The sequence below is a fragment of the Xanthomonas dyei genome (assembly GCF_002939865.1).
Lineage (GTDB): Bacteria > Pseudomonadota > Gammaproteobacteria > Xanthomonadales > Xanthomonadaceae > Xanthomonas > Xanthomonas dyei.
Window position 1 is genome coordinate 1 of the sequence record NZ_MDEE01000028.1, and the last position, 57258, is coordinate 57258.

49 protein-coding genes, 3 other RNA genes and 1 pseudogene (1 of these 53 only partly in view) are annotated in these 57258 nt (G+C 65.3%); 31 read left to right on the forward strand and 22 right to left on the reverse strand.

The genetic code is table 11. The features are described from left to right. Positions 1–86: 86 nt before the first annotated feature. Positions 87–163, reverse strand: a non-coding RNA gene (locus XdyCFBP7245_RS16440) — sX9 sRNA. A 61-nt stretch (positions 164–224) separates the two neighbouring features. Further along, on the reverse strand, positions 225–2396 hold the full coding sequence (locus tag XdyCFBP7245_RS16445) for a RelA/SpoT family protein (protein ID WP_104616618.1): 2172 nt from the start codon (positions 2394–2396) through the stop codon (positions 225–227). Between the two features lie 199 nt (positions 2397–2595). Here XdyCFBP7245_RS16445 and XdyCFBP7245_RS16450 point away from each other — a divergent pair, with 199 nt between their 5' ends. The 9 genes from XdyCFBP7245_RS16450 to XdyCFBP7245_RS16490 all read left to right on the forward strand — a co-directional run bounded on the left by XdyCFBP7245_RS16450 (position 2596) and on the right by XdyCFBP7245_RS16490 (position 12604). Continuing rightward, the gene (locus tag XdyCFBP7245_RS16450) at positions 2596–3294 is read left to right on the forward strand and encodes an HAD family hydrolase (protein WP_104616619.1); all 699 of its coding nucleotides are present in this window, start codon (positions 2596–2598) and stop codon (positions 3292–3294) included. 25 nt (positions 3295–3319) lie between these two features. Further along, positions 3320–4273: a sugar-binding transcriptional regulator gene (locus XdyCFBP7245_RS16455; RefSeq protein WP_104616620.1), complete on the forward strand. Its 954-nt coding sequence runs from the start codon at positions 3320–3322 to the stop codon at positions 4271–4273. A gap of 184 nt (positions 4274–4457) precedes the next feature. Continuing rightward, positions 4458–5801 (forward strand): ABC transporter substrate-binding protein, encoded by a 1344-nt coding sequence (locus XdyCFBP7245_RS16460; protein ID WP_104616621.1) that lies wholly within the window; start codon positions 4458–4460, stop codon positions 5799–5801. Between the two features lie 128 nt (positions 5802–5929). Continuing rightward, positions 5930–7225 (forward strand): carbohydrate porin, encoded by a 1296-nt coding sequence (locus XdyCFBP7245_RS16465; protein ID WP_104616622.1) that lies wholly within the window; start codon positions 5930–5932, stop codon positions 7223–7225. A gap of 103 nt (positions 7226–7328) precedes the next feature. Continuing rightward, complete coding sequence (locus tag XdyCFBP7245_RS16470) at positions 7329–8198, forward strand: carbohydrate ABC transporter permease (RefSeq protein WP_104616667.1); 870 nt, start codon at positions 7329–7331, stop codon at positions 8196–8198. Position 8199: 1 nt separating this feature from the next. Continuing rightward, positions 8200–9030, forward strand: a complete 831-nt coding sequence (locus XdyCFBP7245_RS16475; RefSeq protein WP_104616623.1) for a carbohydrate ABC transporter permease — start codon at positions 8200–8202, stop codon at positions 9028–9030. Positions 9031–9055: 25 nt separating this feature from the next. After that, positions 9056–10075, forward strand: a complete 1020-nt coding sequence (locus tag XdyCFBP7245_RS16480) for an ABC transporter ATP-binding protein (protein ID WP_104616624.1) — start codon at positions 9056–9058, stop codon at positions 10073–10075. Between the two features lie 81 nt (positions 10076–10156). Further along, a complete protein-coding gene (locus XdyCFBP7245_RS16485) occupies positions 10157–10936 on the forward strand; it encodes an SDR family NAD(P)-dependent oxidoreductase (protein WP_211287720.1) in 780 nt (259 codons plus the stop codon). A gap of 3 nt (positions 10937–10939) precedes the next feature. Continuing rightward, entirely contained in the window at positions 10940–12604 is a 1665-nt protein-coding gene (locus tag XdyCFBP7245_RS16490) for an FGGY-family carbohydrate kinase (protein ID WP_104616626.1), read from the forward strand. A 230-nt stretch (positions 12605–12834) separates the two neighbouring features. On the opposite strand, the gene rpoZ is transcribed toward XdyCFBP7245_RS16490, so the two are convergent. From rpoZ to XdyCFBP7245_RS16505, 3 genes are all read right to left on the reverse strand, one after another. Beyond that, the gene (gene rpoZ / locus XdyCFBP7245_RS16495) at positions 12835–13134 is read right to left on the reverse strand and encodes a DNA-directed RNA polymerase subunit omega (RefSeq protein ID WP_002812428.1); all 300 of its coding nucleotides are present in this window, start codon (positions 13132–13134) and stop codon (positions 12835–12837) included. Positions 13135–13442: 308 nt separating this feature from the next. Next, on the reverse strand, positions 13443–14054 hold the full coding sequence (gmk, locus tag XdyCFBP7245_RS16500) for a guanylate kinase (RefSeq protein WP_104616627.1): 612 nt from the start codon (positions 14052–14054) through the stop codon (positions 13443–13445). Between the two features lie 111 nt (positions 14055–14165). Next, positions 14166–15026 carry a YicC/YloC family endoribonuclease gene (locus XdyCFBP7245_RS16505; RefSeq protein WP_055848598.1) on the reverse strand — a complete coding sequence of 287 codons (861 nt, stop codon included), beginning with the start codon at positions 15024–15026 and terminating at the stop codon, positions 14166–14168. A gap of 113 nt (positions 15027–15139) precedes the next feature. Between XdyCFBP7245_RS16505 and rph the strand changes: the two genes are divergently transcribed. The 8 genes from rph (at position 15140) to XdyCFBP7245_RS16545 (ending at position 22798) form a co-directional block, all read left to right on the forward strand. Next, positions 15140–15865, forward strand: coding sequence for a ribonuclease PH (gene rph, locus XdyCFBP7245_RS16510; protein WP_104616628.1), 726 nt, complete (start codon positions 15140–15142; stop codon positions 15863–15865). Next, complete coding sequence (locus XdyCFBP7245_RS16515; RefSeq protein WP_104616629.1) at positions 15862–16254, forward strand: VOC family protein; 393 nt, start codon at positions 15862–15864, stop codon at positions 16252–16254. The genes rph and XdyCFBP7245_RS16515 overlap by 4 nt, the downstream gene beginning before the upstream one ends. Beyond that, a complete protein-coding gene (gene rdgB, locus XdyCFBP7245_RS16520; protein WP_170068684.1) occupies positions 16251–16850 on the forward strand; it encodes an RdgB/HAM1 family non-canonical purine NTP pyrophosphatase in 600 nt (199 codons plus the stop codon). The genes XdyCFBP7245_RS16515 and rdgB overlap by 4 nt, the downstream gene beginning before the upstream one ends. 16 nt (positions 16851–16866) lie before the next feature. After that, a complete protein-coding gene (gene hemW, locus XdyCFBP7245_RS16525) occupies positions 16867–18024 on the forward strand; it encodes a radical SAM family heme chaperone HemW (protein ID WP_104616631.1) in 1158 nt (385 codons plus the stop codon). Between the two features lie 198 nt (positions 18025–18222). Next, positions 18223–20649, forward strand: coding sequence for a DUF1631 domain-containing protein (locus tag XdyCFBP7245_RS16530; RefSeq protein ID WP_104616632.1), 2427 nt, complete (start codon positions 18223–18225; stop codon positions 20647–20649). Beyond that, complete coding sequence (locus tag XdyCFBP7245_RS16535) at positions 20646–20993, forward strand: PilZ domain-containing protein (RefSeq protein WP_104616633.1); 348 nt, start codon at positions 20646–20648, stop codon at positions 20991–20993. Before XdyCFBP7245_RS16530 ends, XdyCFBP7245_RS16535 begins: the two co-directional genes overlap by 4 nt. A gap of 60 nt (positions 20994–21053) precedes the next feature. After that, positions 21054–22379: a Xaa-Pro dipeptidase gene (gene pepQ, locus XdyCFBP7245_RS16540; protein WP_104616634.1), complete on the forward strand. Its 1326-nt coding sequence runs from the start codon at positions 21054–21056 to the stop codon at positions 22377–22379. 23 nt (positions 22380–22402) lie between these two features. Continuing rightward, entirely contained in the window at positions 22403–22798 is a 396-nt protein-coding gene (locus XdyCFBP7245_RS16545; RefSeq protein WP_104616635.1) for an XVIPCD domain-containing protein, read from the forward strand. 99 nt (positions 22799–22897) lie between these two features. On the opposite strand, the gene XdyCFBP7245_RS16550 is transcribed toward XdyCFBP7245_RS16545, so the two are convergent. The 3 genes from XdyCFBP7245_RS16550 to XdyCFBP7245_RS16560 form a co-directional block, all read right to left on the reverse strand. Next, positions 22898–22974: non-coding RNA, sX9 sRNA (locus XdyCFBP7245_RS16550), on the reverse strand. Positions 22975–23184: 210 nt separating this feature from the next. Next, complete coding sequence (locus tag XdyCFBP7245_RS16555; RefSeq protein WP_104616636.1) at positions 23185–24516, reverse strand: aminopeptidase P N-terminal domain-containing protein; 1332 nt, start codon at positions 24514–24516, stop codon at positions 23185–23187. 13 nt (positions 24517–24529) lie between these two features. Further along, entirely contained in the window at positions 24530–25072 is a 543-nt protein-coding gene (locus XdyCFBP7245_RS16560) for a YecA/YgfB family protein (RefSeq protein ID WP_046962847.1), read from the reverse strand. Positions 25073–25307: 235 nt separating this feature from the next. Here XdyCFBP7245_RS16560 and XdyCFBP7245_RS16565 point away from each other — a divergent pair, with 235 nt between their 5' ends. The 8 genes from XdyCFBP7245_RS16565 (at position 25308) to XdyCFBP7245_RS16605 (ending at position 30236) form a co-directional block, all read left to right on the forward strand. Beyond that, positions 25308–25529, forward strand: a complete 222-nt coding sequence (locus XdyCFBP7245_RS16565; RefSeq protein WP_055850286.1) for a TIGR02449 family protein — start codon at positions 25308–25310, stop codon at positions 25527–25529. After that, on the forward strand, positions 25526–25825 hold the full coding sequence (locus tag XdyCFBP7245_RS16570) for a cell division protein ZapA (protein ID WP_104616637.1): 300 nt from the start codon (positions 25526–25528) through the stop codon (positions 25823–25825). Before XdyCFBP7245_RS16565 ends, XdyCFBP7245_RS16570 begins: the two co-directional genes overlap by 4 nt. 96 nt (positions 25826–25921) lie before the next feature. Continuing rightward, a non-coding RNA gene (ssrS, locus tag XdyCFBP7245_RS16575) (6S RNA) lies at positions 25922–26105 on the forward strand. A 705-nt stretch (positions 26106–26810) separates the two neighbouring features. Next, complete coding sequence (locus tag XdyCFBP7245_RS16585; protein WP_211287721.1) at positions 26811–27401, forward strand: 5-formyltetrahydrofolate cyclo-ligase; 591 nt, start codon at positions 26811–26813, stop codon at positions 27399–27401. Further along, positions 27398–27868, forward strand: a complete 471-nt coding sequence (locus tag XdyCFBP7245_RS16590; RefSeq protein ID WP_170068685.1) for an EVE domain-containing protein — start codon at positions 27398–27400, stop codon at positions 27866–27868. Before XdyCFBP7245_RS16585 ends, XdyCFBP7245_RS16590 begins: the two co-directional genes overlap by 4 nt. Before the next feature lie 99 nt (positions 27869–27967). Then, positions 27968–28615 carry a ribose-5-phosphate isomerase RpiA gene (gene rpiA / locus XdyCFBP7245_RS16595; RefSeq protein WP_104616640.1) on the forward strand — a complete coding sequence of 216 codons (648 nt, stop codon included), beginning with the start codon at positions 27968–27970 and terminating at the stop codon, positions 28613–28615. A 252-nt stretch (positions 28616–28867) separates the two neighbouring features. Beyond that, on the forward strand, positions 28868–29314 hold the full coding sequence (locus tag XdyCFBP7245_RS16600) for a DUF192 domain-containing protein (protein WP_104616641.1): 447 nt from the start codon (positions 28868–28870) through the stop codon (positions 29312–29314). Positions 29315–29354: 40 nt separating this feature from the next. Beyond that, a complete protein-coding gene (locus XdyCFBP7245_RS16605; protein ID WP_104616642.1) occupies positions 29355–30236 on the forward strand; it encodes a SirB1 family protein in 882 nt (293 codons plus the stop codon). Positions 30237–30265: 29 nt separating this feature from the next. On the opposite strand, the gene XdyCFBP7245_RS16610 is transcribed toward XdyCFBP7245_RS16605, so the two are convergent. Together XdyCFBP7245_RS16610 and XdyCFBP7245_RS16615 are read right to left on the reverse strand one after the other, a co-directional pair. Beyond that, complete coding sequence (locus XdyCFBP7245_RS16610; protein WP_104616643.1) at positions 30266–30721, reverse strand: hypothetical protein; 456 nt, start codon at positions 30719–30721, stop codon at positions 30266–30268. A gap of 213 nt (positions 30722–30934) precedes the next feature. Next, positions 30935–31147, reverse strand: coding sequence for a rubredoxin (locus XdyCFBP7245_RS16615; protein ID WP_372365861.1), 213 nt, complete (start codon positions 31145–31147; stop codon positions 30935–30937). Positions 31148–31198: 51 nt separating this feature from the next. Here XdyCFBP7245_RS16615 and thiE point away from each other — a divergent pair, with 51 nt between their 5' ends. Further along, positions 31199–31822, forward strand: a complete 624-nt coding sequence (gene thiE, locus XdyCFBP7245_RS16620; RefSeq protein WP_104616645.1) for a thiamine phosphate synthase — start codon at positions 31199–31201, stop codon at positions 31820–31822. 736 nt (positions 31823–32558) lie between these two features. Here the strand turns inward: thiE and XdyCFBP7245_RS24195 are convergent. Further along, complete coding sequence (locus tag XdyCFBP7245_RS24195; protein ID WP_170068686.1) at positions 32559–35741, reverse strand: outer membrane beta-barrel protein; 3183 nt, start codon at positions 35739–35741, stop codon at positions 32559–32561. A gap of 305 nt (positions 35742–36046) precedes the next feature. Between XdyCFBP7245_RS24195 and hemL the strand changes: the two genes are divergently transcribed. Together hemL and XdyCFBP7245_RS16640 are read left to right on the forward strand one after the other, a co-directional pair. Continuing rightward, a complete protein-coding gene (gene hemL, locus XdyCFBP7245_RS16635) occupies positions 36047–37336 on the forward strand; it encodes a glutamate-1-semialdehyde 2,1-aminomutase (RefSeq protein ID WP_104616647.1) in 1290 nt (429 codons plus the stop codon). A gap of 655 nt (positions 37337–37991) precedes the next feature. Continuing rightward, positions 37992–40760: a winged helix-turn-helix domain-containing protein gene (locus XdyCFBP7245_RS16640; RefSeq protein ID WP_104616648.1), complete on the forward strand. Its 2769-nt coding sequence runs from the start codon at positions 37992–37994 to the stop codon at positions 40758–40760. A 154-nt stretch (positions 40761–40914) separates the two neighbouring features. On the opposite strand, the gene azu is transcribed toward XdyCFBP7245_RS16640, so the two are convergent. The 6 genes from azu to XdyCFBP7245_RS16670 form a co-directional block, all read right to left on the reverse strand. Further along, on the reverse strand, positions 40915–41364 hold the full coding sequence (gene azu / locus XdyCFBP7245_RS16645) for an azurin (protein ID WP_104616649.1): 450 nt from the start codon (positions 41362–41364) through the stop codon (positions 40915–40917). A gap of 220 nt (positions 41365–41584) precedes the next feature. Beyond that, on the reverse strand, positions 41585–42787 hold the full coding sequence (locus XdyCFBP7245_RS16650; RefSeq protein ID WP_104616650.1) for a pyridoxal phosphate-dependent aminotransferase: 1203 nt from the start codon (positions 42785–42787) through the stop codon (positions 41585–41587). A 30-nt stretch (positions 42788–42817) separates the two neighbouring features. Then, entirely contained in the window at positions 42818–43321 is a 504-nt protein-coding gene (locus XdyCFBP7245_RS16655) for a RidA family protein (RefSeq protein ID WP_104616651.1), read from the reverse strand. A gap of 22 nt (positions 43322–43343) precedes the next feature. Beyond that, the gene (locus XdyCFBP7245_RS16660; RefSeq protein WP_104616652.1) at positions 43344–43769 is read right to left on the reverse strand and encodes a c-type cytochrome; all 426 of its coding nucleotides are present in this window, start codon (positions 43767–43769) and stop codon (positions 43344–43346) included. Beyond that, positions 43766–45373 (reverse strand): flavin monoamine oxidase family protein, encoded by a 1608-nt coding sequence (locus XdyCFBP7245_RS16665; protein ID WP_170068687.1) that lies wholly within the window; start codon positions 45371–45373, stop codon positions 43766–43768. The genes XdyCFBP7245_RS16660 and XdyCFBP7245_RS16665 overlap by 4 nt, the downstream gene beginning before the upstream one ends. A gap of 67 nt (positions 45374–45440) precedes the next feature. Further along, a complete protein-coding gene (locus tag XdyCFBP7245_RS16670) occupies positions 45441–47723 on the reverse strand; it encodes a TonB-dependent receptor (RefSeq protein ID WP_211287725.1) in 2283 nt (760 codons plus the stop codon). A gap of 394 nt (positions 47724–48117) precedes the next feature. Between XdyCFBP7245_RS16670 and XdyCFBP7245_RS16675 the strand changes: the two genes are divergently transcribed. Further along, a complete protein-coding gene (locus XdyCFBP7245_RS16675; RefSeq protein WP_104616655.1) occupies positions 48118–48735 on the forward strand; it encodes an HAD-IA family hydrolase in 618 nt (205 codons plus the stop codon). A gap of 519 nt (positions 48736–49254) precedes the next feature. On the opposite strand, the gene XdyCFBP7245_RS16685 is transcribed toward XdyCFBP7245_RS16675, so the two are convergent. Beyond that, positions 49255–50481: an acetylornithine transaminase gene (locus XdyCFBP7245_RS16685; RefSeq protein ID WP_104616657.1), complete on the reverse strand. Its 1227-nt coding sequence runs from the start codon at positions 50479–50481 to the stop codon at positions 49255–49257. A gap of 72 nt (positions 50482–50553) precedes the next feature. Between XdyCFBP7245_RS16685 and XdyCFBP7245_RS16690 the strand changes: the two genes are divergently transcribed. Further along, the gene (locus tag XdyCFBP7245_RS16690; protein ID WP_104616658.1) at positions 50554–51426 is read left to right on the forward strand and encodes an ion transporter; all 873 of its coding nucleotides are present in this window, start codon (positions 50554–50556) and stop codon (positions 51424–51426) included. 271 nt (positions 51427–51697) lie between these two features. On the opposite strand, the gene XdyCFBP7245_RS16695 is transcribed toward XdyCFBP7245_RS16690, so the two are convergent. The 4 genes and pseudogenes from XdyCFBP7245_RS16695 to XdyCFBP7245_RS16710 all read right to left on the reverse strand — a co-directional run bounded on the left by XdyCFBP7245_RS16695 (position 51698) and on the right by XdyCFBP7245_RS16710 (position 55683). Beyond that, positions 51698–52639, reverse strand: a complete 942-nt coding sequence (locus tag XdyCFBP7245_RS16695) for a YiiG family protein (protein WP_104616659.1) — start codon at positions 52637–52639, stop codon at positions 51698–51700. A gap of 125 nt (positions 52640–52764) precedes the next feature. Beyond that, positions 52765–53711: pseudogene (locus XdyCFBP7245_RS16700) on the reverse strand (YiiG family protein). A 369-nt stretch (positions 53712–54080) separates the two neighbouring features. Further along, positions 54081–54896: an SDR family oxidoreductase gene (locus XdyCFBP7245_RS16705; protein ID WP_104616660.1), complete on the reverse strand. Its 816-nt coding sequence runs from the start codon at positions 54894–54896 to the stop codon at positions 54081–54083. A gap of 127 nt (positions 54897–55023) precedes the next feature. Then, positions 55024–55683, reverse strand: a complete 660-nt coding sequence (locus XdyCFBP7245_RS16710; RefSeq protein WP_104616661.1) for a serine/threonine-protein kinase — start codon at positions 55681–55683, stop codon at positions 55024–55026. Positions 55684–55845: 162 nt separating this feature from the next. On the opposite strand from XdyCFBP7245_RS16710, the gene XdyCFBP7245_RS16715 reads away from it, so the two are divergent. Next, positions 55846–57258: the 5' portion of a bifunctional DedA family/phosphatase PAP2 family protein gene (locus XdyCFBP7245_RS16715; RefSeq protein WP_104616662.1), read on the forward strand. The gene runs 675 nt beyond the window's last position; the window shows 1413 of its 2088 coding nt (coding positions 1–1413); it begins with the start codon at positions 55846–55848; its stop codon lies off the right edge, out of view.

A 57258-nucleotide genomic window follows, 5' to 3' on the forward strand; every position in this document is an offset into this window, starting at 1 on the left:
GAAATGGCGAAACTCCGAAGATCCAAACGAGACTCTCCGGAACGATGCGGACATTCTGCCCTCTTAGGCCTCGTTGTTCAGACCTTCCCTAACAGCACGTAACGAGCAGTCGTCACGTGGCTGTGGACGGCGCGCTCAGAACCGGAAAGTACGCGCGGTACATGCCGCACCGAGCACCGCCCTCACCCGCCTGGCGGTGAGCACAGTCGGTTTGTTAGATGCTCTTACTGGCGCCCCACGCTCTGCACCACATGCAGGCGCCGCAGCCGGCGCATCACTTCGGCCAGATGGCGGCGGTCGCGTACCTGGATATTGAAGCGCAACACCGCCGCATTGAAGTCGCGGTCCAGGTAATCCACACGTTCGATATTGGATTTGCTTTGCGCGATCGCTGCGGCCAACTGCGCCAGCACGCCGGTGCGGTTTTCCACTTCCACCACCAGCGCGGTGTCGTAGTCGCCGGTGACGTTGGAATCCCAATCGATCGGTACCCAGCGCTCGGGCGATTTGCGCAGCTCGGCCAGGTTGGGGCAATCCAGACGGTGCACCACGATGCCCTTGCCGGCGGTGTGGTAGCCCATGATTTCGTCGCCGGGAATCGGCTGACAACAGTTGGCGAAACTGATCACGCCGCGCTCGCTGCCGTCGATCAGGATCTTTTCGTGCGAGTGCTTGGAGTGCCCGCCGCCGCGCAATTCCGCGTACGCCATCAAGGCCTGTGCGGCCTGGGTGGGCATCCAGTTGCCTAATGCGACGTCGGCCAGCAACGCTTCCAGGCGCGGGTAACGGTGTTCGTTGAGGAAGGCATCCAGCCGGCCCTTGGGCAAGCGTTCCAGCGAAGAGTCCATCGCTTCGAGCGCGCGATCGAGCATGCGGTGGCCCAGCTGCACGGCATCTTCGTGTTCGAGCTGCTTGAGCTGGTGGCGGATCGCGGTGCGCGCCTTGCTGCTGACCACAAACTCCAGCCACTGCGGCTTGGGCGTGGCCGAGCGCGCGGTGATGATTTCTACCGCCTGCCCGCTGACCAGCTTGGTGCGCAAGGGCACCAGCTTCTTGTCCACGCGCGAGGCCACCGCGCGGTTGCCCACGTCGGTATGCACGGCGTAGGCAAAATCCAGCGCAGTGGAATTGCGCGGCAACGCCAGGATCTTGCCCTTGGGCGTAAACAGGTAGACCTCGTCCGGGAACAGGTCCACCTTGACGTTGTCCAGGAACTCCAGCGACGAGCCTGCAGCGCGCTGCGAGTCGATCAGCTCCACGATCCAGTCGTGCGCACGGCTCTGCGCACTGTTGGGCGAGGTCGAGCCGACCTTGTAGGTCCAGTGCGCGGCCACGCCGCGTTCGGCGATCAGGTCCATTTCTTCGGTGCGGATCTGCACTTCGATCGGCGAGCCGTAAGGGCCGAACAGCACTGTGTGCAGCGACTGGTAGCCATTGGCCTTGGGAATCGCGATGAAATCGCGGAAGCGCCCGTCCAGCGGCTTGAAGGTGGCATGCACCGCACCGAGTGCGTGATAGCAATCGGCCACGGTGCGCACCACCAGCCGGAAGCCAAACACGTCCATCACCTGGTCGAAGGATTTGTTCTCTTCGTGCATCTTGGAATAGATGCTCCAGGGCGTCTTGATGCGGCTGACCAGCCGGTGTTCCAGCCCTTCCTTGGCCAACCGCTGCGACAGTTGCACTTCCACCTGCGCCATCGATTCGCGCCGCACCACCGGCTGGCTGCGGATATGTTTTTCGATGATGGCGTGACGCCACGGATACAGCGCGCGGAAGCCCAGGTTCTGCAACTCGGACTTGATCAGGCTCATGCCCAGCCGCTGGGCGATGGGTGCGTAGATTTCCAGGGTTTCGCGCGCGATGCGGCCGCGTGCCTCGGTGCTCTGCGCGCCGAGCGTACGCATGTTGTGCAGGCGGTCGGCGAGCTTGATCATGATCACGCGCAGATCGCGCGACATCGCCAGCAACATCTTGCGGAAGCTTTCCGCCGCCGCTTCCTGGCGGTCGCGGAACTTGAGCTTGTCCAGCTTGGTGACGCCGTCGACCAGCTCTGCCACCGCTTCGCCGAATTCGGACGCCAGTTCTTCGCGCGTCAGCGGCGTGTCTTCGATGGTGTCGTGCAGGATCGCGGCGATCAGCGATTCCATGTCCAGGCCCAGCTCGGCGAGCACGCCGGCCACCGCCACCGGATGGGTGATATAGGGCTCGCCGGACTTGCGGGTCTGGCCGGCATGCGCAATGGCGCCGACTTCCCAGGCACGGCGCAGGATCGGCAGCTGCTCCTTGGGAAGGTAGCTGGCCGCGCGTTCGAGGTGCAGGACGTAGTCGGGGATGGCCGGGTCGGAAGACGGGGACGTCGCCACGGTCGCCTGGGCAGTGGGGCCTGGGTTCATGCGCGAAGACTATGCCAGTGGCCGGTTTGCGGCAACGCGGCATGCGCGCCGCACGCGCTGGCGGCAGGTGATCGGGCGCGGCACGACCGCTCCACGCCAGCCGCAGCGGCCACAGGCGCAAGACCTGCAACTTTGCCCAGCGCAGCGATATTTGCCCGACTGCTACACTCCGGCCCGTATCGCCCCAGGGACCCCACCCATGCACGCTCCGCCCGACCTGCTGATCTTCGACTGCGACGGCGTGCTGGTCGATAGCGAGCCGTTGGCGTGCGCGGTACTGGCCCAGGCACTGCAACAACACGGCGTGGACATCGATATCGACGGGGTCCAGCAGTACTTCCTTGGGCGCAGCCTGGGCAGCGTGCGCGCGCATGTGCAGACGCTGGGGCGCACCCTGCCGGACACCTTCGAGCGCGACCTCAATGCCGCATTGCTGGCCCGCTTTGGCACCGAGTTGCAGCCGATCCCTGGCGTGGCCGCGCTGCTGGACGCAGTGCAGACACCGCGGTGCGTGGCCTCGTCCAGCCATCTTGAGCGTGTGCGCCTGTGCCTGCAGGTCACCGGCCTGGCGGGGCATGTCGGTGCGCACATCTACACCGCCGAGCTGGTCGCGCGCGGCAAGCCTGCGCCGGACCTATTCCTGCTCGCCGCCGAACGCATGCAGGTGGCGCCCGCGGCCTGCCTGGTGATCGAAGACAGCCCCAGCGGCGTGCAGGCCGCATGCGCGGCCGGGATGCAGGTGTGGGGATTCACCGGCGGCGGCCATCACCGCGCAAGCGCTGCGGCCGCCGCGCTGCTCGTTACCGCAGGCGCATCACAGGTGTTTGCAGACATGCCGGCCATCGCCACCGCACTGGGCGCCATCGGCACCAAGCGCCTGGGCACTACGTTAGGCTGAGACTTCCACGCAGACAGATGTGACGATGGCCAACCCCGATAACGACACCAGCCGACTCGATGCCGCAGCCAGAGCGGGCTGGCTGTACTACATCGCCGGCAACACCCAGGACGAGATCGCGCGCAAGCTCAAGGTCTCGCGCGCCACCGCGCAGCGCCTGGTGTCGTTGTGCCTGAGCCAGCGCTTGATCACCTTCCGGCTGGAACATCCGATCGCCGCCTGCATGGATCTTGCCGCACAGTTGCAGGACCGCTTCGGCATGCGCTATTGCGAGGTCGCGCCCACCGATCCGGCCGACCCGCATCTGGTCACCGGCGTCGCCGAACGCGCGGCAGCGCTGCTGGAATCTACCTTGCGCAGCGATAGTCCGAGCATCATCGGCATCGGCACCGGCCGTGCCATGCGCGCGGCGGTGGAGCGCATTCCTGCGATGCAGACGCGCAATCATCAGCTGGTTTCGCTGGTCGGCAACATTTCCCCGGATGGCTCGGCCAGCCCGTTCGACGCAGTGGCGCGCCTGGCCGATCTGACCGGCGCGCAGCACTACCCGATGCCGCTGCCGGTGTTTCTGTCCTCGCAGGAAGAACGCGAAATGCTGCTGGGGATCGAAGCAGTGCGCCGGGTCCGCGCGATCGCTGCAAAGGCCGATCTGCGCCTGGTCGGTGTCGGCCAGCTCGATCAGACCGCACCGCTGCATGTGGATGGCTTCATCAGCCGCACCGAACTGCTGGACCTGATCCGGCTGGGCGCGGTGGGCGAAGTGATCGGCTGGGCGCTTACCGCAGCCGGCGACATCATCGATGCAGGCACCAACCTGCGTTTGACCAGCGTGCCGCATCCGGTGCCGGCCACCAGCCTGTCGATCGGCGTGGCCGTGGGCAACGCCAAGGTTGGCCCGATCAAGGCCGCGCTGAAGGGCCGCATCCTCAACGGCCTGATCACCGACGAGCACACTGCCAAGGCCTTGCTCGCCAGCTGAGCGGCGCAATCGCAGCGGGCGTGATGGCAGTTCATTGCTGAGATTTTCCGGCATGCGCGGGCACCTTGGCGTGCGCTGCGATGCTGCGCTGCAAGATCGAAAGTGCTTTACAGCGTGGCGAGGTCATGGGCATATGCGCACCACACGGGCATTTGCTCAACCAACCTCAAGCTGAGGCACCGGTATGAACACTTCGATCAAGACCCTGATCTGCGCGACACTGAGCGCATCACTGGCGGCATGCGGCGGAGGCGCGAACGACAGCGACGCTGCGTCCAAGCAGGACACCCTGGTCATCGCCACCGTCAACAACGGCGACATGATCCGCATGCAGAAGCTGACCTCGGATTTCACCGCCACCCATCCGCAGATCAAGCTTGAGTGGGTCACCCTGGAAGAGAACGTGCTGCGCCAGCGCGTCACCACCGACATCGCCACCAAGGGCGGCCAGTTCGATGTGCTGACCATCGGCACCTACGAGGTGCCGATCTGGGCCGAGCGCGGCTGGCTCAAGCCGCTCACCTTCGATGCGGACTATCAGGTGGACGATCTGATCCCGCAGATCCGCGATGCGGTCAGTCACAAGGGGCAGCTGTACGCAGCGCCGTTCTATGCCGAAGGCTCGATGCTGATGTACCGCACCGACCTGCTGCAGAAGGCCGGCCTGAGCATGCCGACGCAGCCGTCGTGGAGCTTCGTGGCCGAAGCCGCCCGCAAGATGACCGACAAGCAGGCCGGCATCTACGGCATCTGCCTGCGCGGCAAGGCCGGCTGGGGCGAGAACATGGCCTTGATCAGCTCGATGGGCAATGCCTTCGGTGCGCGCTGGTTCGACGAACAATGGAAACCGCAGTTCGACCAGCCGGAATGGAAGGCCGCACTGCAGACCTATGTGGATGTCATGAAAGACGCCGGCCCGCCGGGTGCTGCGTCCAATGGCTTCAACGAGAACCTTGCGCTGTTCACTGCAGGCAAGTGCGCGATGTGGGTTGATGCCACGGTGGCCGCATCGTTCATCAGCAACCCGAGCGAATCCAAGGTGTCGGACAAGGTCGGTTTTGCCGCGGCGCCGGATGCCGGCAAGGGCAAGACCACCGGCTGGCTATGGGCCTGGAATCTGGCCATCCCGGCAAGTTCGAAAAAAGCCGACAAGGCGCAGGCATTCATCGCCTGGGCCACCAGCAAGCACTACACCGAACTGGTGGCCGGCAAGGAAGGCTGGGGCAATGTGCCGCCGGGCACGCGCCAGTCGCTGTACGCCACGGCCGAGTACCTGAAAGCCGCCCCCTTCGCCAAGCAGACGCTGGCCGCCATCCAGGGCGCCGACACCCATCACCCCACGGTCAAGCCGGTGCCTTACGTCGGCGTGCAGTACGCGGCCATCCCCGAGTTCCAGTCGATCGGCACCACGGTGGGCCAGCAGTTTTCCGCGGCGCTCACCGGCTCGATCAGCGTGGATGAGGCATTGAAGAACGCGCAGGCCGCCACCGAGCGCGAGATGCAGCGGGCCGGCTACCCCAAGCGCTAAGCGCAGCGCTCGCTAGGTTTTATCAGCTGCTCCAAGTACAGGTCCGTTGGGCCGGGCACCCTGCCCGGCCCGCCTGGCCACAGCCATGCTCCGGCGTCACGGCGCCGCACCTTCCCACGAGGCAATCGATGAAGATCAGGCACACCACACCTGCGCTGACGATGTTGCTCGCTAGCCTGGCCTGCACACAGGCCAGCGCCCAGGCATTCGATCCGGACAAACACATCGGCGGCGACTGGGGCGGCCTGCGCAGCAAGCTGGCCGATGACGGTATCCAGTTCAAACTGGCGCACTTCAGCCAGACCGCCCACAACACCTCCGGCGGACTCCGCGAGCGCACCGCCTATGCCGACCAATTCTTTCTGGGCGGGTACTTCGATCTGGAACGGCTGTGGGGCTGGTCCGGCGCCGATTTCAAACTGGAGATCACCAATCGCAACGGCGAGTTGATCAACAACACCGCCGGCATCCCCACGCTATTGCAGTCGCAGCAGATTTTCGGACGCGGCGATGTGACGCGCCTGACCCAGTTCTCGCTGACCCAGCGCCTGTTCGACGACAAGCTGACGCTGAAAGCCGGCCGCCTGTATCCCAGCGCCGATTTCTTTGCGCTCAACTGCAACTACCAGCACCTGACCTTCTGCAGCGGCGGCTCGTCCAACTACATCAGCAACAACTGGTATGGCGACCCGCTCAGCGCCTGGGGCGGCGTGGTCACTTTCAGCCCGGACAAACGCTGGTTTTTCCGCGTTGGCGGCTACGATGCCAACCCGCAGAACCGATCCACCGACCAAGGCCTCAAGCTCGGCACCTCCGGCGACGACCACGGCACCCTGCTGGTGGCCGAAGTGGAGTACAAGCCCGACTACGGTAACGGCATCGATGGCGACTACCGCATCGGTGCGACCCGCAACAGCAACGATCAACTGCGCGTCTACACCCGCTCGGGCGTGCCGACCAGCCTCGGCACCGATCCGGCCGCGCTGCAGGACACCGATCGCGCGTTCTACGCCAATTTCGAACAACAGGTCACCAGCAATGGCGCCGGGGGCGGCTTGCGGCTGTTCGCAAGCGTCATCGATGCCGACGACGAGGTCAGCACCGTGGGCCAGGTGCTTGCCATCGGCGGTTTCTGGAAAGGACTCTCCGCTGCGCGGCCCAACGACCGCATCGGCGTGGCCGTCGGCCGCAATGCGCTCAGCGAGCGTTTGCGTGCGGCGCAAACCCGCTACAACCAGCGCTTGCCCGCAGGCACGGCGGCCATTGGCGTGCAGCGCTACGAATACCCCATCGAGCTCAATTACAACATCGCCGTCAGCCGCGGGATCGAAGTCATGCCCAGCGTGCAGTACATCCGTCATCCGGGTGGACTGGATGGCGACAACGCCACCATTTTCGGCCTGCAGGTCAGCCTGAACTTCTGACGCCCCACCGGCGGTGCGTTCGGCGCGTATCCCTGCGTCGGCGCATCCGGCCACTGCCATGCACTGCAGGCGCGCTGCCTGCCTCCACCTTTGGACCTTGCCGATGGCCACCCATCAAACGCAAAAACTCGCACGGTTCCTGATCGCCCCGTCGATCGTGCTGTTGCTCGCCTGGATGATCGTGCCGCTGGCGATGACGGTGTGGTTTTCCACGTTGAACTACAACCTGCTCAACCCGGAACAGACCTTTGTCGGGCTGGGCAATTACCGCTACTTCCTGGGCAACCCGGCGTTTCTCTCTTCGCTGGGCAATACCTTGTTGCTGGTCGGCTCGGTACTGGCGATCACGGCCGTCTTCGGCGTGCTGATCGCGCTGCTGCTGGACCAGGTGTTCGTGGGGCGCCGCATCGTGCGCTTGATGCTGATCGCGCCGTTCTTCGTGATGCCGACGGTGAGTGCGCTGATCTGGAAGAACCTGCTGATGCATCCGGTGTCCGGGCTGTTGGCGTGGCTATGGCAAAGCGTTGGCCTGACCCCGATCGACTGGTTCACCCAGTACCCGATGTTCTCCATCATCGTCATCGTGGCCTGGCAATGGTTGCCGTTTGCGGTGCTGATCCTGCTGACCGCACTGCAGTCGTTGGATGAAGAACAACAGGAAGCCGCGCTGATGGATGGCGCCGGTGCGTTCGACCGCTTCTTCCATCTGACCCTGCCGCATCTGGCGCGCCCGCTGACCATCGTGGTGCTGATCGAAACCATCTTCCTGCTCACCGTGTTCGTGGAGATCTACGTCACCACCGGCGGCGGGCCCGGCCTGCAGACCACCAACCTGGCGTACCTGATCTACTCGCAGGCACTGCTGCAGTACGACGTGGGCGCCGCATCGGCAGGCGGATTGATCGCCGTGGTGCTGGCCAATATCGCGGCCATCTTCCTGGTGCGCATCGTCGGCAAGAACCTGGAGACCTGAGATGGCACGTCGTACGTCCACGTTGCAACTCCTCGTCACCACGGTTGCCGCATGGGTGGTCGGCGGCGTGATCTTCTTCCCGATCCTGTGGATGCTGCTGACCAGCTTCAAGACCGAGGTCGATGCGTTTTCCAGCCCGCCCAGCTTCGTGTTCTTCCATTGGACACTGGAAAACTACGTCACCGTGCAAGGACGCAGCGACTACTTCGCGCATGCCTGGAATTCGGTGGCGGTCTCGCTGGGGTCCACCCTGATCGCGCTGGTCATCGCCATCCCTGCCGCGTGGTCGATGGCGTTCTCGCCCACCAAGCGCACACGCGGGATTCTGCTGTGGATGCTATCCACCAAGATGCTGCCGCCGGTGGGCGTGCTGGTGCCGATCTACCTGCTGTACCGCGACTCCGGGCTGCTGGAAACGCAGCTGGGCCTGATCATCGTGCTGTGCCTGAGCAACCTGCCGATCATGGTCTGGATGCTGTTCAACTACTTCAAGGACATCCCCAAGGACATCCTGGAAGCGGCGCGCATGGATGGCGCCACCATCGGCAAGGAGATCCTCTACATCCTGGCGCCGATGGCGGTTCCCGGCATCGCGTCTTCGCTGCTGCTCAACGTGATCCTGGCCTGGAACGAGGCGTTCTGGTCGTTGAATCTGTCCTCCTCGCAGGCCTCGCCGTTGACCGCGTTCATCGCCTCGTATTCGAGTCCGGAAGGCCTGTTCTGGGCCAAGTTGTCGGCCGCCTCGACGATGGCCATCGCGCCGATCCTGGTGCTGGGCTGGTTCTGCCAGAAGCAGCTCGTGCGCGGGCTCACCTTCGGCGCGGTGAAGTAGATCACTCAACTTTGATAGGTGGTTCATGGGACGCATCACGCTGCAAGGTGTCAGCAAATCCTTCGACGACACACAGGTCATCCATGGCGCGGATCTGGAGATCGACGACGGCAAGTTCGTGGTCTTCGTCGGCCCCTCCGGCTGCGGCAAGACCACGTTGTTGCGCTTGATCGCCGGGCTGGAAGACGTCAGCGGCGGGCGCATCCTCATCGACGGCCAGGACGTGACCGGTCTGGCGCCGGCCAAGCGTGGCTTGTCGATGGTGTTTCAGTCGTATGCGCTGTATCCGCACATGAGCGTGCGCAAGAACATCGCCTTCGGCCTGAAGATGGCGCGCGTGCCCAGTGCCGAGATCGAGCGCCGCGTGGCGCAGGCGGCTACGGTGCTCAACCTCACCGAGTATCTCGACCGCAAGCCCGGGCAGTTGTCCGGCGGCCAGCGCCAGCGCGTGGCGATCGGCCGCGCCATCGTGCGCGAGCCCAAGGGCTTTCTGTTCGACGAACCGCTCTCCAATCTGGACGCGGCCTTGCGCGTGCAGATGCGCCTGGAAGTCACCCGCCTGCAGAAGCAGCTCAAGACCACTGCGGTGTATGTCACCCACGACCAGGTCGAAGCGATGACCATGGCCGACGAGATCGTGGTGCTGCAGGCCGGACGCATCGAACAGGTCGGCACGCCGCTGGAGTTGTACGAGCGCCCGGCCAATGTATTCGTGGCCGGCTTCATCGGCTCGCCGCGCATGAATCTGCTGCAGGGCGAGGTAGCCGCGCGCCACGGCGCGGTCACGCTCGGGGTGCGCCCGGAGCACATCGCCGTGCAGCGCGGCAGCCCCGCAACCGGCACCGGCGATGCCTGGCAGGGCAGCGTGATCCAGGCCGAGCATCTGGGCAGCGACACCTTCGTGTACGTGGAGATCCCCGGCGTGGGCACGGTCGATGCGCGTTGCACCGGCGATCTGCGCGTGCACGTCGGCGAAACGGTGACCCTGGTCCCCGACCCGCAGCACCTGCACCGCTTCGACGCGCAGCAACAGGCCATGCGCTGAGCGCGCTCCATCCCAAACCTCCCTCCCCCTCGTTGCTCCCCCGTTTTCGTTCCTCCCCCACGATCAAGACCAGCAGGAGACATGCCGATGTATCTGGACAAGTTCAAACTCGATGGCCGCGTGGCGGTCGTCACCGGCGGCGGCCGCGCGATCGGCCTGGCGATTTGCGAGGCGCTGGCCGAAGCCGGCGCCAAAGTGGTCATTGCCGATCACGATGCCGCTGTGGCCGAGCAAGGCCTGGCCACCCTGCGCAGCAAGGGCCTGGACGCGCAGATCGTGCAGATGGACGTGACCGATTCGGCACGCGTCACCAGCGTTGCCGATACATTGAACGCCCGGTTCGGCAAGGTCGACATCCTGGTCAACAACGCCGGCATCGCCCGTAGCCAGACCCCGGCCGAAACGGTCACCGACGAGCACTGGCTCAACGTCATCGACGTCAACCTCAATGGCACGTTCTGGTGCTGCCGTGCGTTCGGCAAACACATGCTGCAAAGCGGCGATGGCGTGATCGTCAACGTCGGTTCGATGTCCGGCTTCATCGTCAACAAACCGCAGGCGCAGGCCTACTACAACGCCTCCAAGGCAGCGGTGCATCACCTGACCAAATCGCTGGCCGCCGAATGGGGCGCACGCGGCGTGCGCGTCAATGCCGTCGCGCCGACCTATATCGCCACGCCACTCAATGCTTTCGTCAAGGAAGACCCGGCGATGTACGACGCCTGGATCGGCGGCACGCCGATGGGACGGCTGGGCGAAGTGGAAGAAATCGCCTCGGTGGCGCTGTTTTTGGCCTCTCCTGCCGCCAGCCTGATGACCGGCAGTATCGTGCTGGCCGACGGCGGCTATACCTGCTGGTAAGCCATGCAACCGACCAACGAGGCGATCTATATCGGCGTGGACGTGGGCACCGGCAGCGCCCGCGCCGGGCTGTTCGACGCGCGCGGCCAGTTGCTCGGCACCGCGCGCCATGCCATCCAGACCTGGTACCTGCCCGGCGAGATGGTCGAGCAGTCCTCCGCAGACATCTGGCAGGCCTGCGTGCAGGCGATCCGCGCCGCGCTGGCGCACACCGGCGTGGACGTCGCGCGGGTGGCGGGCATCGGCTTCGATGCCACCTGCTCACTGGTGGCGGTGGCCGCCGACGGCGGGCCGGTGTGCGTCAGCCCCAGCGGCCAGGCCGACCGCGATGTGATCGTGTGGATGGACCACCGCGCCATCGCCCAGGCCGCGCACATCAACGCCACCGACGAGCCGGTGCTGCGCTATGTCGGCGGGCAGATCTCGCCGGAAATGCAGACCCCCAAGCTGCTGTGGCTCAAGCAGCACCTTCCCGACAGCTACGCGCGCGCGGCGCACTTTTTCGATCTGGCCGACTGGCTGAGCTGGCGCGCCACCGGCAGCACCGCCCGCTCGCTGTGCACGGTGACCTGCAAGTGGACCTACGTGCAGCACGACGGCGGCTGGAGCCGGCGTTACTTCGAACGCATCGGCCTGGCCGACCTGCTGGACGATGCGGCGGCGCGGATCGGCAGCGAGGTCGTGCCGCCGGGCACAGCGCTGGGCCAGGGGCTTTCGGCGCAGGCTGCCGACGAATTGGGCCTGCGTGCCGGCATCGCGGTGGGCGCGGCGTTGATCGACGCGCATGCCGGTGCCATCGGCACGCTCGCCAGCCCGTCCGCAGATGGCCAGCAGATGCCGATCACTGCGCGATTGGCCTATATCTTCGGCACCTCGGCCTGCGTGCTGGCCAGCACCCAGACGCCCTGCTTCACGCCCGGGGTTTGGGGGCCTTACGGCTCCGCACTGGTCCCGGGGCTATGGCTCAACGAAGGTGGCCAATCCGCCGCCGGCGTGGCAATCGACACCCTGGTGCGCTCGCATCCGGGCTATGCCGACGCCAACGCACAGGCGACCGCCGCAGGCCAGGATGTGCTGCAGTGGCTGGAAGAACGCGTGCTGGCGCGCGTCGGCAGCGCGTCCCAGGCCGCCGTGCTGGCGCGCGGGCTGCATGTGTTGCCGGACTATCTGGGCAACCGCTCGCCCGATGCCGACCCCAATGCCCGCGCGATGATCGCCGGGCTGACCATCGACCACGACCTGCAAGGTCTGGAAGCGCTGTACGTGGCCGGCGTCTGCGGCCTGGGCTACGGGCTGGCCGAGATCATCGATGCGCTGCGCGCGCAGGGGGTGAGGTTCGACAGCGTGATCATGAGTGGCGGCGCCAGCCACAGTCGCCTGGTCCGCCAGCTGATGGCCGATGCCTGCGGCGTGCCGGTGCAGGTCGCGGCCACCGCCGAACCGGTGCTGCTGGGCAGCGCAATGCTGGCCGCAGTGGCCAGCGGTGGCTTTGCCGATCTGCCGGCAGCCATGTCGGCGATGAGCGGCCTGGGCGCGAGCACTGCCGCGACGCCGGTGCCCATCGCGCGCCTGCATGCCGCGAAGCGACGTGGCTACCAGGCCATGCAGGCGCTGGACCGAAGCCTGCGTCATGAGATGGCGCAGCTGCCGGCGGACGACCGCCGCTGACGCCTGCGGCGCGCGAACACCTGCCGCTTGGCGGCAGGTGGGGAAGGCGCATGTCCACCAGCGTTGGTTAACGGCGTTGGACCGGCAGCTGTGCTGCGCGGTGCCCTGACTGCCGGCGCACGACCACGATCATTCAACTGATTGCGCCTCATCCCCAAAACGCAAACAGCCCGCACAAGGCGGGCTGTCTGGACATCGTCATCGTCGGCCACCGTAGTGGCGGCTGACGATCAGTCGTCGTTCTTGGACATGTCTTCGTCGGCGACCACTTCGGCGGCGGCCCATTCCAGCGCTTCGCGCTCGGCACGCTCGCGTTCGGCCTTCTCGACTTCATCGATCAGCGCGTTGTCGATCCGGCGGGCAGCGATCTCGCGCAGCGCCATCACGGTGGGCTTGTCGCTGGCGTCTGCGTTTTCGATCAACGGCTGCACGCCGTTGGCGAGCTGACGGGCGCGCTTGGAGGCCATCATGACCAGCTCGAAACGGTTGTTCACGACTTCCAGGCAATCTTCTACGGTAATGCGGGCCATGCGGGCTCCCGGCGACCAGCAACGGCCGCGCATCGAATGAGGGAAAGGGGGCGAAGTGTACGCCGGCGGCGCTGGGCGGGCAACCGGCGGCCATTCAGTTTGCTTTGGAATCAGCCACTTGGACCACATCGACCACCCCACACCAGCGCCCCGGTGCGCAGAACACCCTTGCAGGTCCGGCCGGTCAGCCGCCAGCCCAGGTCATTCACACCTGCACGCATGCCGGTCGTCGACCTGCCGCGCTTGGCGTCGGAGCAACCGCTGCGGGCAGCGCGCATCACGCGCGTGCAAGCGCCCACCCGGCGGGCTCAGTCCAGCAATGCCTGGATCAAGCCGGCATGCCGCTGCTGCTGGGCCTGCCGACGCAGCCGGCTGGCAGTGAAGATGGCGCACATCTCCGAGACCGCGGTGTCGAAGGTCTCGTTGATGATCACGTAATCGAACTCTTCGAAATGCAGCATTTCTTCGCGTGCGGCGGCCAGCCGCTGCGCCATCACGTCTTCGCTGTCCTGCCCGCGCTTGCGCATGCGCTCGTCCAGCGCCTGGCGCGACGGCGGCAGGATGAACACGCTCACCGCATCGGGCACTTTCTGGCGGACCTGGCGTGCGCCCTGCCAATCGATCTCCAGCAGCACATCGTGGCCGGCGGCCAACTGCGGCTCCACCGACTGCCGTGCGGTGCCCTTCCAGTCGCCATACACCAGCGCATATTCGAAGAAGTCGCCCGCTTCGATCATGCCCTGGAACTCGTCTGCCGACACAAAATGGTAGTGCTCGGCATGCCGCTCGCCCGGCCGCGGCGCGCGCGAGGTGAACGAGATCGACAGCGCGATCTTCGGGTCGCGCGCCAAGGTGGCGTTGACGATGCTGCTCTTGCCGGCGCCCGAGGGGGCCGCAACGATATAGAGGGTGCCGCGCATTTTAGGGAATAGGGAGTCGAGAATAGGGAATGGGGCACCGCGCGGAGCAAGCAGGCCGTGGGGAATCGTACCTGCTTTGACGATTCCCCATTCCCGATTGCCTATTCACGGCTATTCGATGTTCTGCACCTGCTCGCGAATCTGATCGATCAGCACCTTCAGATCCACCGCGGCGTTGGAGGTGCGGCTGTCCACCGACTTGGAGCCCAGCGTATTGGCTTCGCGGTTGAACTCCTGCAGCAGAAAGTCCAGCCGGCGGCCGACCGGTTCGCGCTGCTTGAGCACGCGGCGGATTTCGGAAATGTGGCTGGACAGACGGTCCAGCTCCTCGTCCACATCGAGCTTCTGCAGCCACAGCACCAGTTCCTGCTCGGCGCGGCCCGGGTCCACCGGATGCGGCAGATCGGCCAGGCGTGCCGCCAGCTTGGCGCGCTGTCCCTCGCGGATCGCCGGGATCAAAACGCGCACCTCGGCGGCGATGCGTTCGATCGCATCCACACGCTCGCTGATCGCCTCGGCCAGCTTGCCGCCTTCGCGCTCGCGCGCAACCACAAAACTGTCGACCACTTCGTCGAGCAAGGCCAGCGCCTGGGCCTGCAGCGCGGGCGCATCCACGTCCTGTACCTGCAACACGCCGGGCAGCTGCAGCAGATCGGTAAAGCCCACCTGCAACTTGGGAAACAGCCCGTCCAGCCGCGTGGCCAGCGCACCCAGTTCCTGCAGCAGCGATTCGTTGACCGCCAGCGTCTGTGCGTTGTCCGGCGCGCGCAAGCGCAGCGTCAGGTCCAGCTTGCCGCGGCTGTTCTTGGCTGCCACGCGTTCGCGCAGCAGCGGCTCCAGCGCACGCAGTTCTTCGGGCAGGCGCACGCCCACTTCCAGAAAGCGGTGGTTGACCGAGCGCAGCTCGCAACCAAGCGTGCCCCAGGGCGTGATGCGTTCGCCGCCAGCAAACGCGGTCATGCTTCGGATCATCGTCAATCCCGTGCCGTCAAAGCGCGAATGGTACCCTAGCCGCCCACACCGGCCGGCTGCTGCCCGCCGTGCATTGGCGCCAAGACCCACCTCCCGACTTCCGGACTCATCGCATGACCTTTTCCCGTCCCAGCGGCCGCATGGCCGATCAGCTGCGCCCGGTGCGCATCGAACGCTCCTTCACCCGCCATGCCGAAGGCTCGGTGCTGGTGAGCTTCGGCGACACCCGCGTGCTGTGCACCGCCAGCGTGGAAAACCGCGTGCCGAACTTCCTGCGCGGCAAGGGCGAAGGCTGGGTCACCGCCGAATACGGCATGTTGCCGCGCTCCACCCACACTCGCTCCGACCGCGAAGCCGCACGCGGCAAGCAGGGCGGGCGCACGCTGGAAATCCAGCGCCTGATCGGCCGCGCCTTGCGCGCCTGCGTGGATCGCAACGCACTGGGCGAACGCACCATCACCCTGGACTGCGACGTGCTGCAGGCCGACGGCGGCACCCGTACCGCGGCGATCACCGGCGCCTACGTGGCGCTGGCCGATGCGGTGAACCTGCTGCTCAAGCGCGGCGACATCAAGAAGCATCCGTTGATCGGCGCCGTCGCTGCGGTGTCGGTGGGCATCTATCGCGGCGAGCCGGTGCTGGATCTGGATTACCCGGAAGACAGCGACTGCGACACCGACATGAATGTGGTGATGAACGATGGCGGCGGCTTCATCGAGCTGCAGGGCACCGCCGAAGGCCACGCGTTCCGTCGCGACGAACTCAATGCGCTGCTCGCCCTGGCCGAAAAGGGCATGGGCGAACTGTTCGCACTGCAACGCGCTGCACTGGCCGGATGAGCCGGCGCATTGCCCTGACCACGCTGCTGGTCGCCGACTACGATGCGGCCATTGCCTGGTACACCGGCGCGCTGGGCTTCCAGGTGCTGGAAGATCGCGCGCTGGGCGACGGCAAACGCTGGGTGGTGATCGGCCCGGGCAGCGCGCAGGACGCCGGCTTGCTGCTTGCGCAGCCGGCCGACGCCGCGCAGCAGGCGCGCATCGGCGACCAGACCGGTGGGCGGGTGGATCATTTTCTCTACACCGACGACTTCTGGCGCGACCACGCGGCAATGCAGGCGTTTGGCATTGAATTTCTGGAAACCCCGCGCGAAGAACCGTACGGCACGGTCGTGGTGTTCCGCGATCTGTACGGCACCAAGTGGGATTTGCTGGAGCCCAAGCAATGAAACAACTGGTCCTGGCCAGCGGCAACGCCGGCAAGCTGGAAGAACTGCGCGCGATGCTGGCCGCACTGCCGCTGCGCATCGTCGCGCAAGGCGAACTCGGAGTGGAAGACGTGCCGGAAACCGGCCTGACCTTCGTCGAGAACGCGCTGATCAAGGCACGCCATGCCAGCGCTGTCACCGGCCTGCCCGCGCTGGCCGATGACTCCGGCCTGATCGTCGATGCGCTTGGCGGTGCGCCCGGTTTGTACAGCGCGCGCTACGCCGGCAGCCCTGCCAATGCGCAGGCCAACAACGCCAAGTTGCTCGATGCCATGCGCGATATACCCGCCGAACGCCGCAGCGCGCGTTTTTACGCGGTGATCGTGCTGCTGCGTCACCCGGAAGATGCGCAGCCGCTGATCGCCGAAGGCAGCTGGGAAGGCGTGATCACCACGCAACCGCGTGGCGATGGCGGCTTTGGCTACAACCCGGTGTTCCTGGACCCCGTCTACGGCCTGACCGCAGCGGAAATGGACAGCGAGCTGAAAAACCGCCTCAGCCACCGCGCAGTGGCGCTGGCCACGCTGCAGCACAAACTACACGCGCTCGCGCTGTAACGGACGACCTCACGCAGTGCCCGACCTGATCCCGCCCCCGCTCTCGCTCTACGTGCACCTGCCCTGGTGCGTGCGCAAATGCCCGTACTGCGATTTCAACTCGCATGCGGCCAAGGGCGTATTGCCGTTCGAGGACTACGTAGATGCATTGATCCGCGACCTGGATGCGGATCTGCCGCTGGTATGGGGACGCGTGGTGCATTCTGTGTTCTTCGGTGGCGGCACGCCCAGCCTGTTTCCGGCCGAGGCGATCGACCGTTTTTTGCAGGCCGCCGCGGCGCGGCTGCGGTTTGCGCCGAACCTTGAAATCACCCTGGAAACCAACCCGGGCACGGCCGAACACGGCCGCTTCGAGCACTACCGCGCGGCCGGCGTGAACCGGCTGAGCTTCGGGGTGCAGACCTTCGACGATGTGGCATTGCAGCGGCTGGGTCGCATCCATGACAGCGCCGACGCCGAGCGCGCGATCAAGCTGGCGCAGGATGCCGGCTACGACAATTTCAATATCGACCTGATGTATGCGTTGCCCGAGCAGACGCTGCTGCAGGCCGAGCACGATCTTGAGCGCGCCTTCGCGCTGCAGCCCACGCACATGTCGCACTACCAGCTCACGCTGGAACCGAATACGGTGTTCTTCGCGCGTCCGCCCAAGGGCATTCCCGACGACGATGCTGCCTGGGATATCCAGGAACATTGCCAAGCGTTGCTCGCCGACGCCGGCTACGCGCAGTACGAAGTCAGCGCCTACGCCAAACCCGGGCGACAGTGCGCGCACAACCTCAATTACTGGCGCTTTGGCGATTACCTGGGCATCGGTGCCGGCGCGCACGGCAAGATAAGTTCCGGCGCCGAGCAGCACGTGCTGCGTCGCTGGAAGCACAAGCACCCGCAACCCTACCTGGCCAGTGCCGGCACCGCCGCGTCGATCGGCGGCGATGAAGTCGTGCCGCGCGAGCGCTTGCCGTTCGAATACATGCTCAATCTGTTGCGACTGCACGAAGGATTTCGCCTGAGCGATTTCGAGGCATCGACCGGCCTGGCTGCCGCGGCCATCGCTGCGCCGGTGGCGCGTGCGGTGGCACAGGGGTGGTTGATCGAGCAGCACGGACGTGTGGTGCCCACCGAACTGGGCCGCCGCTTTACCAACGATGTGGTCGAACTGTTCCTGAGCTGACCGCGCACGTCGCCATGCAGGCGTTGTCGGCAGCACGTTGATACGACAGCTGGCAACGCTGCAGCTAAAAAGGCGCACGCTCCTGCCGACGCACACGCACAGACAGCGACGCATCGACTGCCGGCGCCCCATAGGGTCGCTGGGCAGTGGGAAAACATGCTACATAGCTCACGCTTCGCATCGAGCCCACCCTCCCGGATGTCCACGCCCGTTTCCTCCCTGCAGCCCACACTCAGCGGCCCGATCGCCGAGGCACCCGTGTCCGCGCGTGGCCGTCGCCTGCTGGGCATGCTGCATGCGCACTGCGTGCAGGCGCTCAATGGCCCGCTGCGGTTGACCATCGTCGAGCTGGAGCGCGCCCTGCTGCACAGGGCCGAACATGCGCGCAACAGCCAGATCCAGGCCGATACCTACGCGCAGATGCGTGGGCTGCGCGATCACATCGACCACTTTCCGCAGCTGTTCCTGCAGCATCTGGCGCAGGATCTGGCAACGCTGCGCGATCGCCCAAGCCTGACACCGCCGGCCGAGACCGCAGCCCAGCCGCAGATGCTGACCCTGGTGGAAGACACCGATATCGACCGCGATATCGTGCTCAGCGAGATCGCCCGCCGCGAAACGGCACGCCGTGCCGATGCGCTGCAATTGCTGGCACAGCGGCTGGCGGTGATCGGCGCGGTGCCGGAGTTCGAGCTGGACGCCTTGCCGCTTGGCCCCTACGCGCTGTGCCGGATCGTGCGCGAGTGCGGCCAGCTGCTGGGCCTCAACCTGGATGGGCAGCTGGCGTTGTACAAGGTGTTCGAGCACCAGGTGATGGATCGCCTGGGCGACCTGTACGAAAGCGCCAACGTCACCCTGGCGCAGGAAGGCATCCTGCCCGGGCTGATCTACCACCCGTATCTGGTCAGACCCACGCAGGTGCAGACACGTCGCACCTTGCCGGACAGCGCAGGCGCTCCCAGGAACGCTGCAACCTCTGGCACGCCCGGCGCCGCGCAACCCGGCGCGCGCCCGGCCACCGCATGGGCAGGCCAATCCGCGCCAACCGCATGGCAGAGCGCGCTACTCGATGCGCACGGTACTTCCGCGGTTGCGCCCACCGCATCGACAAGCGCGCAATCGACCTCACCCGCACTGGACGACGTGGCACATGCGCTGGGCGGCCTGATGTCCTCGGCCCGCCAGGCGCAGGCCGCGGGCGGCGCTGCTGCGCATCAGGGCGGCACGCCGGGCAGCCTGGTGCAGGCCGCCGCTGCACAACCGTCTGTACAGTCCTCTGCGCAGCCCTCCGGCCCTGCCCCGGTCAGCGTCCCCACGGCGGCGCTCGGCGAGGCGCTGGCCAGCCTGCAGGGCGCACTGAGTGCGCAAGCAGCGGCAACCCCACAGGCCGCCGGCATCGATGCGGTACAGCGTCAGGTGCTGGCGCTGTTGCGCGCCGAGCACGGCACGCAGGCCGCGCTATCGCCGCAGGACAACGACACCTTCGACCTGCTCGGCCTGCTCTACGCGCAGATGCAGCGTGAAGTGCGCGAGCACACGCCTGCGCAGGCCCTACTCGCCAAGCTGCAGGTGCCGGTAGTGCGCGCCGCGTTGGCCGACACGCACTTCTTCGTGCGCGACCAGCACCCGGTGCGCGAGTTGCTCAATACCGTGGCCGAGTCCGGCGCGGTGTGGCTGGGCGACGACGACGTCGACCCGCAGCTGTTGCACAAGCTCGGCAGCGCGGTCGACAAGATCGTCAACGACTACCAGGGCGACGAGGCGGTGTTTGCGGCCGCCAACGACGACATCCAGAGCCATCTGCGCAACCTGGCGCGCAAGGCCGAGGTGGCCGAACGCCGGCACGTGGATGCCGCACGCGGCAAGGAACGGCTGGAATCGGCCAAGCAGCAGGCGCAGGCGCGCATCGAGCAACTCTGCGAAGACAGCGCGCCGCCGCGCTTCGTGCAATCGCTGCTGCGCCAGGCGTGGTCGGACGTGCTCACGCTCACCCTGCTGCGGCAAGGCGAGCAATCGCCCGAATGGGACGAGCGCCAGGCCCTGACTGCGCGCATCGCCGAAGTCACCTGCAGCAGCAAGGGCTTGCCGACCGACGTTGCGCTGGGCACCGACGTCGAAACCGCGTTGCTGCAGGTCGGCTATCACCACGATGAAGCGGCTGCGATCGCGCGGCGTCTGTCCACGCCCGGTGGCGACGATGAACTGACCTCGCGCACCGAGCTCACCGCCAAACTCAAGGCGCGCGCGCGGCTGGGCGACCAGGGCGACACCGCCGCGCGCAAGCCGGCCATCACGCCGCGAACGCCGGACGAGGACGCCTGCTACATGCAGCTGCGCAGCCTGCCTTTCGGCACCTGGTTCGAATTTGTGATCAATCAACAAGGCGACCTGCGCCGGCAGCGCCTGTCCTGGTACAGCCCGATGACCGGCAACGCGTTGTTCGTCAATCAGCGTGGCCAAAAACTTGGCGAGCAATCGCTGGATGGTCTGGCGCGGCTGATGGCCAGCGGCCAGGCACGCTTGCTGGTGGAAGAAAAATCGCGACTGATCGACCGCGCCTGGCATGCCACCGTGCGCACGCTACGCAGCCTGGCCGGGCACTCCCCCACCGAGGCCTCCGCATGATCCAGGACACCCGCCGCGCCCCGCGCCGCCAGCCCAGCGACATGGTGCCGGTGGTCGACATGCTCAGCGACGCGCAGATCGGCCGGGTCGGCAACGTCTCCGAAACCGGCATGCTGCTGCTGGCCTCGGTTCCGTTGCACGACGATGCGCTGTATCAGCTGCGTTTCAGCCTGCCCGAGCGCATCGGCCGCGCCACCGAAATCGATGTCGGCGTGCATCTGCTGTGGTCCGAAGCCGCACATGCGCCCGGTCAGGCCTGGGCCGGCTTTCGTTTCCTGAGCATGTCCGAGCCGCATCGCCTGCGCCTGCGCGCCTGGATCGCCGAAGAACACATGATCGGCTGACCGATTCACAGGCTTTGCGGCAAACTTGTGGCCTGCCTTGCATCGCCGATCGAGTTCCGCATGACCCAGCCTTCCATGAGCCGCCTGTATTCCGACCACCTGCGCACGCTCAGCGCGCGCGCCGATGAAGCATTGCAGCGCGGCGGCTTCGATCACCTGGTGGTGCCCAGCGGCACCACGCACTACCAGCTGTTCGACGACCGCGATTACCCGTTCGCGGTTAACCCGCAGTTCAAGACCTGGGTGCCGCTGACGCGCATTCCCAACAGCTGGCTGATCTACACCCCGGGCCAGCGCCCGACGGTGCTCTTCTATCAACCGTTCGACTACTGGCACGTGGTGCCCGACGCCCCCAGCGGCTGGTGGGTGGAGCATTGCGACATCCACATCATCCGCACCCCGGACGAGGCGTTGAAGCTGCTGCCCGCGCGCAGCGCACGCTGCGCCATCCTCGGTGAAGCGCAGAGTGCATTGGGCGCCTACGTGCCGAACAACCCGCAGCCGGTCATCGATTACCTGGACTATCAGCGCGCCTTCAAGACCTCGTACGAACTGGCGCTGATGCGCATCGCCCAGCAATTGGCGGTGCGTGGGCACCGCGCGGCCGAAGCGGCGTTTCGCGCTGGCCAGAGCGAATTCGGCATCCATATGGCCTACTGCGCGGCCGTGGGCCAGGACGCCAACACGCTGCCGTACGGCAACATCATCGCGCTCAACGAACATGGCGCAGTGCTGCACTACACCGAACTGGGCCAGCACGCGCCGCAGCCGCTGCGCAGCTTTCTGATCGACGCCGGCGCGTCGGCAGACGGTTACGCAAGCGACATCACCCGCACCTATGCCGCCGACCCCGGCAGCGAGTTTCAGGCGTTGATCGACGCCGTCGATGCCGCACAGGTGCGCATGGGCCAGAGCGTGCGCGCCGGGGTGGATTACAAGCAACTGCATGTGGACGCGCATCTGGCCCTGATGGGCATCCTCAAGGATTTCGGCATCCTCACCGTGTCGGCCGAAGCCGCACTGGCCACCGGCGTCAGCGCCGCGTTCTTCCCGCACGGCCTGGGCCACCTGATCGGCCTGCAGGTGCACGATGTGGCCGGCTTCGCCGCCAGCGACCGCGGCGGCCGCATCGAACGCCCGGCAGGCCACCCGTACCTGCGCCTGACCCGCGTCCTGGAACCGGGCATGGTGGTGACCATCGAGCCAGGCGTGTATTTCATCGACATGCTGCTGGACGAGGTCAAACAGAACGGCCACGCCGCCAGCGTCGACTGGCAGCGCGTGGAGCAGTTCAAGCCCTACGGCGGCATCCGCATCGAAGACGAAGTGGTGTGCACCGACGACGCACCGGAAAACCTGACCCGCCCGGTGTTTGCCGCACCCTGATCAGCACAGCACGGAGCATCGCCATGAACGATCCACGCCAAACCTCGCACCCCGACCACCCGATGTACCAGCAGATCGAACGCGGCGTGCATGCGATCGACGCCGCGCACGGCCGCGCTCCAGACCAGACCAGTGCGCGACTCACTGCCGCCTTGCTGCCATTGGCGAAGGAAGGCGGGCTCTCGCGCGTGGATCACGTGTTGATGAGCGAAGCGAACAAGACCGGCGTGCAAGGCGGCGAAAACGTGTTCGTGGTGCAGGGCGACCCCGCCAACCCGGCACATCTGCGCGCGCACATGAACACCGCGCAGGCACTGGCCACGCCCGAAGAACAGTCATTCGAGCGGGCGCGGCAGATCGCCGCACCTGGCGACGCACTGCAACAGCCAGAGCGCACGCAGACACCGCAGCTGGGCTAGTGACACTGCCGGCGCGTCGTGCTTACGCCGCGTCAGGCAAGGTCACCTCGACGGCGCATGCGCTGGTTGGAAGCACGCTCGGCGCGAATCATTGAGATCGACTCACACAACGTAGCGAGTCATCGTCAGGTGGATGAGGACGACGCACTCAGAAACGAAGTGCACGAGCGCTACATGCCGCACCGAGCACCAGCCAAGCCCGCATAGCTACTGCACAGTCGTCTTGTTGGCTGCTCCAAGTCCATCGCGCATCTTGAGTTGCGTGTGCGGTTACGCCGGCCCACCAGTCGCTTGCGGTGATGCATCGCAATGCCAAGCGTCCAGCATCTGCGTGAAAGTACTGACGGCAACGCGGCTGGCGATCCAGACGATCGACCTGTCAGCAACTACACCCGGACGCCGGCCATCTCCGCTTCGATCTCATCGGCGCTGCGCGCCAGCGCATCGGTGAGCACGCGATGGCCATCGGCGGTGATCAGCACATTGTCTTCGGTGCGGATGCCGATGCCACGCCACTTGGCATCCACGCTGGTATCGTCGGCGGAGACGTACAGCCCAGGCTCGATGGTGAACACCATGCCGGGCTCCAGCAGGCGCGAGTCGCCGGCCAAGCGGTAATCGCCGACGTCGTGCACATCCAGACCCAGCCAATGCCCGGTCTTGTGCCGATAGAACCGCTTGTACTGCTCCTCGGCAATGTTGCGCTCCAACTTGCCCTTGAGCAGGCCCAGGCGCAGCAGCCCCTCGGTCAGGGTTTCCACCGCAGCCACGTGGCCGGCCTCGTACGCCACGCCGGGACGCGCCTGTGCGAGCGCAGCCGCCTGCGCTGCGCCGACCAACGCGTGCAGCGCGCGCTGCGCGGGCGTGAAGCGGCCGTTGACCGGAAAGGTACGGGTGATATCGGCCGCATAACCGCGGTATTCGGCACCGGCGTCGATCAGCACCAGGTCGCCCTCGCGGCTGCGCGCGTTGTTGGCGCGGTAATGCAGCACGCACGCGTTGCTGCCGGCGCCGACGATGCTGCCGTACGCCGGCCATGCATCGGCAGCGCGAAATTCGCGCTCCACCTCGGCCTGCAGTTCGTACTCGTGCACGCCCGGGCGCGCCAGCCGCATCGCCGCACGGTGCGCACGCACGCTGATGTCGGCGGCCTGCTGCATCAAGGCGATTTCGTCGCGCGATTTGAACAGGCGCTGCTCGTGCAGCAGATGGCCAAGCTCCAGAAATTCGTGCGGCGGCTGCGCGCCATGACGCACCTGCTCGCGCACGCGCTTGAGCCAGCCGATCAACTTGAGATCGAAATCGACATCGCGCCCGAAGTGGTAATAGACCCGGGTGCGGCCCTCGAGCAGACCTGGCAGGATCTCGTCCACGTCGTCGATGGGGTACGCATCGTCCATGCCGTAGCATTCCACCGCCCCTTCCTGGCCCTCGCGTGGACCATCCCAAGCTTCGCGCTCGGCATCGCGCTCGCGGCAGAACAGGATCGCCTCGCCATGCTTGCGCCCGGGCACCAACACCAGCACTGCCTCCGGCTCGGGAAACCCGCTCAGATACCAGAAGTCCGAATCCTGCCGATACGGGTAATGGGTGTCGTGGCTGCGGATGCGCTCCGGCGCAGCCGGCAGGATCAGGATGGCCTGCTCGCCGGCCATCTGCATGAGCTGCTTGCGCCGGCGCGCATATTCGGCTGCGCCGATCCCGGTGAGCTTTTTCATGGCGGTGCGGCGATCAGTTCAGGCGTTGACGGAAACGCGGCCCCATCACGCAGTCGCCATGCAGCAACAGCACTGCCACGCGCACGAACTCTTCGATCTCGGCCAGCGCAGTGTCGTCTTCTTCGCCGGCATCGAAGTCGTCGCTGGAGGCCTGCGCCAGACGCGCCAGATCCTGCAACGCTTCCTCGCCCTCTTCGCTCAGCGCCGGGCGCTGCTGCGCGGCCAGCCCGAAACCGCCCAGAAACGCGCGGCACCAATCGAACAAGGCGTCGGTGCGTGCCGGCAGTGGAGCGCCGTCTTCGACCAACAGCAGCTCGAAGGCGAAATCGCGATCTTCCAGCTGCGCCACCGTGGCCTGGCGCAGCTGGTCCAGCGCGCCACCCTGCTTGGGCGCGACCTGCGCGGTGTCGGCCAGGATGCGCGCCAACCAGTCGCCGCTGTCGGCGCCACCGCCGGACAGCCATCCGCATAAGCCGCCGTGCAGTTCCGCCGCAGAGGACGCCAGTGCGAGCTGACGACTTTCAGTTTGCACAGCGGTTACGTCAGGCAGATCCATCGAGTCATCCAGGCTAAGGGCAGAAGGCACCCGCGCAGGCGGGCGATCAGACTTCCCAGTGTATCAAGGCACCCCGCGTCGGCCGCTACCGCGACGTTCCATGCAGCGTTCCAGACGCGCTGCGCCGGGCTGGCACGACCCGGCCCTAGGCCTTGGCGGGCCTGGCCTGAAGGCGCGCAAGCCAGCGGTCGTCCGGCGCTTGACCGCCGCGCGCACGCGCCCCTATCGTGAGCGCATGGACAACGCTGCCGCCCTCGCCCAACTCCGCGCACTTGCCGCCCGCGTGGAAGCGCTGGTCGAGCGGACTCAACGGCTGACCGACGAAAACCGCAGCCTGCGGCATCAACAGGAACAGTTGATCGGCGAGCGTTCGCAACTGCTGACCAAGAACGAGCAGGCGCGCTCGCGGGTGGAAGCGATGATCGTGCGGTTGAAGTCATTGGAGCAGCACACGTGAGCACCACCGAGCCGGTCAGCGTGCGTATTCTGGATCGTGAATACACGGTTGGCGTCACTGCGGACGAGCGCGAGAGTCTCACCGCCGCAGCGCGGCTGCTGGATCTGCGCATGCGCGAGATCCGTGGCAGCAACCGCATGGCGGCGGTAGACCGCGTCGCGGTACTGGCCGCACTCAATCTTGCGCACGAGCTGCAGCAGTTGCGCGATCAGCAGGCGCTCTACGATCGCGAACTGGCCAATACGCTCGACACCTTGAATCGCCGTCTGGACAGCGTTACCGACACGCCGCGTTGAGGCGTACGTCGCACTGCCGTCGCAAAGATGAACTTTGCAGGGCGCGCGCCGACGAATGGGCTAGCCATCGCGCGGCAGAGGTCTATAATTCAGTTGCGTTCTCTGCTGTAAACGACAGCGTGCAAAACATTCGCCTTGTCCCTTAATTACGACCACGGGGGCGCGACGAAGCCGGGAGTGCAAGTCCGCCTTGTAGCGGGAAGCCCGATGGCCTCACAACGTCCCCACTTGAACCCCGGGTTCAAGGTCGTTTCGCCCGCATCGTCACGGCGGAGAATGCAAATCTGAAACGGCGCCTTCGGGCGTCGTTTCTTTTTGTGCGTTCGAAGCCTGTCTGTGTGTGCCACCGCCGCTTGCAACTGGAAACGTGAGCATGACCTTGCGGCAGTGCTGCCATGTGCGGTCGCACGCTATCTGCGCTCGCGCAGGTACGCCCTGGCGCGTTTACGCCGATTGATACCGCAATGGTGCGACGCATCGCCGGATGCCGCGACGATGCCACTGCCCACCGACTCCGTGCTGGGATCGCAGGTACGCGAACCCGAACCCAACACCGCCGAATCGGCACCGAATGCGATGCGTGCGCCTTGCACCGCTGCACTTAGGCCTGGTCGCACCTGAACTCATCTCCTTTCGTCGGTTCGATCTCCAATGAAGCCCAGTTGGTGGACCTGCGGCGCCGGCTCTTCCAGTGACGACGCCAGATCCCTGCCGCACGCAGCGGTCCAACCCATCGCGCCAAGCGCTCCTGCGAGGATGGTCCACGCGCCGATGGCGCGACCGCGTGCATGACCACCCGCGCATGACGTCGCGCACGCGATGCGATCAGGTGGCCTGTCGTGAGCGTGATCCGCACGACGACACCGCCAAAAAGATCGGCTCGCGTGAAAGGCAACGGACTGCCAGCGCGCCAATCCGGATCCACCGCTAGGCAGGTGGACGCCTGCCACCGACAATGTGTCTCCCTCACCGCCGCGAGACCCCAATGACCGAGGACCGAGAGGCGTTGCGCCAGCAGTTGCGCGCGCAGCGGCGCAGCCTGCCGGCGGCGCAGCGTCTGGCCGCTGCCGATGCCTTGTCGGAGCGCTTGCTGGCGCTGCCGTTTGCGCCGCAGACCGGCGCGGTGGCCGGGTATTGGGCGATGGATAGCGAAATCGCCTTGCATCGCTGGCAACTGAGCCTGCCGGACGGCGTGCAGTATTGCCTGCCGGTGCTGGACGGCCGCGTGTTGCGCTTTGCGCCCTGGCGGCCGGGCCAGGGCCTGGTCAGCAATCGCTACGGCATTCCCGAGCCGGACGTGGACCGTGCCGACACGCTGCCCCCCGAGGACATGGCGCTGGTGGTGACCCCGCTCACCGGCTTCGACGCCGCGTGTCGGCGGCTGGGCATGGGGGGCGGCTGGTATGATCGCAGCTTCGCGTTCCGGCATCGCCAGGCGCCACCGCCCTGGCTGGTCGGCGTCGGCTTCGCTGCGCAACAGGTACCTGCGTTGCAGACCGAATCCTGGGACGTGGCGATGGATGCCATCTGTACCGAACACGCCACTTTCCTGAAAGACGACACCCTCTCTGTATGACTGCCCGCAAGCGCTACTGGTTGATGAAGTCCGAGCCGGACACGTTTTCCATCGATGATCTGGAGCGCGTCGGCACCGAGCCGTGGAACGGCGTACGCAATTACCAGGCGCGCAATTTCATGCGCGACGGCATGCAGGTCGGCGATGGCGTGTTGTTCTATCACTCCAACTGCAAGGTGCCCGGCATCGTCGGCATCGCCAAGGTGGCGAGCGCGGCGTACCCGGACGACACCCAGTTCGACCCCACGTCCGACTACCACGACCCCAAGGCCAACCGCGAAGACCCGCGCTGGATGCTGGTGGACGTGGCGTTCGAGCGCAAACTCAAACGCACGATTTCGCTGGACGAGATCAAGCAGCACGCCGATGCGCTGGGCGAAGGCTTTCCGCTGATCGCACGCGGCAACCGGCTGTCGATCCTGCCGGTGACTGCCGCGCAGTGGAAATTGTTGCTGGCGATGGAGTAGCCGGGAGTAGGGATTCGGGATTTGCGATTTGCAAATCCCGGCCCAGCCCAGCCGCTCTTGCGATTCCCGATTCCCGACTCCCTAATCCCGAGCCCCAACATGTCCGAAGCAAAACGCCTGGCCGCCGAGAAGGCAATCGATTACGTGGAAGACGGCATGATCGTCGGTGTCGGCACCGGTTCGACGGTGGCCTACTTCATCGATGCGCTGGGACGGATCAGCCATCGCATCAAGGGGGCGGTGTCCAGCTCCGAACAAAGCACCGCGCGCCTGCGCCAGCACGGCATCGAGGTGCTGGATCTCAACCACACCGGCACGCTGTCGCTGTACGTGGATGGCGCCGACGAGTGCGACCCGAACCGCTGCCTGATCAAGGGCGGCGGTGCGGCGCTGACGCGCGAGAAGATCATTGCCGAAGCCAGTGAGCGCTTCATCTGCATCGTGGACCCGAGCAAGCAGGTGCCGATGCTGGGCAAATTTCCGCTGCCGGTGGAAGTGATTCCGATGGCGCGCAGCCTGGTAGCCCGCCAGATCCTGGCAATGACCGGCGGCCAGCCGGTGTGGCGCGACGGCGTGATTACCGACAACGGCAACGTGGTGCTGGACGTGCACAACCTGCAGATCACCGACCCGGTGGCGCTGGAGCGCAGCGTGAACCAGATTCCCGGCGTGGTCTGCGTTGGGTTGTTCGCGCGCCGCCCGGCCGATGTGGTGATCGTCGGCGGCGAGCCGCCGCGCGTGCTCTGACGCGAGTGGCCGTTGCCCGCCTACCGGCGCGGGACCTTCAGCTGCGGCATGGACGCCGCCTACGCGCCTCCCTGGATGGATTCATGGCGCGTCCGTGCCGGTAGGCGGGCAGCGGCGCAGCCGCCAAGCCGCAGATCAGCCACCGAATCGACCTCGGCGCGTGCGCGACCAATGCGCGCACCCATGCGCCGGCTTGACGCACGCCGGTGCATGGCAGAAGGTGCGCCATCCTTCGCCCCGTCGGTATGCCGTATGCGCCCTGTCCGCTTCCTCGTTCTTGCGTGTCTGATCCTGCTCGGCGGCTGCGCCAGCAGCGGTCCGTGGGTGGAACTGGCCGGCGCGCGCTATCAGGTGGAGCTGGCGCAGAACGATGCCGATCGCATCAAGGGGCTAATGTTCCGCGATGCCATGGACGAAGATCGCGGCATGCTGTTCATCCACGACCGCCAGGAGCCGATGGCGTACTGGATGAAGAACACCAAGATCGCACTGGATATCCTGTATTTCGACAACCAGCGCCGGCTGGTGTCGCAGCAGCGCGACGTGCCGCCGTGTTCGGCCGGCGACGGCTGCCCGCCCTACCCCAGCAAGGCGCCGGCCCGCTATGTGCTGGAGCTCAACGCCGGCCAGGCGGCCAAGCTCAACCTGCAGGACGGGGCAGAACTTGTTTTCAGTCCGGATATTCCCAAGCTGAAGTGATTCACAGCGATGCGGTGTCTCCTGTCAGGAAGTACCGGACTTGAACCTCGCGCCGCTTGCCGACACTCTTGTCGGCATGGTCGATATGCTCCCACTTCCCCATTGGACCGCGCTCGCCAGCCTGGACGACGATGCGGTGCCGTTGATGTCCACCGCGCTGCTGATCGCGCGCGACGAATATCCGCAGCTGGACGCCGAGTTGTACGACACGCTGGTGCAAAGCCACGTCGAGCATCTGCGCCGCGAGGTGGATGCGATCGATCTGTGGCCGTTGAAGATGGCCGCGGTCAATCGCTACCTGTTCGATGAGCTGGGCTACTCGGGCAATCACGACGAGTACTACGACCCGCGCAACAGCTATCTCAACCAGGTATTCGAGCGCCGGCTGGGCAATCCGATCTCGCTGGCGATGGTGCAGATCGAAGTCGCCCGGCGCCTGGGCATCCCGCTGGCGGGCGTGTCGTTTCCCGGCCATTTCCTGGTGCGGCTGCCGGTGGACGACGGCGTGCTGGTGATGGATCCGTTCAATGGCGGTCGCCCGTTGGGCGTGGACGAGCTGCGCGAACGCGCGCGCCCGCATCTGGGCGGCGAAATTCCAGACGACCGCGCACTGGCGCAGATTCTCGACCCCGCCCCGCACCGGGCGATCCTGATCCGCATCCTGCGCAATCTGCACGGCGTCTACGCCGATGCCGAACACTGGGACCGCGCCGCACGCAGCGCCGACCGCATCCTGAAGCTGGTGCCCGACCAACCCGAAGCGCTGCGCGACCGCGGCATGGCGTACCTGCACCTGGGCCACCGCAACGGCGCACGGCATGACTTGACGCGTTATCTGCTGCTCAACCCCAGCGCGCAGGATGCCGCAAACCTGCACGAGCATCTGGTGGAATTGAACAGTCAGCGCGCTCGCTCGCACTGACTGTTGCCGTCAGGAAACAGCCCCACCCACTAGTGGGGCTTGCCTTGAGCCGACCGTGGCAGCTGATACGCGGTTATATACTCGCCGTTCGCGCCATATATAACGATATTATTATAATTGGCATCGCTGTAAACCACGTGCGCATGGCAAGGACAGTTTGCCCGGGCTGTCAGCGTTCCATTCGATTGCAGCGTAGCGTCTTGCGCACTCGTTGCTATGGGCAATTGGGATGCAGCGCCCGGCACAAGCGATAGCACCGCCAGCACATCGTCATTCAGCGCATTGATCTGAAGAAATTTAAGCCCAGTCTTTTCGAAAACGTAGGCTTTAAAACGCGGTGATAGGCTCAGATTCGCCTTACCCGCCGGCAACCGCTCACCCAAGCCCTGAATCAGGGACGGTTGGTCGGCCGTGGACGCAATCGCCCCGAATGGAGCTGCAAGGGCTAAGACCAAGATCGTCGCGCGTAGCGATACTTTCAACATAAAAATCCTTTTCAGTATTGAAACGATTTCGGCACCTCATGCAGCATAGGTGCCAGCCGAAAAACAAAGGCAATTATTGCAGCGATTGCTGGCTACCCCGCGAGGTTACTCTTGTGAAAGTCGCATTTCCAATTCCGCACAGCTCTTATCCAGGAAGATCATTCCATTAGTCTCCAAAGACAAGATCACTAAAATTTCTCTACCAGCGTCTCTTCAATCGATCTCCACCATCTCGAAGTCGTCCTTTGTCACGCCGCAATCCGGGCAGGTCCAGGTGTCGGGCACGTCTTGCCAGGCGGTGCCGGGGGCGATGCCTTCTTCGGGGATGCCGTCGGCCTCGTGATAGAGAAATCCGCAGACCACGCACATCCAGGTGCGGTAGGTGGTGGTGGATGTGTCGCTCATTGGATAATCGCGGTCACGCAACGGTGGGACCTGCATTGTCCCATCCCACCCACCGCTTTCGGAAGCGCTGCCATGCCCCAGCTGCAAGACGCCCGCGGCGTCTACCTGATCACCCCCGATGACACCGATACGCCGCGCCTGCTTGCGCGTACCGCACCGCTGTTGTCGGGCATCACCTGGCTGCAGTACCGCAACAAGCAGGCGGACGCGGCACTACGGCTGCAGCAGGCCAGTGCCCTGCGCGAGGTCTGCGCGGCCCATGGCGTGCCGCTGATCATCAACGACGATGCGCAGCTGGCAGCGCAGGTCGGCGCGCATGGCGTGCACCTGGGCGAAGACGATGGCGATGTGGCGGCGGCACGTGCGCTGCTGGGGCCGCAGGCGATTATCGGGGTGTCGTGTTACGACGAGATCGATCGTGCGCGCGTCGCGGCCACCGCAGGCGCCAGCTACGTGGCGTTCGGCGCGTTTTTCCCCACCACCACCAAACAGACGACCCGTCGCGCCACGCCCGCGCTGCTGCAACAGGCGGCCGATCTCGGCCTGCCACGGGTGGCCATCGGCGGGATCGCGCCGCCGCAGGTCGGTGAGCTGGTCGCTGCAGGCGCCGAGTTGATTGCCGTGGTCAGCGGTGTGTATGCAGCGGCGGATCCGGTCGCAGCACTGCGGGCGTATCGGGCCGGATTTGCGCAGTAGTTTCGCTGACGGATGACAGCGTTACGGGTGGACCGCGCCATTCCAGACAGAAAACTAACGTCTTGAATACTTGTGCAAACGCGCTTGTGAAGCGTTGTTTTGTCTGGGTGCGATCGAAAGCCAGAGCAACACCGCAGTGTCGCGGGCACGGTGCCCTCGCCGCTCGCGGGATACGCCGTGAACCCATCCCTGGGGGCTCGATGGCGGCATCCATGCCGCCAACGGTACCGCAAGCGGCGAGGACACCGCGCCAGAACGATGGTCGGTGCTTGTATGAAAAAGCTGATCGCAGCGCGTGGCAAACGCGCTTGCAGATGCAGGCGACTGCGTGATCGCATTCGACAGGCGCTGACGCAGAGATGCGTAAAGCTGGCACCTCATCTCGTACGCACCACAAACGTAGTGCGCCGCTCGCACCACGCACACCGACCATCTCGACAAGTCCTTGCCCGCCCTCGCGGGACCTTTGGCGGCATGGATGCCGCAAAAGAGCTACAGGGACATACTTGCGGCGTGTCCTGCGATGGCGGGCGGGCAAGGGCCCAGCCAAGTCGCAGATCTGCAGCTCCAAGACTTCACCACGGATTGAGTGCAACGTCCTCGGCCAAGCCACCAGCCAACCAGCGTGCCTCTCTCATCAAAGCATCGCCGATCGGGCCGCCATCCCGCACAACAAAAAACAGCGACGCGTGCCATCACGCGTCGCTGCCGGAAGTGACGTTATCGCGCGGTGCGTTTAGAAGTCGTAACTCAATGTCACCCGGCCCGAGCGCGGTGCCTGGTAGGCCACGACCTGGTCCCACAGCGGGTTGGTGGTGTTGTCGGGCAATTGCGAGAACGGGTAGATGTTGGTTGCGGTCTGCTCGTTGGTGATGTTGAACACATCGAAGCGCAGCGCCAGCTTGCCGTCGGCGAATGCAGGCTTGTAGGTCACGCCCATGTCGAGCTGGGCGATCCAGCCCAGGCGGCCCTGCGAACCGGGGGGCGATGCACTGCCAGTGCCGGTTTCCGGGTTGTAGCAGTAGTGGTACGGCCCGCCAGTGATCGCACTGCCGCCATAGCCGGCCGGATCGCGGCCGCTGTACTCGGTGCCGTAGTAGTTGCCCAGGCAGTTATGCGGCGCGCCGGAGATCAGGCTGAAATTGGCCGAAGCGCCCCACTGCGGATTGAACTGGTAGAAGCCGAACAGCTTGAGCTGATGACGGTGGTCGTTGGATTGATCGCCGTTGAAGTGCTCCATCAACGCCGCATGGTCCCAGCTCTGCGTGGTCGACACCGAGGCCTGGCCCTGATAGCTGCCCAACGCGCCGCCGGTGCGCCACAGGTCCGAACGCACCTGGCCTTCGGTGGTGCCGTAGCTATGCGACCAGACGTAGTTGACCTTGGCATACCACTGGCCGTCGAACGGACGCTCCAGGTTGAATTCCACAGCCGAATAGTTGCGCTTGAACTTGGGGAAGCCCGCTGCCTCGCGGCTCACCGACACTTCGTGGAACTGGCCATCGGTGCCGATCACGCCCCAGGTATTGGTCTGGCCCGGATTGATCAGCGATGCACCGGCCACTTGCGAGAAGTCGATGGTGACGCCTTGCGCCGCCGCGGCGTTGATCAGCGCCGTGTTGGAGACGTCGTAGTTCTGGTCGTCGATGCCGGCATTGAGACGACGATGCGTGCCGCGCACGCCCAGCACCCAGCCACTTTCGAGTTGCTTGGTAAAGCCGAGGATGACCTCGTCCTGATTCTCGCCTTCGATGTCCTTGGCCACCGCGGTGCGCACATCGGCGATGCGGCCGAAACGCGAGTTGGCAGACACCGCAGAGCCCAATTGCTGCGCCAACACCGGCGTGCCATCGGCATTGATGCCGCTGTAGGTGAAGTAGGTGTCGGTGGTGGTGGCCGGGGTGAACAGGCTCACCGCCGACAGCGGCAGACCGAGGTAATAACGACCGAGATTACCGAACACCTTCAGGCTGGAATCGCCGTTGACGTCCCAGCTGAAGCCCAATCGCGGTGCCCAGGCATTGTCCACTTCGATATATGGGTCGCCGAACGGGGTGTAGTTGGTGAACTCGTCCTTGCGCAGGCCGATGCTCAACAGCAGGTTGTCGGTGACCTGCCACTTGTCCTCGATGTAATAGGCGCGTTGCTTGGCCTCGTACGAGTACAGGCTGGTGTTGATGTTGCGCACCACGTAATAACCGCTGGAGCCGTTGACCGGATCGACCAGGCCCGGGCTTGGTGCGCCGATGCCACCGGCTTCGTTGGCCGACTGGCTGACTAATCCGCCGGTCGCCAGTCCGTTGGGATCGTTGGTCTGGCCGTAGGTCCACGCAAAGCCGGGGCCGGACAGCACCGAGCCGACATCGATGCCTTCGGACTTCTGGTTGTCGATACCGAAGTTGAGCGTGTGGTGGCCGAGACGCCATTCCAGATTCAGGCGCTGATTGTCTTTTTTGTACTCGCGGTCGGGCGAGCTGACCGAGGTGACCAGCTGGTTGCCGATGCGTGGTGTGCCGCCGGTATACGCCGGGTTCTGCAGTGCGGCGCTGTTGATGACAGGGCCACCAGCGGCGTCGTAGTTGAACGGAGTCAGTTCGTCGGGCGTTGTCATCTTGCCGTACAGCGCAGTCACGGTGAGGTTATCGCCCAGGTAGCCGGTGTACTTGCCGGTGAACAGCGTGGGGCCGGTTTTCCAGGTGGATTCATCGGTGAAGTAGCTGCCGCGCTCGCGCGCCAGATAGTCGTAGCGATAGATCGAGCCGTTGGTTTCTGCCTTGTCGCTGGCACCGGTCACCTCGATCAGGTGGTTGTCGGTGATGTTCCAGTCCACCTTGGCGTACCAGCGCTTTTGCTTGTAGTCGTAGTCGGTGAGGCCACCGGTGCGGCCGTTGTCGGTGTCGCGATTGGTGCCCACGCGCACGCCGTCCGAATCCACCTGCTCGGCGGCCAGGAAGAAGAACAATTTGTCCTGGATGATCGGCCCGCCGACGTAGGCGCTGTAGGTGGTCTGGTTGGCTTCGGCCTCGCTGGCCGGCTGGTACAGGCCGTTGGCTGCTCGCGCGTAGCGGTAAGCGGCGTTGTTGACGGTGCTGCCCTGGCTGTCCGGGCGCCAGTAGATATCGCGCTGATTGGCGCGCAAGCCGTTCGGCTCCCAGATGACCGCTGCGCCGAACTTCCATTCGTTGGTGCCGCGCTTGCCGATCTGGTTGATCACCCCCCCATTGGCGCGGCCGTATTGCGCGCCGTAGCCGCCGGTGAAGATTTCCTGCTGGTCGATGGCGCCGTACGGCAGGGTCAGACCACCCAGGTTGTTGCTGATGGTGGTGGTGTTGAAGCCGTTGAGGTAATACGCGTTTTCGCTGGCGGCCGAGCCGCCGAAGCTGGGCAGCGAACCGCCGAGCGGGCCATTGTCGAAGCCGCCGCTATTGACCACCACGCCCGGCGCCAGCAGCGCGATCGCCTCGGCCGTGCGGCCCAGCGGCAGTTGCTGCAGCTGTTCGGCGGTGATCACGGTGCGCGTGTCTACGCTGCTGACGTCGATGGTGGTCAGGCCGGCAGCGGTGACGGTGACGCTGTCCATCGTCTGCATACCGCTCCCCGCGGCGTTGGCGGCGGCAAACGACACATCGGTGTTGGCGCCGACGGTGATGGCCACGTTCTCGCGGGTTTCCACCACCGCGCCGTCGCGCTTGACCGTCACCCTGTAGGTGCCCAGCGGCAGGTTGCCGGCGGTGTAACGGCCGCGCGCATCCACCGGCACTTCGCGACTGAGGCCGCTGTTGTTTTCCACCACCACGCTGGTGCCATTGCCTTGCCCCACGCTGCCGACGATGCTGCCGGTGGTCGACTGCGCGTGTGCACTGCCGATGGCCACAACCAACGCCAACGCCAAAGCACGCTTCTGGATACTACGGTTCATGCGTTCTCCCCAAGATGGAAACTGCCGGCAACGCGGCTAAATGAACGGGGCCAACGGCCACCGCAATCACACTTTCTGAACATCGGCAGCGGGGCGCCAATGACCGCACGCCATCAGCTGATGCCCAAACTGTCGATACCGTCGCGTTCGATCATAGGCAGCCAAGTTCCCCTACCCGGCGGCTCCGACGGGTAGGGGAGCCTCTGCCGGGTAGGCGCGCGCGGCCGCAGGCCTGACAATGGCGGACGCGATGCCCGCTGCCGGGCATCGATGCCCCCATCGGTATTCCTCAAGGATCTGCGCGCATGAATCACACCCGCTCCCACGCCCTGTTCGCCCAGGCGCAGACGCTGTTGCCCGGGGGCGTCAATTCACCCGTGCGGGCGTTCAAGTCGGTCGGCGGCGAGCCGTTCTTCGTGGCGCGCGCCGATGGCCCGTATCTCTATGACGTCGACGACAACCGCTATATCGATTACGTCGGCTCGTGGGGCCCGATGATCGCCGGCCACAACCACCCTGCCGTGCGCGACGCGGTGGAACGGGCGATCCGCGATGGGCTGTCGTTCGGTGCGCCGTGCGCGGCCGAAGTCACCATGGCCGAAACCATCACCCGGCTGGTGCCGTCGTGCGAGATGGTGCGCATGGTCAACTCCGGCACCGAGGCCACGCTGTCGGCGGTGCGCCTGGCGCGCGGCGCGACCGGGCGCAATCGCATCATCAAGTTCGAAGGCTGCTATCACGGCCACGGCGACTCGTTCCTGGTCAAGGCCGGCAGCGGCATGCTGACCTTGGGCGTTCCCACCTCGCCAGGCGTGCCGGCGGGCTTGAGCGAGCTGACCGCCACGCTCAGCTTCAACGACTTCGAAGGCGCCACCGCGCTGTTCGACGAGATCGGCGCCGACGTGGCGGCAGTGATCATCGAGCCGGTGGTGGGCAACGCCAACTGCATTCCGCCGCTGGCCGGCTACCTGCAGCATCTGCGCACGCTGTGCACGCGGCATGGCGCGCTGCTGATCTTCGACGAAGTGATGACCGGCTTCCGCGTGGCACTGGGGGGCGCGCAGGCGCTGTACGGGGTGACGCCGGACCTGACCACCTTCGGCAAGATCATCGGCGGCGGCATGCCGGTGGGCGCGTATGGCGGCCGTCGCGACCTGATGGAGCAGATCGCTCCGGCCGGGCCGATCTATCAGGCCGGCACCTTGTCGGGCAATCCGGTTGCGATGGCGGCGGGCCTGGCGATGCTGGAGCTGGTGCAGGAGCCGGGCTTCCATGCACGTCTGAGCGAGGCCACCAGCGCGCTGTGCGAAGGCCTGGAAGATGCCGCCCACGCCGCCGGAATCGCAGTCACCACCAATCAGGTCGGCGGCATGTTCGGGCTGTTCTTCACCGACGAAATCGTGGACAGCTACGCGCAGGCCACTGCGTGCGACACCACCAGCTTCAATCGCTTCTTCCACGCGATGCTGCAGCGGGGCGTGTATCTGGCGCCGTCGGCGTACGAAGCCGGCTTCATGTCCAGCGCACACGATGCGTCGGTGATCGACGCCACGCTCGCGGCAGCGCGCGAGGCATTTGCCGAAGTGGCACGCTAAGCGCGCCTGCGCCGATACGCGTTGCCACAGTGATCGCCGGCGGTGGCCAGCCCACGCCGGCGATGGGCCACGGCATCGACGCCACACTTGCAGTTGCAAGCGTTGAGGCGCTGCTGCAGGCCGCGGGCATCGCCTACGTGGCACGCGATGCATCTGCACGCGGTGAGCCTGTACTGCCCATTCGCTTCAGCCGCTCTAAGCGGACGTGCCTGGTTGCCCAGTGGCACCGGAGACAACTGAAAAGGCTCCGCAGCGCCCGCGCGGCGATGCGAAGCGCAAGTAACCGGCCGGGGCTCGCGGAGCCGCCGACGCGCGCTGGCTGCAATGAATAGGCGCTGCCACTTTCCAACCCGTCCGCACGGAACAGCCCACCAGGGCGAACAGTGCTTGACCCAGCGCACAGCCTGCACGCTCGCATGCGACGGCGACGGCGACGGCGACGGCAGTCAGCCCCAGCATGCTTTGCTTTTGTCTTGCGGCTGTCATACCTTTCTGAAAGGTGCTCACGGATGGGCATGGGTGGGGACCCTCGAAGCAGCCGATCCGTCGTTGTCGCCGTCGCGGCGACATGTCGGCCGTCGCCGCTGTTTCACTTATGTTGTGCAGCGTGTCGAGCCGACGCGCTGTTGACGCTTGCCACGGCCGCCCTCGCCTCATGCTCAAGCCTGTTGCGTTGCTCACCCCGCGCCCGTCACCGTCGCGCGACCATGCGCTTCCCGATTGGCTGCTTGCCAGCAAACTGGATCCGCCATTGCCGCGCCCGGGTGCGGTGGTGCGCGAGGTCTTGCTGACGGCGCTGGATCAGGCGCAGCTATGCCCGCTCACACTGCTGCTGGCCCCACCGGGGTTCGGCAAGACCACTGTGCTTGCGCAATGGCATGCGCGCAGACGCGCACACGACGATGCGGTGGCGTGGCTGTCGCTGGATGAAGAAGATGCCGATGCGGCGCGTTTTCTTGGCCATCTTGCACTGGCGCTGCAGTGTGCCGGTGCCGATCCGGCGCTATGCGCCAGCGTGATGCACAACCGCGACCAGGACCCACGCGATGCAGCCACCGTGTTGATCCGCGCCCTGCGCAGCGCACCGCGGCGTATCAGCGTGATCCTCGACGACTACGACCGGCTCGGTCACGGCCCGGTCGATGAGCTCGTGTTACGCCTGGTCGAACACAGTGGCGGGCGCCTGCATCTGTTGCTCGCCACGCGTCGCGTGCCGGCGTTGCCGCTGGCGCGGCTGGATCTGCAGGCGCACCTCAGCCGCCTTGGCAGCGTGCAACTGGCACTGGACAACGACGAAGCGCGCGCGCTGCTGGGACCGCACATCCCGGCACCGGTGGTCGACGAGCTGTTGCGCTACACCGAAGGCTGGCCGGTCGCCCTGCATCTGGCGCGACTGTGGCTGGAAGGCAATGCGCAACGTCAGCAGGAGGTCGCCGCACGTTTTTCCGGGCGCAGCACGCAGATTGCCGCGTATCTGGCCGAACAGGTCGTCAACGATCTCGATGCCGACACGCGCGATCTGCTGTTGCGCACCAGCCTGTTAGAGCGCGTCAACGCCGCCCTGGCCGACGCCGTGCGCCAACGCGACGACAGCGGCCGGCTGCTGGCGCGGCTGGACCATTTCAATGGCCTGCTGGTGCCGCTGGATGGCGAGCGCGAATGGTTCCGCTATCACCCGTTGTTTGCCGATTTCCTGCAGCAATGGCTCGATCGCGACCATCCCGGCCAGGCCGTGCAACTGCATCAGCGCGCGGCGCGCTGGTTCGGCGAGCACCAGCATCTGGCCGACGCCGTGCGCCATGCCGCGCGTGGCGAGTGCGGCGACCTGGCCGCCAGCTACATCGCGCGCGCCGGCACCTGGCAATTACTGCTCACCCACGGCATGCATGAAGTGCGCGCGTTGCTGCGCCATTTCGAGCACCGCAGCATCCGCGACACGCCTGCACTGAATCTCACCCAGGCGTATCTGCATCTGAAACTGGGCGAGTTCAGTCATGCGCGCCTGTTGCTGGAACGCTTCCGCGATTTCCCGGCCGCCGTGCGCGAGCCGCTGCAGCGCGACTACACCGTGGTGGTGGCATTGCTGCGCGACCGCCTGGACGAGATCTGCGGCAATCCGCATGGCCTGACCCAGATTGCCGCGCAGGCGAGCGCATTGGACGAAGACGATCATCTGGGCCGCGGCACCTTGCTGTGCATCTGCGCTACGACTGCGCTGGCACAGGGCGGGTTTGCCGTGGCCGAACGCTATGCCATGGCCGCGCGCGATGCGATGCACCGCGGCGGCAGCGATCTTGGCGCAGCCCAAGCGCTGCTCTCGCTTGGCCAGAGTTTTTTCTACCGCGGGCGGCTCGGCGATGCCGAAGCCTGTTATCGGCAAGCGCTGAGCTGGTGCGCACGCACGCCGCAACTGGACCGTGTGCTGGAAGCGGCCGGCAACTGTCTGCTCGCGCAAGTGCACTACGAGCGCGGCCACCACGACGATGCCGCCGACCTGCTGCATCCGGCGCTTGAACTGCTGGAGCAACACGATGGCGGCGTGGACGTGCTGGCGGCCGCGTACGACACCGCGCTGGGCCTGGAACGCGTGCGCGATCACAGCGGGCGCAGTGCGCTGGTGTTGCTTGAGCATGTCGAGCAGATCGCGCATGGGCGCAAGCTGGGGCGACTGTCCGAGCTGGCGTCGGCATGGCGCTTGATGTTGCTGCTGGAGCACCCCGGCAACGCCGCAATCGATGTGGTGATCGCGCGCACTGGCGGCGAGTCCGGGCTGGCGCATACCCTGCGCTCGGCGCATCGCTGGCGCGATCGTGCGGCGATGGGCTTCGCATTGGCACGTTGGCATCGCCTGGCCGGGCGCAGCCATGCGGCGCTGACCATTCTCGGCCAGATCGAGCAGGCTTGTCTGAGCAGCGATAACGCCTGCCATCTCGCGCGCACCCGCGCCCGCATCGCGTTGGTGCTGCAGCAGCGCGGCGAACTGCTCGCTGCCCTGCCGCACTTGTACAGCGCGCTGGATCATGTGGCGCTGACGCAGAGCTGGCAGGCGATCATGGAGCTTGGATTGCCGGCAAAAGCGATGTTGCGCTCGCTGCGCCAACACGACCCGCAAACGGTTGGCGGCACCACGCGTGCATTGACCATCCAGGCGCTGCTCGAACGCCTAAGCAGTGACGACGATCCCGCCAGCGATGTGTTCAGCGAACGCGAGTTGGAAGTGCTGGCGCAACTGGCGCGCGGTTATTCCAACAAGCAGATCGCCCGCCACCTGCACCTGTCGGAAAACACGGTCAAATTCCATCTGAAGAATCTGTATCGCAAGCTCGACGCGCGCAGCCGCGAAAGCGCCTTGGCGCAGGCGCTGCAGCGCGGAGTGTTGCGCGGCGAGGACACGCAGCAGACATCGGATACGCCGCCGCATTGAGCGGCGTGCGCATCATCATGCATCGCGCATGCGCACGCCTGTGATCGTGAAGAACACCACGCGCATGCATGGCGATGCGGTGGCTGTCGCCTGATCGATACAGCTGCGTCAACGCGGCGGAGGGCGCTGGAGACAGGCTCCACGCGCCCCAGCATCACCCAAACTTCAACGTGCCTTTCATCATCGCCCAGTGCCCGGGGAACGAGCAGAAGAACGTGTAGGCGCCGCCCTTGGTAAGTTTGCTGGTTGCAAAGCTGACCGTGGTGCTTTCGCCGCCACCGACCACCTTGGTATGCGCGATCACACGCGCATCGGCCTTGGGCAGATAACTGTCGGCAATGGTCGAGCGCACACCGGCATTGGCCACCGCCTGGAAATCTGCGGACTTGGTCAGCACCCAGTTGTGCCCCATCACCGTGGCGGCCATCTTGCCGGCGTGCTTGAGCGTCACGTCCACCTGGGTGCAATCGGGTGCAATCGTGATGGCGCTCTGATCGAACTTCATCTGGTCGTTGCCGGTGATGGTCACTGCGCAGGTCCGCGCCCAGGCCGAGGGCGCCATCGCTATCAAGCCAAGCACGGCAATCGTCGAAAACAGCTTCAAGGCAGTCCTCCTGCAATAAGAAAGCGCGGTATGTGCAAGCGACCGACGCTCGCGCCTGCGCCAGTACGGTCAGAGTACCGCCTTGCCGTTGCCAATGCAGTGCTGCGCCGCCGCACGATCCACTGCGTGCGGCGATCGAGATGCGCCGACGCTAACCGTCCAGCGCATCAGGCGACCGCCGCGCCGACAGGATCACCATGTGCCAGTCGCGCAGACGACCCTACGCATAGCGGAAGAAGTCCCGCATTGGGTCGTGCACATCGGCTGTGGCCTGCGGCAGCGGCAGCGGGCCGCGCTTGCCGGCCATCACCTGCACAAACGCCTGCTTGAAGCGCGCCATCTCCGCCTCGGTCCCCACCGTGATCCGCGACCAGGTGGGCCATACCGGCCAACTGCGGCCGATGAACACGCCAAAGGTCGCCATGTCGTCCTTGAAACCTGCTGCGGGCCGCTTCACATCGACCATGAAGCAGTTGCTCTCCGATGCCGTGCAGGCATAGCCCTGCTGACTGAGGAAATCGATGACGTCCTGCCGCGTGGCTGCAGTGCGTGCACGGCGCTGCGGCACCAGATCAGGATCGCGCAAGCTGGCCAGACCTGCAGCGGCCGCCGTCACCGGCAAGCTATTGACGCTGTAGAACATCAGCTTGGCAAGCAGCTCCGGGCGCGCGGCCGCGTACCCCAGCCGGATGCCGGCCATGCCGTAGAGCTTGGAGAAGGTACGCAACACCACCACGTCCTCGCCGGCAGCCACCATGTCCACCACGCTGCGGGTGCTGCGCGCGAAGTGGATATAGGCCTCGTCCACCACCAGCACGCTGCCCTTGGGCTTGTGCGCCAATGCGTAGTCCAGATCCTTGCGTGCGGTGACCGAGCCGGTGGGATTGTTGGGGTTGCAGATGTAGATCACGCCGGCATTGGCGTCGGCGGCGCACATTGCCTGCACGTCGTGCGAAAAATCCTTGCGCAATGGCACCTTGATCAACGTAGCGCCATTGCGCGTGGCAGCGCGCCACCCCGATTCGTAGGTCGGGTCGGCAGTGACCAGCGCGGCACTGGGCGAGGTGAAGGCCAGCATCGTGTAATCCAGCGGCTCGGTAGAACCGGCATAGGCCATCAGATGGTTCACCGGCAGCTTGAGCTCGGCCGCCAGCGTGGTCATCAGTTCCATCTGCACCTCGCGCAGATAGCGCCCGCCCTGCGGTGCGATCTGCGCAATGGCCCTGACCGCTGCTGCGGACGGGCCATCCGGAAACTCGTTGGAGCCGATCATCACCGGCGACAGCGCGCTGGCGGTGGGCGGAGTGATGGCGGTCGTGCGTTCGGCGGCGCTGGCAAGCAGCGGCAATGCGCCGGTCCCGGCGGCACCGGCAAACAAGGCGGAATCACGCAGGAATCTGCGACGCGATACGGCGGTCTTCATGGCGCTCTCCAGCAAGGCAACGACGCAACTTCAAGGACGCACGGCGACCACTTCGATCTCCACCCGATACAGCGGATTGCCCAGCGCGGCAATCTGGAAGGCCGAGCGCGCCGGCAGATTGGGCTGTTCCTTGGTGCCGAAGAACTGACGGTAGCCTTCCATGAATCCGTTGAAATCCATCTTGCCGCCCATCGCCGGGTCGCCGACCAGAAACACCTGCATCTTCACCACATCGCCCATGCCCAGGCCGAGCGATTTGAGCTGGTCCTGGATCTGCTTCAACACGCTCACCGTCTGCGCCTTGGTGTCGCCGTAGGCGGCCGCAGAATCCTTCGGCGCGCTGGTGTCCACCACCGCAGGCACTTTGCCGCTGACATACACGGTGGCCTTGCCGGCGGGTATTTCCACCGCCGCGGCAATGGGGAAATCGCTGTTGGGAATCTTGTGGCGAATCACCTCGGCAGCAGTTGCAGCGCTGAGGCCTGCAGACAACACGACGGTAGCGACGAGGGCATTGACGGCGAGACGGAACATGGCAACTCCTTGGAAGAGAGAATCAGTGGCGCAGCAGCTTGACGTCGTCGGCGGTGACACGCTCGGCATGGTCGTTGCCGAAATGGGTGCGCACATAGCTCACCACCTCGGCCACCTGACGATCTGTGAGCATGTCGCCAAATCCTGGCATGCCGGCGTTGCCGTCCAGCACCATCATGGTGACGTAGGGCGCGGCCGCCAGCTTGGGGTTATTCGCAAGCGCCGGGTATTCGCCGGCGCCTTGCGCACCGCTGCCGGCCGGCATATGGCAGCCCTGGCAGACCGCGCGGTAGACATGCTCGCCGGAGGCGTTGGCGAACCCCTTTTGCGGATACAGCGCGGTGGCGTCGGAACTTTGCGCCTGCGCATCGCGCAGACCGGGCGGAAGCAGCGCAGCGCCGATGACCAGCGCAACGGCCGCAGCACACATACGTGGCAACAGACTCATGCGCGACCTCCCCCGGCAAGGACCTTGCGATGCAGGCGGCCGACGACATCGTGCGCCGACAGGATCGCGCCCTCTTGCCAGGCCGGGATATAGGACACGTGCTCGCCCGCCAGCGCCAGGCGGCCGTCGATCTGGCAAAGCGGCTCGTAATGTTCGGCACGCGCCTGCTCGCTCCACATGCCGAAGCAGCCGTGGGTAAACGGCACACGGTGCCAACCGACCGCAATGCCGTTTTCGAATTCGCGCGGATATTGCGGGTGCAATTGCGTGCCGTATTCGACCGCCTTGCGCACCCGCTGCTCGGGACTCATCGAAGTGAATTGATAGGCATCCAGCCCCCACACGTACGCCCCGAGCAGCACCCCCTTGCCGGCGCTGTGATAACCGGTGCTGGGATAGCTGATCAAGGTGATCGGCAGATCGGTGTAGCTGATGCCGCCGTAGATGGCCTCGTCCTCTTCCCAGAAACGTCGTTTGAATTGCAGGCCCACCTTGACCGACGCGGCGTACGGCACCTTGCCGATCGCGGTGGTCATCGCGTCGCTGGCGGTGGTGGGAATCCGGCTGAGCACCGACAACGGAATCGTGCAGATGCACCAATCGGCACTGGCCACGCGTTCTTCGCCACCGCGCGTGGCGTCCTGCCAGGACACGCGCACGCCGCTGCCGTCCTGATCGATCTTGGTGACCTTGGCGTTGTAGGTGATGGTATCGCCGAGCTGGCGCGCGAACGCCTTGCCGATCTGGTCCATGCCGCCCACCGGCTGAAACATGGTGGTCTGCATTTCGTAGTTGTTGCCGGCCGCCAGCGTGGTCCACAACCGCGAACGCAGCACGTCCTGCACGCTGAAGGGGTCTGAAAATTCCGGCTTGCCCGACAAACCGCCACCGGGGTAGCGCGCAAAGCCGCGCCGCTCGCTGCTCTCTTTGCCTTTGACGTAGCCGAAGTTGCGATCGAGCGCGCCCCAGGTGCGTAGCGATTCCAGCAGTATCTCCTGATCTTCGCGACTGACTGCGGTATCCAGTGCGTGCTGCTGCGTGCACTTGGCCAGCAACTCGGAGACATGGCCCTTGTAATCGGCATCGATCGCGCGGAAGCGCTGCGGCTTTCCGCCGAAGCCGTTCTGGCTGTGCAGCAGCGCGTTGAAGTTGACCTGATTGAACGCTTCCAACGCCACACCAAACTGTTTGCAGTAACTCAACACCGCCTTGTGGTGATGCGGAATGCGCCACGGCCCCGGATTGAGATACAACCCATCGTCGAACTGGCAGTGCTGCGTGGCACCACCCAGTTCCGTATAGCGATCGCCGCCGCGCAGCGTCCAGTTACGGCCACCGGGGCGGCCGTTGTATTCCAGCACTTGCACGCGATAGCCGGCCTTACGCAATTCGAAGGCTGCGGTCATCCCGGCCAGGCCCGCGCCCAGAATCAATACCGACGCACCCTTCGGGTCGCCATCCAGCTGCAATGGCCCTGTAAAACGCGATTCGGCCGCCATGCCCAGGCTGCTCATCGCCTGATACATCATCGCGCCGCCGGCGGTCATGCCGATGCGCGCCAGCAATTGCCGCCGCGTCATCGCCCCAGTGTGATTGCCTTGCATCAACGCACATCCCCTGCATGTCATGGACAGTCGCGCGGCCGGCCGCACTGCCGGCCGGATCAATCACTCAAAATCGGTAAGACAGGCTTGCGAACAGCTGGCGCGGTGCGATCAGCTGGTACGAGCCAGAGCTTTCGTTGGGAAACACCGCACCGATCGCATCGTCCTTGTCGAACAGGTTGTAGGCCGACAATTGCAAGCGGCCACCGGCAAGAAAGCCAGCATCGCCGCCTTGATACCCAACGCTGCCGTTGACGATGAAGGTGGCATCCACCTGGTCGGTATTGCGCGTGTCGCCGTAGCGCTTGCCGGTGTATTTGGTGTCGAGGTTGGCGAAGAAGCGCTCGCCTTCCCAACCGCCGTTGACGCTGAACATCAGCTTGGGCGCATCCGGTACGTCGTTGCCTTCCACCTGCACCAGCGCGCCGCTGACCGGGCCGAAATAGTTGTCCTGGAACTCGGATGTGTTCCAGGTCAACGATGCACCGAGCCGCCAGCCCGGCGCCGGCTTCCACATACCAGACAGTTCCGCACCATAGGTCTGCACGTCGCCGACGTTGGCGTACACGGTGGGCGCCACCACCAGCGGGTCCGGGTCGGTCAGCGCGATGATGCGGTTGGAATAATCGATCTTGTAGGCGGCCAGATAACCGCTCCACTGCGTGGATTCGGCACGGATACCGATATCGATGTTGGTGGATTCTTCCGGCGCGATATCCGGATTGAACGCACCGGAGGTCAGCGCCAGCCGCGGCGCGGAACTGAAGTTTTCCGCGTAGTTGGCAAACACCTGCACGCCCTCGGCCAGCTGGAAGCTTGCACCGACCTGCGGCTGAAACCAGTCGTTGTTCTTGATGGTCACCGCGCGACGCACACCGACGTTGAAGTCGTCCAGATTGGCGATCCCGTTGTAGTCGCGTTTGACATCCAGCCCCTTGGCACCGAACTCCATCGTCAACCGATCATCGAGCAGGCGCAGCGTGTCCTTGACGTAGAGCTGTTTCACCTCGGTAGAGAAGTGGTTGTCGTAATAGATCACGATCGGCAAGGCGTTCTTGAGCAAGGCGCCGGTGGCCGGGTCCAGGTTGTACAGCGGGCGCACCTGATCGAAGTCGTAGCTTTCGTACCAGGCGCCCACTTCCAGCTTGTTGTGCTCGGTCTCCCACGCTACGGCCGTGGTCAAACCGTAGCGATCGCCGCCCATGATTTCTTCGCGCCGCGTCATCGCACCGACGCGGGTGACAGTGCCATCGGCATCGACGATCTGCGGATCGTTGATGGCGATATCGGTACGCCCTGGGGTGCCGGCAATCGCATCGTTGTACAACCCGGTGGCGGTACTCGGCGGCGTGCCGCCGACGCCGTAGCCGTGCTTGTTTTCGTAGTAACCGGTGAAGGTGACGCCGATGGCGTCGTTGAACATGAAATCGCCGTGCAGGCTGAGCAGCGAATCGCGGCGGCCGTTCTGCCATTCGCTGTAATGCTCGGCATCCACTTCCGGATTGCCGGTGATGCGTTCGTGCAGATCCCACGACACCGAACCGTCGGAGTTGTACGACTGCACGTCGTAATCCTTGCGGTTGTTGTAGATCCAGCCCAACGTCAGGCTGCCGGCATCCCAGGCCTGGCGCACCTTGGCTTCGAAGTGATCGCTCTTCTGCGTGGCCGGTTCCATGTCCCACACACCGCCCTGCGTACGCGATGCGGAGAGGTAGGCACTCGGCCCGCCGTCCCACCACTCCGGCGTATCCAGACGCACAAAACTGCGTACCAGATCGTCCGAGCCGATGGTCTGGGTGAGATTGCCGCTCCAGCTATCGCCGCCCTTGGGTGGCAGGCTGGTGTAGCGGATCGCACCACCGAGTGCGTGATAGGAGGGCTGGGTGACATCGCCCGAGCCGGCGGACACCGTCACATCGAGCAGGTTTTCGCTGGAGACGTAGCGCGTGATCGGCCCGCCTTCGCGGGTGTCGAAGGTTTCGATCGGAATGCCGTCCAGCGTCACGCCGATCTGGTTGGCGGAAAATCCGCGGATGGTCATCGAATCGCCGAACTCGTACAGCCCGAACGGATCGGTGGTCTGCACATTGACGCCGGGCAGACTGGCCAGCAGCTGTTGCGGCGCCACGCCCGGTACCTGGGCCTGGATCTCGTCCATCGAAATGGAGGCGGTGGTGCGCGTGGAGCCGGTGCCGACCACGCTGACCGCATCCAGGGTGCGCGCCTCCTGCGCCAGTGCCGGCAGGCTGTGCGCGCCGGACATCAGCAGGGTCATCGAGGCGAGCGCGCGACGACGCGTGGCGGCGGTGAGAATGGCGGCCATCGCGGTCGCCAACTGATCGGTATTCAAGCGCTTAGGCATGCAATCGACCCCCTGGAAGATGGTGCGTGTTGAGTGACCGGACCCGCTCCCCAAGACCGGCTGATACCGCACATGCGGCATGGATCGACCATACCCAGCGAAGTTGCGCCGCAGACGCGGTGCGGAGGGTAGGGTCTGCGCGTGCGGGTAGGTTCTTACCGAGATAGAACGTTTGAATCCGTAGCGAACATGCTCAGGTCGGTCTGCTCGTGCAGGCGCCGGGCGTTGGCGATCAGGCGTTCGCGCGCGCCATGCGCGGGCGTATCGAGGTCGCATGCCGCGCGCCTACCCGTTTGCGCGTATCCGCGCATAGCAGATCCCGCATGCTTGCGATGCGGCGGCAGATCGACAACGCTGCGTGCCCACCTCATGAGCACGCCCCATGTCGCCTGTACGCCCGTCCTTGCTGCTGCTGGATTTCGATGGCGTGTTGGCCAGCTATTCGCGTCCGCGCCGGCTGGCCGCATTGGCGACTGCAGCTGCATGCACGCCGCAGCGCGTACAGCAGGTCCTGTTCGAACAGGGACTGGAGCGTGCCTACGATGCCGGTGAGCTCGACACGCAGGCCTATCTGACGCAATTGAGCGACGGGCTTGGACATCCGATCGACCGTGCCACCTGGATCGCGGCACGCGTGGCAGCGTGCCGCGCAGACCCAGCGGTGGTGGCGCAGGTGCTGGCGGTGTCGGCGACGACCGCGGTGGCGGTGCTCACCAACAACGGCCCGCTGATGGCGGAGGCGATCGCACAACTGGTGCCGTCGCTGTTTCCGTTATTGCAGGGCCGCGTGCTGTGCAGCGGTGCGCTGGGCAGCAGAAAACCGCAGCTGGAGGTGTATCAGCGCGCGCTTGCGCAGCTGGGTGCGGAACCGGCACGCACCTTGTTCGTCGACGATCTATTCGTCAACGTCCGCGGCGCCCGCGCCGCCGGACTACATGCCGATACCGTGCGCGATGCCCGTGCATTGCGACGGGTGTTGAAGCGGTATGGATTGGGGTGAGATTGGGAATTGGGAATTGGGAATTGGGAATTGGGAATTGGGAGTGGGGAGTCGGGAGTCGGGAGTCGGGAGTCGGGAGTCGGGAGTCGGGAGTCGGATCAGCGTTCGGCGACCTGCGTGAGAAATCAACCATTTGCCGAGCGGCCAGCGGTGGCTACATCTGCACGCGAATACGCTGCCAAGTACTTCGCCACCCGAGTGGACGCACGCTGGCCACGCTACGATGGATCAGGCCGAGCACGCGATTATCGAAGTCACCCGCCCGCGTGCGCTCCTCCGCGCACGCGCGAGAAAACACGGTCAATCGTGCGCAAATATGCGACCAGAGCAGTCGCAGCAAGACCCAACTAGCCCCTCTCCCGTCGGGAGAGGGGTTGGGGGTGAGGGTACGGTGTTGCGATACAGGGCCGTCACCTAGACACCGCCTTATGCAATCCACAAACGCACCCGCTCACGCGTCACACGCCTTACCAACCAGCGCCCTGCCGGCCACCAACACGCAACCGACCAAACAACCCATCACCGCTGCGCCGCGTACTCGGCAATCGCCAGGCGCAGGCGCGCCAGGCCGTCGGCCAGCTCGGCGTCGGTCAGATTGAGTGCCGGCACAAAACGCAGCACATCCGGGCCGGCCTGCAACAGCAGCAAACCATGCTTGGCTGCCAGATCCAGCAGCGCACCGGCCTGGCCGGCATGCGCCGGTGCCAACACCGCGCCGAGCATCAACCCACGCCCGCGCACCTGTGCAAACAGGCCGAACTCGGCATTGAGCGCTTCCAGGCCCGCACGCAACGCCGCCGACTGCCGCTCCACATTTTCGGCAATCTGCGGCGAGGCGAGCTTGCGCAGCGCCACGCGCGCCACCGCGGCAGCCAGCGGATTGCCGCCGAAGGTGGTGCCGTGCGCGCCGAACTGCATGGTCTCGGCGACCTTGGGGCCGGCCAGCATCGCGCCGATTGGGAACCCGCCACCCAGCGCCTTGGCCAGCGTCACGATGTCCGGCGTCACCTGCTCCTGCCAATGCGCGAACAACGTTCCGGTGCGGCCCATGCCGCATTGAATTTCGTCCAGCACCAACAAGGCATCGTGTCGATCGCACAATGCGCGCACCTGCGCCAGGAAGCCCGGCGCCGCCGGCATCACCCCGCCCTCGCCCTGGATCGGCTCCAGCATCACCGCAGCTACGTCGCCGCTGGCCATCGCCGCTTCCAGCGCCGCCACATCGTTGAAATCCACATAGCGGAATCCGCCCGGCAGCGGCTCGTAGCCTTCCTGATATTTCGGCTGCGCGGTGGCGGTGACCGAGGCCAGCGTGCGGCCATGGAAGCTGCCACGGAACGTCACGATGACGCGCTTGTCGGCTGGGCGGCCCTGATTGCTGGCCCATTTGCGTACCAGCTTGATGGCCGCCTCGTTGGCTTCGGTGCCGGAGTTGCACAGAAAGACTTTTTCGGCAAAACGCGACGCGCCGACCAGTTCCTCGGCCAGCCGCAGCGGCGGCTCGCTGTAGAAGATGTTGCTGGTGTGCCACAGCTTGCCCGCCTGCTCGGTGAGCGCGGCGACCAGATCCGCATCGTTATGGCCCAGCCCGCTCACCGCGATGCCGGAGGACAGATCCAGATATTCGCGCCCCGCGTCATCCCACACGCGACTGCCCTGACCGCGCTCCAGCACCACCTGGCGCGGGCGATACACCGGCAGGTAGTAGTGCGCGAGGGACAGGGGCGAATCGGCAGCGGTGCTCATGATGGTGGGTCGCAGAAGCGGAGGGAGAACCCGCATTCTCGCGCATTCGCCGGCCTGCGGCACAATGTGCGCATGCGCCCTTTCTCCGATCCTCAGCTCACTCCCGCCACCGCCGACGGCTGGCGCCGGCAGTGGTTCGACATCATCTACCGCCACGACACGCGCCCATCGCGTAATTTTGACCTCATGCTGGTGGTGGCGATCCTGACCAGCGTGATCGTGATCATGATCGACAGCGTGCCGCGCATCCATGCGCATTCGGCGCACTGGCTGGTGCCGCTGGAGTGGGCATTCACGATCCTGTTCACCATCGAATACGTGGCGCGCCTGGCGGTGGTGCGGCGCCCGCTGCACTACGCGCTCAGCGTGTGGGGCGTGATCGACCTGCTGTCGATTCTGCCCAGCTATCTGTCGTTCTTCGTGCCGGGTGCACAGACCCTGCTGGTCGTGCGCGTGCTGCGCATCCTGCGCCTGTTCCGCATCCTCAAACTCACCCGCTATATCCAGGAAAGCGGGCAATTGGTGGACGCGTTATGGCGCAGCCGCCGCAAGGTGCTGGTGTTCTTGTTCACCGTGCTCACCATCACCGTGATCGCCGGCGCCACGATGTACGTCATCGAAGGCCCGCAACACGGTTTCACCAGCATCCCGACCAGCATGTACTGGGCCATCGTCACCATGGCCACGGTGGGCTTTGGCGATCTGGTGCCGCAAACCACGCTGGGCCGCTTTGTCACCTCGGCACTGATTCTGATCGGCTATAGCATCATCGCCGTGCCCACCGGCATCTACACCGCCGAACTTGCCACCACGCTGCGCGAAGGCGGCCACACCGGTCGGCGCGACATTCGCAACTGCGCCCGTTGCGGGCTGGAAGGCCACGCATCGGACGCGCGCTATTGCCGGCAATGCGCCGAGCCGCTGCCGGATATCGCCAACGGCTGATGCAAGGCGGCAGCGCGCAGGCAGCGCCGGGAGGCGAATCACGTGGTGGGCATCACCACCGTAAGCTGTGTGACCGGTGCGCAGGCAATCGCCGCTCACACTGCCGCAGCACGAGGTTGGCGCATCCGTCTGGCAGTGGCCAACCAACAACCGGCGCGCCATCGCCGGCCCGTTGCGGATCGTCTGACCCAAGCAACCCACGTCCCGCCCATGCAGCCCTGGCACCCGAAAGAGCGCGCCAGGTGTTGAGCGCAGCCGGTGCAGGTCGCGCTTACTGCGACATGCGGTTACTCATGTCGATCAGATCGTTGTAGCTGGCCAGCACCGCCTGACGCGTGCCGCCTGGCGGGATCGAGCCGCTTTCCAGCAGCATCTGCTCGCTCTTGCTCAGCGGGGTGTTGGTGCGGATGCGCTCGACCAGACGTCCGGACTCGCGCGCCAGCTTATCGGCAGCGCGTTCCATGTGTCCCCACATCGCATCGCCCTGGCCCACTTTGGCTTTCTGCGCCTCTTCCAGAATGCTCTGGTAACGCGCGAGCTGGCTTTGCGCTGCCGCAAGATCCGGTGCATTGCTATCCAACACCTGCACCAGATGCTTGCCTTCGCCGGTGATCTTCAAGTGATACCAGGACGCGCTGCGGCCTTCTTCCTTCTCGATCGCATCGATCCGCGCCTGACGCCGGGTGTCTTCGTTGCGGTCCAGCGCCGCATTCATCGCGTCGCCCGCATCGAAGAACGCTGCGTAGGCCTGCATCAATGGCACATGCAGCGCACGCATGCCCTTGCCGTCGTCGCGTAGATAATCCTCGCGATCGTAATACCGCACCGCTTCGCCGATGCGCTCATTGAGCGTGGCAAACCGCTGCTGATAGGTCTTTGCTACCGGGTCGAGTTCGGCATTGGCCGGTTGCTGCGCCAGTGCGGCAGTCATCGGTGCGCCGCAGGCCTCGACCCGATGCGACAGCACCGTTCCCGGTGCACGGATATTTTCTTCCTTGCCCGTTGGCCCGGCCTGCGGGTCCTTCATCCAGCCGGTGTAGGTCTGGTAACTCTCATGCAGCGGCTGCTGGACACCGTTGAAGCAGCCGATGTAGGCATTGATCTTGTCGGCATCGGGCGCAGCCGCAACCGGCGCATCTTTCTGGCAGCCGGCGAGCAGCGCGGCAAGTGCAACCGCTGCGCTGAGCGGTGCGTAACGACGTGGATGGCGCATGCAGGGGTTCCTGTGCAGTGGTGAAGAAGTGAGGTGAGGTGAGCCGAGCAACGGTCGATCGCGCGCATTGTCGTCAGCGCCGGGCGTATGGCCGCACGCACTGCATCGTGCGATGACGCTGGCAGCTACTGCCGATTGCTCTCGGACACCAACGCGTTGTAGGTATTGAGCAACTTGCGCGGCGATCCTTCCGGCGCCAGCGAGGGGCTATCGAGCCAGCCCTCTTCGATGCGGCTGTAAGGCGTCTTGTCGACCACGCGTTTCACCCGCGCCTTGGCCTGCCTGCGGAAGTCTTCCGCAGCGGTTTCGAAGCTGTTCCATTTGAGTTTGTCCGGCTCCTGGTCGGCCACCTTGGCATGCGCCTCGTCGGAGAGGCGGTTGAAGCCGTCCAGCAGCGTGTTTGCACGCGCGGTGTCGAACTGATCTTCCTGCAGTACGTCGGTCAGTTGCTTGGCATCGAGCATCATCGACAGGCGGTAATACTCGCGCGTGCGTCCTTCCTCGCGCTCCAGCGTCTTGAGCGTTTCGCGATGCGCTGCATCGTTCTGCGCTTCCAGCTCGGTACCGAATGCGCTGCTGGCCTCGGCATAACGCTCCAGCGCCGCCATCAACGGCGCGTGCAGTCGCTTGCCCTTGGCGAACTGGTCGTCTTCATCATCCTGGCGCGCGTAGTAATCGGCCACCTGGTGACTGATCGGCCGCAGCGCCTGCAAGGCCGCGTGATACTGCCGGGCCGCCGCATCCAGTGCCGGCAGCGACGGTTGCGCCGCAGCCGCCGCGCTGACCGGCGCATCGCACTCCTTCATGTCGAAGTCGCTGATGTCGTAGGGGCCGGCCACGCGCGTTTCGCGCCCGCTAGGGCCGGCGGCTGCATCGTCAATCGAACCGATGTAATGCTTGGCACCGGTATGCACCGGCAGATCGACGCGGTTGAAGCAATCGATATACGCACCGAGTTTGGCGTTGAGCGCATGCTGCGCATCGCTCGGCGCATCGGCGCGCTTGCTGGCAGTCGCGTTGCCGGTCGGCGGATCTGTTTGCTGCAGCCGGCGCACAGCGCAAGCACGAACAGGGCGGGCGCAAACGCGCCGGACTTCAGGAACACAGGCAAACGTCCTTGTTGGAAACGGTTTCAGCCGCGCACGATAGCAAACTGCGGCGTGAAATCATCGTGCTCGGCAGCGAAGTGGACGACGGCGTTCGTCTGCGCGGCAGGCGGTGATGCGCACAAGGTCAATCGTTTTTTCGTGGACGAATGACTCGCAGCGTCTGCATCGATGGATCGGCGCACGGCCACCTGCACCGGGCGACAAAAACCAGAGCGAGCAATCGACAGGCAGGTGTGGACGGCGCTCCCGGCACCGCAGCGTATGCGTCGTACACGCCGAGCCGAGCACCGGCCGCGCCCGCCTGTCGGCTATGCAGTCGTTCTGTCAGCCGCTCAGTCGAGAAACAGATCCGGCAACAGGCTCCGTGACGAATCGACCGCATAACCGCTGAAGTCGGTGACACCGGCCTGCGTCAGCACCTCTTCGTCGATCAGAAACTGCCCGTGGAAACCGGCCGCAGTGCGGGTCAGCACCGCATGCGCCGCATCGGCCACGATCTCCGGGCGACGGCGGGCAGCGGCGTCCACGCCCGGCAGCATGTTGACCGCATCGGTGGCAATCACCGTGCGCGGCCACAACGCATTGACCGCCACGCCCTGCGGGCCGAACTCAGCGGCCAGCCCCAGTGTCACCAGACTCATCCCCATCTTGGCCAGCGTGTAGCCGGTATGCGCACCCCACCACGCCGGGTTCAACGATGGCGGTGGGGCAAGGCTGAGGATGTGCGGATTGGGCGCCTTCAACAGATGCGGCAGGCAGGCTTGCGCGCACACAAAACTGCCGCGCGCGTTGACCTGTTGCATCAGGTCGAAGCGCTTCATCGGCGTATCCAAGGTGCCGCGCAACCAGATCGCGCTGGCGTTGTTGACCAGGATATCGATGCCGCCAAACGCTTCCACGGTGGCGGCAACCGCGGCGTGCACCTGCGCTTCGTCGCGGATATCGCATTTGAGCGCCAGCGCCTTTCCACCTGCCGCAACGACTGCAGAGGCAGCGCTGTGAATGGTGCCAGGCAACTTGGGATTGGCCACCGCCGATTTGGCCGCGATGACCACATTCGCCCCATCGCGCGCCGCCCGCAACGCAATCGCCAAACCAATCCCACGCGAGGCACCGGTGATGAAGAGCGTTTTGTCTTTTAGCGTCATGGGAATCGGGAATCGGGATCGGCAATCGCAAGAGCTTAGCGCCTTGAACGTCCAGCAGCCGACGACCAATCAACTCACGCGATTCGCTTTTGCGAATCCCCAATCCCTAATGCCCAATCCCGGCTACTCAGGGCTTCGGCCCCTGCCCCTCGTTGTCTTCCCAGTGCAGGATGCGCCGAGTCACGAAGCGATATACCGGTTTGCCGGTGGCGAACCACAGCTCGCGCACCCATGACCTGCGCTTGAGCACGCGACGTTCCACCGGCGTGATCGCGGCCGGGCAATACATGCGCTTGTGCTTGAGCAGGTGGCGCAGATCCTCGCGTGCAAGCAGACGCATCCAGCGCGCGCGTGGGTGGCCGCGCACCGCCAGCTGGAAATCGATCACCGCCGGGCTGCCATCGTCCTGCACCAGCCAGTTGGCTTCCTTGGCCAGATCGTTGTGGGCCACGCCACACCGATGCAGCTGCTGCAACAGCCTGCGCGCCTGCCTGAAATACGCCAGATCACCGCGTGGCGGGCGCTGGTACATCGCATCGCCAGCCAGATAGCTGCGGTCCAGATGGCGCCCATCCCAATGCAACAAGCGTGGCGTGTGCGGCAGGCCATCCAGCTGCCGCAGCGCCAGCGCTTCGCGACGTGCCAGCCACCAGGCCACCCCACGCAGACCCCATGGCGCCACGCTCAGGTCGCGCCGCACGAACACCCGGCCAGCGTCGCGGATCAACAAAATACGCCCGAACGTATCGGACTTCAGCGGGAGATTGTCGGCGGGCTCGTGACTCATTCCCCATTGTAGGCGGGCGGCCCGCATCGCCATACCACTGTTGACGTGGATGCCGATGACATCGGCGCGCACGGCGGCCTGGTTGCAACCTCAGGTGAAGCCGACCGGCCGATGTGAGCATGGCGCAAGTCAGTCGTCGCCCTGCCCACTTATAATTCGGGAATGAACTCATCGATCGACGCCACGCTGGAGTGGATCGGACACCACCCCACCTTGGCTGGCGTGGTGATCTTTGCCATCGCATTCTGCGATGCGGTGATCGTGCTTGGTGCCATCGTGCCCGCGCTGCCGCTGCTGTTCGCCATCGGCGTGCTGATCGGGCTCGGCCAGATCAACGGCCCGTATGCAATGGTGTGCGCGGCCTTGGGCGCGTTCGTCGGCGATGCGTTGAGCTTCTGGGTGGGCCATCGCTGGGGCCACCAGCTGCACACGTATTGGCCGTTTCGCCGCTATCCCCAGTTGCTGGAACGCGGTGAGCTGCTGTTCCGACGCAATGCCTTCAAGAGCATTCTGATCGCGCGCTATGTCGGCGCGGTGCGGCCGTTCGTGCCCGCCATCGCCGGCATGTCGCACATGCCGTTCAAGCGCTATCTGTTTGCCAGCGGGCTGGCCTGCGTGTCGTGGGCGCTGCTGTTTCTGGTGCCGGGCTGGGTGTTGGGCACCGCCTACGACGCGGTCGCCGCAGTCGCCGGGCGCCTGTTCGTGGTGGTTACCTTGCTGGCTGCGGTGATCGGCCTGGCCTGGGCGGTGGTGCTGTATTCGTACCGCTGGTCGGCAGGCCATCTGGATGCCCTGCTGGCGCGGTTGCTGGAGTGGTCGCATCGGCACCCGGTGCTGGGCAACTGGTCGGTCAGCGTGTTCGACCCACGCCGGCGCGAGTCGGTCCCGCTGGCGATGATGGCGCTGATGCTGTTGCTGCTGGGCTGGGGTTGGTTCGTGTTACTGATGGTGGTGCTGGCGCATGGCGAACCGCTGCGCGTGGACCTGGCCGTGCACGATTTGATGCTGGCGCTGCGCAACCCGCTGGCCGACTACCCAATGGTGGCTCTGGCCTCGCTGGGCGATTGGCAGGTGTTGTTGCCGGCGATCGCCGCAGCGATGGGCTACCTGGCCTGGCGTCGGCGCTGGATGGCGGTGGCGCATTGGGTGATCGCACTGGCGTTTGGCCTGGCCCTGACGCAGTTGCTGGGCGCCACCGTGCAGGTGGTGCGCCCGCCGGCCGCCAGCAGCGGGTTCGGATTTCCGTCGGTGGCGGTCACGATGGCCACGATCGGGTTCGGGTTTTTCGCGCTGTTGATCGCACGCGAACTGCCCGGCCGCCGCCGCGTCTGGCCGTATCTGGTCAGTGGCGCCATCGTTTCGCTGATCGGCTTCGCACGCCTGTACCTGGGCGCCCACTGGCTCAGCGACGTGGTCGGCGGCATGTTGTTCGGCATCTTCTGGCTACTGGTCCTGGGCATTGCGTATCGCCGCCGCGCCACCCGCGCGTTCTGGGTCAAGCCGGTGTCGTGGATCTTCTACGGCGTGTTCGTAAGCTGCGCGATCTTCTTTGCGCCGCGTAATCTTGGCACCAAG

Bases quoted from the DNA above. Each gene is read 5' to 3' on its own strand.
- XdyCFBP7245_RS16445 (WP_104616618.1), bottom strand. From the start codon at position 2,396: ATGAACCCAGGCCCCACTGCCCAGGCGACCGTGGCGACGTCCCCGTCT.
- XdyCFBP7245_RS16450 (WP_104616619.1), top strand. From the start codon at position 2,596: ATGCACGCTCCGCCCGACCTGCTGATCTTCGACTGCGACGGCGTGCTG.
- XdyCFBP7245_RS16455 (WP_104616620.1), top strand. From the start codon at position 3,320: ATGGCCAACCCCGATAACGACACCAGCCGACTCGATGCCGCAGCCAGA.
- XdyCFBP7245_RS16460 (WP_104616621.1), top strand. From the start codon at position 4,458: ATGAACACTTCGATCAAGACCCTGATCTGCGCGACACTGAGCGCATCA.
- XdyCFBP7245_RS16465 (WP_104616622.1), top strand. From the start codon at position 5,930: ATGAAGATCAGGCACACCACACCTGCGCTGACGATGTTGCTCGCTAGC.
- XdyCFBP7245_RS16470 (WP_104616667.1), top strand. From the start codon at position 7,329: ATGGCCACCCATCAAACGCAAAAACTCGCACGGTTCCTGATCGCCCCG.
- XdyCFBP7245_RS16475 (WP_104616623.1), top strand. From the start codon at position 8,200: ATGGCACGTCGTACGTCCACGTTGCAACTCCTCGTCACCACGGTTGCC.
- XdyCFBP7245_RS16480 (WP_104616624.1), top strand. From the start codon at position 9,056: ATGGGACGCATCACGCTGCAAGGTGTCAGCAAATCCTTCGACGACACA.
- XdyCFBP7245_RS16485 (WP_211287720.1), top strand. From the start codon at position 10,157: ATGCCGATGTATCTGGACAAGTTCAAACTCGATGGCCGCGTGGCGGTC.
- XdyCFBP7245_RS16490 (WP_104616626.1), top strand. From the start codon at position 10,940: ATGCAACCGACCAACGAGGCGATCTATATCGGCGTGGACGTGGGCACC.
- rpoZ (WP_002812428.1), bottom strand. From the start codon at position 13,134: ATGGCCCGCATTACCGTAGAAGATTGCCTGGAAGTCGTGAACAACCGT.
- gmk (WP_104616627.1), bottom strand. From the start codon at position 14,054: ATGCGCGGCACCCTCTATATCGTTGCGGCCCCCTCGGGCGCCGGCAAG.
- XdyCFBP7245_RS16505 (WP_055848598.1), bottom strand. From the start codon at position 15,026: ATGATCCGAAGCATGACCGCGTTTGCTGGCGGCGAACGCATCACGCCC.
- rph (WP_104616628.1), top strand. From the start codon at position 15,140: ATGACCTTTTCCCGTCCCAGCGGCCGCATGGCCGATCAGCTGCGCCCG.
- XdyCFBP7245_RS16515 (WP_104616629.1), top strand. From the start codon at position 15,862: ATGAGCCGGCGCATTGCCCTGACCACGCTGCTGGTCGCCGACTACGAT.
- rdgB (WP_170068684.1), top strand. From the start codon at position 16,251: ATGAAACAACTGGTCCTGGCCAGCGGCAACGCCGGCAAGCTGGAAGAA.
- XdyCFBP7245_RS16530 (WP_104616632.1), top strand. From the start codon at position 18,223: ATGTCCACGCCCGTTTCCTCCCTGCAGCCCACACTCAGCGGCCCGATC.
- XdyCFBP7245_RS16535 (WP_104616633.1), top strand. From the start codon at position 20,646: ATGATCCAGGACACCCGCCGCGCCCCGCGCCGCCAGCCCAGCGACATG.
- pepQ (WP_104616634.1), top strand. From the start codon at position 21,054: ATGACCCAGCCTTCCATGAGCCGCCTGTATTCCGACCACCTGCGCACG.
- XdyCFBP7245_RS16545 (WP_104616635.1), top strand. From the start codon at position 22,403: ATGAACGATCCACGCCAAACCTCGCACCCCGACCACCCGATGTACCAG.
- XdyCFBP7245_RS16555 (WP_104616636.1), bottom strand. From the start codon at position 24,516: ATGAAAAAGCTCACCGGGATCGGCGCAGCCGAATATGCGCGCCGGCGC.
- XdyCFBP7245_RS16560 (WP_046962847.1), bottom strand. From the start codon at position 25,072: ATGGATCTGCCTGACGTAACCGCTGTGCAAACTGAAAGTCGTCAGCTC.
- XdyCFBP7245_RS16565 (WP_055850286.1), top strand. From the start codon at position 25,308: ATGGACAACGCTGCCGCCCTCGCCCAACTCCGCGCACTTGCCGCCCGC.
- XdyCFBP7245_RS16585 (WP_211287721.1), top strand. From the start codon at position 26,811: ATGACCGAGGACCGAGAGGCGTTGCGCCAGCAGTTGCGCGCGCAGCGG.
- XdyCFBP7245_RS16590 (WP_170068685.1), top strand. From the start codon at position 27,398: ATGACTGCCCGCAAGCGCTACTGGTTGATGAAGTCCGAGCCGGACACG.
- rpiA (WP_104616640.1), top strand. From the start codon at position 27,968: ATGTCCGAAGCAAAACGCCTGGCCGCCGAGAAGGCAATCGATTACGTG.
- XdyCFBP7245_RS16600 (WP_104616641.1), top strand. From the start codon at position 28,868: ATGCGCCCTGTCCGCTTCCTCGTTCTTGCGTGTCTGATCCTGCTCGGC.
- XdyCFBP7245_RS16610 (WP_104616643.1), bottom strand. From the start codon at position 30,721: ATGTTGAAAGTATCGCTACGCGCGACGATCTTGGTCTTAGCCCTTGCA.
- thiE (WP_104616645.1), top strand. From the start codon at position 31,199: ATGCCCCAGCTGCAAGACGCCCGCGGCGTCTACCTGATCACCCCCGAT.
- XdyCFBP7245_RS24195 (WP_170068686.1), bottom strand. From the start codon at position 35,741: ATGAACCGTAGTATCCAGAAGCGTGCTTTGGCGTTGGCGTTGGTTGTG.
- hemL (WP_104616647.1), top strand. From the start codon at position 36,047: ATGAATCACACCCGCTCCCACGCCCTGTTCGCCCAGGCGCAGACGCTG.
- XdyCFBP7245_RS16640 (WP_104616648.1), top strand. From the start codon at position 37,992: ATGCTCAAGCCTGTTGCGTTGCTCACCCCGCGCCCGTCACCGTCGCGC.
- XdyCFBP7245_RS16650 (WP_104616650.1), bottom strand. From the start codon at position 42,787: ATGAAGACCGCCGTATCGCGTCGCAGATTCCTGCGTGATTCCGCCTTG.
- XdyCFBP7245_RS16655 (WP_104616651.1), bottom strand. From the start codon at position 43,321: ATGTTCCGTCTCGCCGTCAATGCCCTCGTCGCTACCGTCGTGTTGTCT.
- XdyCFBP7245_RS16660 (WP_104616652.1), bottom strand. From the start codon at position 43,769: ATGAGTCTGTTGCCACGTATGTGTGCTGCGGCCGTTGCGCTGGTCATC.
- XdyCFBP7245_RS16665 (WP_170068687.1), bottom strand. From the start codon at position 45,373: ATGCAAGGCAATCACACTGGGGCGATGACGCGGCGGCAATTGCTGGCG.
- XdyCFBP7245_RS16675 (WP_104616655.1), top strand. From the start codon at position 48,118: ATGTCGCCTGTACGCCCGTCCTTGCTGCTGCTGGATTTCGATGGCGTG.
- XdyCFBP7245_RS16685 (WP_104616657.1), bottom strand. From the start codon at position 50,481: ATGAGCACCGCTGCCGATTCGCCCCTGTCCCTCGCGCACTACTACCTG.
- XdyCFBP7245_RS16690 (WP_104616658.1), top strand. From the start codon at position 50,554: ATGCGCCCTTTCTCCGATCCTCAGCTCACTCCCGCCACCGCCGACGGC.
- XdyCFBP7245_RS16695 (WP_104616659.1), bottom strand. From the start codon at position 52,639: ATGCGCCATCCACGTCGTTACGCACCGCTCAGCGCAGCGGTTGCACTT.
- XdyCFBP7245_RS16705 (WP_104616660.1), bottom strand. From the start codon at position 54,896: ATGACGCTAAAAGACAAAACGCTCTTCATCACCGGTGCCTCGCGTGGG.
- XdyCFBP7245_RS16710 (WP_104616661.1), bottom strand. From the start codon at position 55,683: ATGAGTCACGAGCCCGCCGACAATCTCCCGCTGAAGTCCGATACGTTC.